The organism is Salinicoccus sp. CNSTN-B1, assembly GCF_054792835.1.
In genome coordinates this window covers 2,074,799-2,130,612 of sequence record NZ_JBTWMN010000004.1, presented here as the reverse complement: position 1 = coordinate 2,130,612, position 55,814 = coordinate 2,074,799, and the positions used below count along the sequence as shown (strand labels likewise).

At 46.6% G+C, this 55,814-nt stretch carries 60 protein-coding genes, 1 tRNA gene, 1 other RNA gene, 13 pseudogenes and 2 riboswitches (2 of these 77 running past the window's edge); of the genes and pseudogenes, 61 read left to right on the top strand and 14 right to left on the bottom strand.

The annotated features are described in order from the left end of the window. The 3 genes and pseudogenes from ACYF68_RS12550 to whiA all read left to right on the top strand — a co-directional run. A protein-coding gene (locus ACYF68_RS12550; RefSeq protein ID WP_461047233.1) for a gluconeogenesis factor YvcK family protein crosses the window boundary here: on the top strand, nt 1–287 show its end. 385 nt of this gene lie to the left of the window's left edge; 287 of the gene's 672 nt are visible here — the last part of the coding sequence; its start codon lies beyond the left edge, outside the window; the stop codon is at nt 285–287. Next, a complete protein-coding gene (locus ACYF68_RS12545; RefSeq protein ID WP_461047231.1) occupies nt 284–520 on the top strand; it encodes a hypothetical protein in 237 nt (78 codons plus the stop codon). The genes ACYF68_RS12550 and ACYF68_RS12545 overlap by 4 nt, the downstream gene beginning before the upstream one ends. A gap of 16 nt (nt 521–536) precedes the next feature. Beyond that, nucleotides 537–1,482 (top strand): annotated as a pseudogene (gene whiA / locus ACYF68_RS12540) (DNA-binding protein WhiA). 38 nt (nt 1,483–1,520) lie between these two features. Here whiA and ACYF68_RS12535 read toward each other — a convergent pair. Next, complete coding sequence (locus ACYF68_RS12535) at nt 1,521–2,357, bottom strand: TIGR01777 family oxidoreductase (RefSeq protein WP_461047229.1); 837 nt, start codon at nt 2,355–2,357, stop codon at nt 1,521–1,523. Between the two features lie 217 nt (nt 2,358–2,574). Next, a complete protein-coding gene (gene clpP / locus ACYF68_RS12530) occupies nt 2,575–3,168 on the bottom strand; it encodes an ATP-dependent Clp endopeptidase proteolytic subunit ClpP (RefSeq protein WP_380569985.1) in 594 nt (197 codons plus the stop codon). 176 nt (nt 3,169–3,344) lie between these two features. Here clpP and ACYF68_RS12525 point away from each other — a divergent pair. From ACYF68_RS12525 to ACYF68_RS12425, 21 genes and pseudogenes are all read left to right on the top strand, one after another. Beyond that, nucleotides 3,345–3,416 (top strand) — tRNA-Arg (locus ACYF68_RS12525). Between the two features lie 17 nt (nt 3,417–3,433). After that, entirely contained in the window at nt 3,434–3,931 is a 498-nt protein-coding gene (locus ACYF68_RS12520) for a threonine/serine exporter family protein (protein ID WP_461047227.1), read from the top strand. After that, a complete protein-coding gene (locus tag ACYF68_RS12515; protein ID WP_461047635.1) occupies nt 3,931–4,218 on the top strand; it encodes a threonine/serine exporter family protein in 288 nt (95 codons plus the stop codon). Before ACYF68_RS12520 ends, ACYF68_RS12515 begins: the two co-directional genes overlap by 1 nt. 10 nt (nt 4,219–4,228) lie before the next feature. Continuing rightward, on the top strand, nt 4,229–4,681 hold the full coding sequence (locus ACYF68_RS12510; RefSeq protein ID WP_461047225.1) for a threonine/serine exporter family protein: 453 nt from the start codon (nt 4,229–4,231) through the stop codon (nt 4,679–4,681). A 2-nt stretch (nt 4,682–4,683) separates the two neighbouring features. After that, complete coding sequence (locus tag ACYF68_RS12505) at nt 4,684–4,947, top strand: glutaredoxin family protein (RefSeq protein ID WP_380569982.1); 264 nt, start codon at nt 4,684–4,686, stop codon at nt 4,945–4,947. A gap of 109 nt (nt 4,948–5,056) precedes the next feature. Beyond that, nucleotides 5,057–5,473 carry a hypothetical protein gene (locus ACYF68_RS12500; RefSeq protein WP_461047223.1) on the top strand — a complete coding sequence of 139 codons (417 nt, stop codon included), beginning with the start codon at nt 5,057–5,059 and terminating at the stop codon, nt 5,471–5,473. Beyond that, complete coding sequence (locus ACYF68_RS12495; protein ID WP_461047221.1) at nt 5,449–6,078, top strand: sugar-binding transcriptional regulator; 630 nt, start codon at nt 5,449–5,451, stop codon at nt 6,076–6,078. The genes ACYF68_RS12500 and ACYF68_RS12495 overlap by 25 nt, the downstream gene beginning before the upstream one ends. A gap of 37 nt (nt 6,079–6,115) precedes the next feature. Continuing rightward, complete coding sequence (gene gap / locus ACYF68_RS12490; RefSeq protein WP_461047634.1) at nt 6,116–7,123, top strand: type I glyceraldehyde-3-phosphate dehydrogenase; 1,008 nt, start codon at nt 6,116–6,118, stop codon at nt 7,121–7,123. 99 nt (nt 7,124–7,222) lie between these two features. Next, nucleotides 7,223–8,409 (top strand): annotated as a pseudogene (locus tag ACYF68_RS12485) (phosphoglycerate kinase). A gap of 36 nt (nt 8,410–8,445) precedes the next feature. After that, entirely contained in the window at nt 8,446–9,204 is a 759-nt protein-coding gene (tpiA, locus tag ACYF68_RS12480; RefSeq protein WP_461047220.1) for a triose-phosphate isomerase, read from the top strand. Further along, nucleotides 9,197–10,720: a 2,3-bisphosphoglycerate-independent phosphoglycerate mutase gene (gene gpmI, locus ACYF68_RS12475; RefSeq protein WP_461047218.1), complete on the top strand. Its 1,524-nt coding sequence runs from the start codon at nt 9,197–9,199 to the stop codon at nt 10,718–10,720. Before tpiA ends, gpmI begins: the two co-directional genes overlap by 8 nt. A gap of 60 nt (nt 10,721–10,780) precedes the next feature. After that, nucleotides 10,781–12,082, top strand: coding sequence for a phosphopyruvate hydratase (gene eno / locus ACYF68_RS12470; RefSeq protein WP_461047217.1), 1,302 nt, complete (start codon nt 10,781–10,783; stop codon nt 12,080–12,082). 111 nt (nt 12,083–12,193) lie between these two features. Continuing rightward, nucleotides 12,194–12,424: a preprotein translocase subunit SecG gene (secG, locus tag ACYF68_RS12465; protein WP_344704457.1), complete on the top strand. Its 231-nt coding sequence runs from the start codon at nt 12,194–12,196 to the stop codon at nt 12,422–12,424. 102 nt (nt 12,425–12,526) lie between these two features. Next, entirely contained in the window at nt 12,527–13,273 is a 747-nt protein-coding gene (locus ACYF68_RS12460; protein WP_461047214.1) for an alpha/beta hydrolase, read from the top strand. A gap of 14 nt (nt 13,274–13,287) precedes the next feature. Continuing rightward, a pseudogene (gene rnr, locus ACYF68_RS12455) lies at nt 13,288–15,599 on the top strand (ribonuclease R). Further along, complete coding sequence (gene smpB, locus ACYF68_RS12450; RefSeq protein ID WP_461047632.1) at nt 15,596–16,066, top strand: SsrA-binding protein SmpB; 471 nt, start codon at nt 15,596–15,598, stop codon at nt 16,064–16,066. Before rnr ends, smpB begins: the two are co-directional and overlap by 4 nt. Nucleotides 16,067–16,137: 71 nt before the next feature. Beyond that, nucleotides 16,138–16,503, top strand: a transfer-messenger RNA (tmRNA) gene (gene ssrA, locus ACYF68_RS12445). A 224-nt stretch (nt 16,504–16,727) separates the two neighbouring features. Then, nucleotides 16,728–17,150 (top strand): universal stress protein, encoded by a 423-nt coding sequence (locus ACYF68_RS12440; protein WP_461047212.1) that lies wholly within the window; start codon nt 16,728–16,730, stop codon nt 17,148–17,150. Nucleotides 17,151–17,258: 108 nt separating this feature from the next. Next, complete coding sequence (locus ACYF68_RS12435; protein WP_461047210.1) at nt 17,259–17,435, top strand: hypothetical protein; 177 nt, start codon at nt 17,259–17,261, stop codon at nt 17,433–17,435. Beyond that, on the top strand, nt 17,432–17,638 hold the full coding sequence (locus tag ACYF68_RS12430) for a DUF1722 domain-containing protein (RefSeq protein ID WP_461047209.1): 207 nt from the start codon (nt 17,432–17,434) through the stop codon (nt 17,636–17,638). Before ACYF68_RS12435 ends, ACYF68_RS12430 begins: the two co-directional genes overlap by 4 nt. Before the next feature lie 77 nt (nt 17,639–17,715). After that, nucleotides 17,716–19,071: pseudogene (locus ACYF68_RS12425) on the top strand (Mur ligase family protein); the annotation flags it as partial. Between the two features lie 126 nt (nt 19,072–19,197). Here the strand turns inward: ACYF68_RS12425 and ACYF68_RS12420 are convergent. Then, nucleotides 19,198–19,544: pseudogene (locus ACYF68_RS12420) on the bottom strand (DUF488 domain-containing protein). Nucleotides 19,545–19,653: 109 nt separating this feature from the next. Between ACYF68_RS12420 and aroD the strand changes: the two are divergent. Then, a pseudogene (aroD, locus tag ACYF68_RS12415) lies at nt 19,654–20,429 on the top strand (type I 3-dehydroquinate dehydratase). A gap of 31 nt (nt 20,430–20,460) precedes the next feature. Here aroD and ACYF68_RS12410 read toward each other — a convergent pair. Next, the gene (locus ACYF68_RS12410; RefSeq protein WP_344704440.1) at nt 20,461–20,778 is read right to left on the bottom strand and encodes a thioredoxin family protein; all 318 of its coding nucleotides are present in this window, start codon (nt 20,776–20,778) and stop codon (nt 20,461–20,463) included. A 131-nt stretch (nt 20,779–20,909) separates the two neighbouring features. On the opposite strand from ACYF68_RS12410, the gene ACYF68_RS12405 reads away from it, so the two are divergent. From ACYF68_RS12405 to sufB, 13 genes and pseudogenes are all read left to right on the top strand, one after another. After that, on the top strand, nt 20,910–21,272 hold the full coding sequence (locus ACYF68_RS12405) for a Spx/MgsR family RNA polymerase-binding regulatory protein (RefSeq protein ID WP_461047207.1): 363 nt from the start codon (nt 20,910–20,912) through the stop codon (nt 21,270–21,272). 63 nt (nt 21,273–21,335) lie between these two features. After that, nucleotides 21,336–21,716, top strand: coding sequence for a glycine cleavage system protein GcvH (gcvH, locus tag ACYF68_RS12400; protein WP_461047206.1), 381 nt, complete (start codon nt 21,336–21,338; stop codon nt 21,714–21,716). A gap of 65 nt (nt 21,717–21,781) precedes the next feature. After that, on the top strand, nt 21,782–22,189 hold the full coding sequence (locus ACYF68_RS12395; protein ID WP_461047204.1) for a toprim domain-containing protein: 408 nt from the start codon (nt 21,782–21,784) through the stop codon (nt 22,187–22,189). Further along, the gene (locus ACYF68_RS12390; RefSeq protein WP_461047202.1) at nt 22,140–22,421 is read left to right on the top strand and encodes a thioredoxin family protein; all 282 of its coding nucleotides are present in this window, start codon (nt 22,140–22,142) and stop codon (nt 22,419–22,421) included. Before ACYF68_RS12395 ends, ACYF68_RS12390 begins: the two co-directional genes overlap by 50 nt. A 75-nt stretch (nt 22,422–22,496) precedes the next feature. Beyond that, nucleotides 22,497–22,596: riboswitch (SAM riboswitch) on the top strand. 74 nt (nt 22,597–22,670) lie between these two features. Continuing rightward, nucleotides 22,671–23,686, top strand: a pseudogene (locus ACYF68_RS12385) (methionine ABC transporter ATP-binding protein). Then, nucleotides 23,686–24,374 (top strand): annotated as a pseudogene (locus ACYF68_RS12380) (methionine ABC transporter permease). Before ACYF68_RS12385 ends, ACYF68_RS12380 begins: the two co-directional pseudogenes overlap by 1 nt. Before the next feature lie 38 nt (nt 24,375–24,412). Beyond that, nucleotides 24,413–25,291, top strand: a complete 879-nt coding sequence (locus ACYF68_RS12375; RefSeq protein ID WP_461047200.1) for a MetQ/NlpA family ABC transporter substrate-binding protein — start codon at nt 24,413–24,415, stop codon at nt 25,289–25,291. A gap of 174 nt (nt 25,292–25,465) precedes the next feature. Beyond that, nucleotides 25,466–25,801, top strand: a complete 336-nt coding sequence (locus ACYF68_RS12370; RefSeq protein ID WP_380569961.1) for a DUF4870 domain-containing protein — start codon at nt 25,466–25,468, stop codon at nt 25,799–25,801. Nucleotides 25,802–26,017: 216 nt separating this feature from the next. Continuing rightward, nucleotides 26,018–26,803, top strand: coding sequence for a Fe-S cluster assembly ATPase SufC (gene sufC / locus ACYF68_RS12365; protein ID WP_461047198.1), 786 nt, complete (start codon nt 26,018–26,020; stop codon nt 26,801–26,803). A gap of 15 nt (nt 26,804–26,818) precedes the next feature. After that, entirely contained in the window at nt 26,819–28,135 is a 1,317-nt protein-coding gene (sufD, locus tag ACYF68_RS12360) for a Fe-S cluster assembly protein SufD (protein ID WP_461047196.1), read from the top strand. 21 nt (nt 28,136–28,156) lie between these two features. Next, entirely contained in the window at nt 28,157–29,377 is a 1,221-nt protein-coding gene (locus ACYF68_RS12355) for a cysteine desulfurase (RefSeq protein WP_461047194.1), read from the top strand. Next, on the top strand, nt 29,367–29,810 hold the full coding sequence (gene sufU, locus ACYF68_RS12350; RefSeq protein ID WP_344704419.1) for a Fe-S cluster assembly sulfur transfer protein SufU: 444 nt from the start codon (nt 29,367–29,369) through the stop codon (nt 29,808–29,810). Before ACYF68_RS12355 ends, sufU begins: the two co-directional genes overlap by 11 nt. A 15-nt stretch (nt 29,811–29,825) precedes the next feature. Beyond that, entirely contained in the window at nt 29,826–31,223 is a 1,398-nt protein-coding gene (sufB, locus tag ACYF68_RS12345; protein WP_461047191.1) for a Fe-S cluster assembly protein SufB, read from the top strand. Between the two features lie 148 nt (nt 31,224–31,371). On the opposite strand, the gene cyoE is transcribed toward sufB, so the two are convergent. The 3 genes and pseudogenes from cyoE to ACYF68_RS12330 form a co-directional block, all read right to left on the bottom strand. Beyond that, the gene (gene cyoE / locus ACYF68_RS12340) at nt 31,372–32,256 is read right to left on the bottom strand and encodes a heme o synthase (protein WP_461047190.1); all 885 of its coding nucleotides are present in this window, start codon (nt 32,254–32,256) and stop codon (nt 31,372–31,374) included. Nucleotides 32,257–32,389: 133 nt separating this feature from the next. After that, nucleotides 32,390–33,703, bottom strand: a pseudogene (locus ACYF68_RS12335) (IS3 family transposase). Nucleotides 33,704–33,832: 129 nt separating this feature from the next. After that, nucleotides 33,833–34,375: a M15 family metallopeptidase gene (locus ACYF68_RS12330; RefSeq protein WP_461047188.1), complete on the bottom strand. Its 543-nt coding sequence runs from the start codon at nt 34,373–34,375 to the stop codon at nt 33,833–33,835. A 231-nt stretch (nt 34,376–34,606) separates the two neighbouring features. On the opposite strand from ACYF68_RS12330, the pseudogene ACYF68_RS12325 reads away from it, so the two are divergent. The 4 genes and pseudogenes from ACYF68_RS12325 to ACYF68_RS12310 all read left to right on the top strand — a co-directional run bounded on the left by ACYF68_RS12325 (nt 34,607) and on the right by ACYF68_RS12310 (nt 37,414). Beyond that, a pseudogene (locus tag ACYF68_RS12325) lies at nt 34,607–36,149 on the top strand (NAD(P)H-hydrate dehydratase). Beyond that, on the top strand, nt 36,146–36,478 hold the full coding sequence (locus ACYF68_RS12320) for a hypothetical protein (RefSeq protein ID WP_461047187.1): 333 nt from the start codon (nt 36,146–36,148) through the stop codon (nt 36,476–36,478). Before ACYF68_RS12325 ends, ACYF68_RS12320 begins: the two are co-directional and overlap by 4 nt. 13 nt (nt 36,479–36,491) lie before the next feature. After that, complete coding sequence (locus tag ACYF68_RS12315) at nt 36,492–36,782, top strand: hypothetical protein (RefSeq protein WP_461047185.1); 291 nt, start codon at nt 36,492–36,494, stop codon at nt 36,780–36,782. Beyond that, nucleotides 36,782–37,414, top strand: coding sequence for a prenyltransferase (locus ACYF68_RS12310; RefSeq protein ID WP_461047183.1), 633 nt, complete (start codon nt 36,782–36,784; stop codon nt 37,412–37,414). Before ACYF68_RS12315 ends, ACYF68_RS12310 begins: the two co-directional genes overlap by 1 nt. Before the next feature lie 191 nt (nt 37,415–37,605). On the opposite strand, the gene ACYF68_RS12305 is transcribed toward ACYF68_RS12310, so the two are convergent. Further along, complete coding sequence (locus ACYF68_RS12305; protein ID WP_461047181.1) at nt 37,606–38,427, bottom strand: EamA family transporter; 822 nt, start codon at nt 38,425–38,427, stop codon at nt 37,606–37,608. A gap of 116 nt (nt 38,428–38,543) precedes the next feature. On the opposite strand from ACYF68_RS12305, the gene ACYF68_RS12300 reads away from it, so the two are divergent. Continuing rightward, entirely contained in the window at nt 38,544–39,101 is a 558-nt protein-coding gene (locus ACYF68_RS12300) for a thioredoxin family protein (RefSeq protein WP_461047180.1), read from the top strand. Between the two features lie 39 nt (nt 39,102–39,140). On the opposite strand, the gene ACYF68_RS12295 is transcribed toward ACYF68_RS12300, so the two are convergent. From ACYF68_RS12295 to ACYF68_RS12285, 3 genes are read right to left on the bottom strand one after another with little or no spacing between them, the layout of a single operon-like run. Next, the gene (locus ACYF68_RS12295) at nt 39,141–39,905 is read right to left on the bottom strand and encodes an ABC transporter permease (protein WP_461047177.1); all 765 of its coding nucleotides are present in this window, start codon (nt 39,903–39,905) and stop codon (nt 39,141–39,143) included. Beyond that, nucleotides 39,902–40,357, bottom strand: coding sequence for an ABC transporter ATP-binding protein (locus tag ACYF68_RS12290; RefSeq protein WP_461047176.1), 456 nt, complete (start codon nt 40,355–40,357; stop codon nt 39,902–39,904). Before ACYF68_RS12290 ends, ACYF68_RS12295 begins: the two co-directional genes overlap by 4 nt. Then, a complete protein-coding gene (locus ACYF68_RS12285; RefSeq protein WP_461047174.1) occupies nt 40,332–40,607 on the bottom strand; it encodes an ATP-binding cassette domain-containing protein in 276 nt (91 codons plus the stop codon). The genes ACYF68_RS12290 and ACYF68_RS12285 overlap by 26 nt, the downstream gene beginning before the upstream one ends. A gap of 306 nt (nt 40,608–40,913) precedes the next feature. Here ACYF68_RS12285 and ACYF68_RS12280 point away from each other — a divergent pair. The 7 genes and pseudogenes from ACYF68_RS12280 to ACYF68_RS12250 all read left to right on the top strand — a co-directional run bounded on the left by ACYF68_RS12280 (nt 40,914) and on the right by ACYF68_RS12250 (nt 46,523). After that, a pseudogene (locus tag ACYF68_RS12280) lies at nt 40,914–41,761 on the top strand (DUF72 domain-containing protein). A 63-nt stretch (nt 41,762–41,824) separates the two neighbouring features. After that, nucleotides 41,825–42,651, top strand: a pseudogene (locus tag ACYF68_RS12275) (sulfite exporter TauE/SafE family protein). 10 nt (nt 42,652–42,661) lie between these two features. After that, nucleotides 42,662–43,831, top strand: coding sequence for a bifunctional metallophosphatase/5'-nucleotidase (locus ACYF68_RS12270; protein ID WP_461047173.1), 1,170 nt, complete (start codon nt 42,662–42,664; stop codon nt 43,829–43,831). Nucleotides 43,832–44,023: 192 nt separating this feature from the next. Beyond that, a riboswitch (Lysine riboswitch) is annotated at nt 44,024–44,187 on the top strand. A gap of 100 nt (nt 44,188–44,287) precedes the next feature. Next, a complete protein-coding gene (locus tag ACYF68_RS12265; RefSeq protein ID WP_461047171.1) occupies nt 44,288–45,373 on the top strand; it encodes a Na+/H+ antiporter NhaC family protein in 1,086 nt (361 codons plus the stop codon). Further along, nucleotides 45,334–45,531, top strand: a complete 198-nt coding sequence (locus ACYF68_RS12260) for a Na+/H+ antiporter NhaC family protein (protein ID WP_461047169.1) — start codon at nt 45,334–45,336, stop codon at nt 45,529–45,531. The genes ACYF68_RS12265 and ACYF68_RS12260 overlap by 40 nt, the downstream gene beginning before the upstream one ends. Next, entirely contained in the window at nt 45,480–45,878 is a 399-nt protein-coding gene (locus tag ACYF68_RS12255; RefSeq protein ID WP_461047167.1) for a Na+/H+ antiporter NhaC family protein, read from the top strand. The genes ACYF68_RS12260 and ACYF68_RS12255 overlap by 52 nt, the downstream gene beginning before the upstream one ends. Nucleotides 45,879–46,130: 252 nt before the next feature. Further along, entirely contained in the window at nt 46,131–46,523 is a 393-nt protein-coding gene (locus ACYF68_RS12250) for a YutD family protein (RefSeq protein ID WP_461047166.1), read from the top strand. A gap of 65 nt (nt 46,524–46,588) precedes the next feature. On the opposite strand, the gene ACYF68_RS12245 is transcribed toward ACYF68_RS12250, so the two are convergent. Beyond that, on the bottom strand, nt 46,589–46,855 hold the full coding sequence (locus tag ACYF68_RS12245) for a DUF3055 domain-containing protein (RefSeq protein ID WP_380569941.1): 267 nt from the start codon (nt 46,853–46,855) through the stop codon (nt 46,589–46,591). A gap of 90 nt (nt 46,856–46,945) precedes the next feature. On the opposite strand from ACYF68_RS12245, the gene ACYF68_RS12240 reads away from it, so the two are divergent. The 4 genes from ACYF68_RS12240 (at nt 46,946) to ACYF68_RS12225 (ending at nt 49,745) form a co-directional block, all read left to right on the top strand. Beyond that, complete coding sequence (locus ACYF68_RS12240) at nt 46,946–47,377, top strand: DUF86 domain-containing protein (protein WP_461047164.1); 432 nt, start codon at nt 46,946–46,948, stop codon at nt 47,375–47,377. Continuing rightward, entirely contained in the window at nt 47,367–48,140 is a 774-nt protein-coding gene (locus tag ACYF68_RS12235) for a TIGR01457 family HAD-type hydrolase (RefSeq protein ID WP_461047162.1), read from the top strand. The genes ACYF68_RS12240 and ACYF68_RS12235 overlap by 11 nt, the downstream gene beginning before the upstream one ends. Then, nucleotides 48,141–49,097: a 2-hydroxyacid dehydrogenase gene (locus ACYF68_RS12230; RefSeq protein WP_461047161.1), complete on the top strand. Its 957-nt coding sequence runs from the start codon at nt 48,141–48,143 to the stop codon at nt 49,095–49,097. 108 nt (nt 49,098–49,205) lie between these two features. Beyond that, entirely contained in the window at nt 49,206–49,745 is a 540-nt protein-coding gene (locus ACYF68_RS12225; RefSeq protein WP_461047159.1) for a biotin transporter BioY, read from the top strand. A gap of 36 nt (nt 49,746–49,781) precedes the next feature. Here ACYF68_RS12225 and ACYF68_RS12220 read toward each other — a convergent pair whose 3' ends face one another. Then, nucleotides 49,782–50,087 (bottom strand): YuzD family protein, encoded by a 306-nt coding sequence (locus ACYF68_RS12220; RefSeq protein WP_461047157.1) that lies wholly within the window; start codon nt 50,085–50,087, stop codon nt 49,782–49,784. A 97-nt stretch (nt 50,088–50,184) separates the two neighbouring features. Here ACYF68_RS12220 and ACYF68_RS12215 point away from each other — a divergent pair, with 97 nt between their 5' ends. Continuing rightward, complete coding sequence (locus tag ACYF68_RS12215) at nt 50,185–50,427, top strand: NifU family protein (protein WP_344703381.1); 243 nt, start codon at nt 50,185–50,187, stop codon at nt 50,425–50,427. 57 nt (nt 50,428–50,484) lie between these two features. On the opposite strand, the gene ACYF68_RS12210 is transcribed toward ACYF68_RS12215, so the two are convergent. Beyond that, on the bottom strand, nt 50,485–51,543 hold the full coding sequence (locus tag ACYF68_RS12210; RefSeq protein WP_461047155.1) for an NAD(P)/FAD-dependent oxidoreductase: 1,059 nt from the start codon (nt 51,541–51,543) through the stop codon (nt 50,485–50,487). Nucleotides 51,544–51,646: 103 nt separating this feature from the next. On the opposite strand from ACYF68_RS12210, the gene ACYF68_RS12205 reads away from it, so the two are divergent. The 6 genes and pseudogenes from ACYF68_RS12205 to ACYF68_RS12180 all read left to right on the top strand — a co-directional run. Beyond that, entirely contained in the window at nt 51,647–51,910 is a 264-nt protein-coding gene (locus tag ACYF68_RS12205; protein ID WP_344703377.1) for a DUF1450 domain-containing protein, read from the top strand. A gap of 58 nt (nt 51,911–51,968) precedes the next feature. Next, nucleotides 51,969–52,328, top strand: coding sequence for a HesB/IscA family protein (locus tag ACYF68_RS12200; protein ID WP_461047152.1), 360 nt, complete (start codon nt 51,969–51,971; stop codon nt 52,326–52,328). Nucleotides 52,329–52,452: 124 nt separating this feature from the next. Then, complete coding sequence (locus ACYF68_RS12195; protein ID WP_461047150.1) at nt 52,453–53,664, top strand: NAD(P)/FAD-dependent oxidoreductase; 1,212 nt, start codon at nt 52,453–52,455, stop codon at nt 53,662–53,664. Nucleotides 53,665–53,727: 63 nt separating this feature from the next. Further along, on the top strand, nt 53,728–54,045 hold the full coding sequence (locus tag ACYF68_RS12190; RefSeq protein ID WP_461047148.1) for a YuiB family protein: 318 nt from the start codon (nt 53,728–53,730) through the stop codon (nt 54,043–54,045). A gap of 10 nt (nt 54,046–54,055) precedes the next feature. Continuing rightward, a pseudogene (locus ACYF68_RS12185) lies at nt 54,056–55,542 on the top strand (leucyl aminopeptidase). Then, nucleotides 55,535–55,814, top strand: the 5' portion of a protein-coding gene (locus ACYF68_RS12180) for a hotdog fold thioesterase (RefSeq protein ID WP_461047146.1). Its footprint extends 95 nt past the window's final position; only the first 280 of its 375 coding nucleotides appear in the window; its start codon is at nt 55,535–55,537; the stop codon falls past the right edge of the window. Before ACYF68_RS12185 ends, ACYF68_RS12180 begins: the two are co-directional and overlap by 8 nt.

The following is a 55,814-nucleotide window of genomic DNA, read 5'->3' as shown; positions in this document are numbered from 1 at the left end:
AAGAAATGTATTTGATTCCGGACGATACCGTAGCAACCCCCGAGGCCATAGAAGCCATAGAGTCTTCTGACGTCATCGTCTTTGGACCGGGGAGCCTGTATACGAGCATCATCCCCAACCTGATACCTGAGGGCATGAAGGAAGCGATAATTAAAGCGCGCGGCATTAAGGTCTATATTTCAAACATCATGACTCAGGCTGGCGAAACGATAGATTACAGCGCTGCAGATCATCTTGAAGCGATCCATCACCACGTCGGCCAAATATTGCAGACTTCATTATTTTGAATGAGGAAGATATCAAAGGCCGCATATCTAATTATTACCATGAAAATGATATGGAGATCGTCGAGAGTGACAGAGAGAGGCTCAGACAGATGGAAGTTGAAGTAATGACAGACCACCGCCTTGTCCAGATCGATGAAGAAGGTGCAGTACGGCACAACAATAAAATACTGGCGCAGATGATCTATGATATTGCGCTTAGGGAAATCAGTACGTTGCAGTATAGGAAAAAATAGAATGGGGCGTGATCGCATGTCATTTGCTTCTGAGATGAAGAATGAATTGACCAGAAATTGAAGTGGATACGTGCTGTATGAAAAGTGAGCTTTCAGCGCTCATCAAAATGAACGGGGCACTCAGCCATTCCAATGGACAATGGATCATTAATATACAGACTGAGAATGCGGCGATTGCGCGCCGGATTTTCTCATTGATCCGGACTACGTACGGAGTTGAGATAGAACTTCTGGTCCGTAAGAAAATGAAACTGAAAAAAAATAACGTTTACATTTCAAGGATAAAGAAGGAAAGTAAGAAAGTACTGGAAGACTTGGAAATCATGAAGGATGGTCTGCTTGAACATGCCATCAGTGCAGATATCAAAGAGAGGGAGTGCTGCATCAGAAGCTATCTGAGGGGTGCGTTCCTTGCCGGCGGATCGGTGAATAATCCGGAAACCTCAGCTTATCATCTGGAGATATTCTCCTTGTACGAGGAGCATGCCAGAAATCTGACTGAGTTAATGAATGGTTATGAGCTGAATGCGAAATTCATTGAAAGAAAACGCGGCTACATCACCTATCTCAAAGAAGCCGAAAAGATTGCAGAATTCCTTAGCCTGATCGGTGGGTACCAGGCACTTTTGAAATTTGAAGATATACGGATTGTCAGGGATATGCGCAATTCTGTAAATCGTCTGGTGAACTGTGAAACAGCAAACTTGAATAAAACGATCAGCGCTGCGATGCGTCAAGTTGAGAACATCAATTTCATCGCTTCAGAAATAGGGCTTGAAGAGCTGCCCGAACGCCTTAGGGAAATCGCGAAATTGAGGGTTGAGCACCAGGAAGTTTCCTTGAAGGAGCTAGGGGAGATGATGTCGACAGGTCCGATATCGAAGTCCGGGGTGAATCATCGTCTAAGGAAACTGGATAAGATAGCGGAGCAGGTGAGAAGCGGTGAAGAAATCACTTTTTAACGAAGAAAGCGTGCACTTTGGTGCACGCTTTCTTCATTTTATTGGCCATATAGATCTTCAAGTGCAATTTCCAGTGTAGGAAAGAGGAATTTAAAATCATTTTCCATCAGTACTTCCGGGAGCACGTATTGCCCTTTCAATATGAGCATGGACTGTTCACCCAAAAGCTTTTCGATCAGAAATGAAGGTGTATGGAAAAAGTCGGGTTTTCCGAGTGCGGTGCTCAAATATTTGGAGAAATGTTTTTGTCTGAGTGGCATTGGGGCAGTAAGATTGACCGGGCCTGAAATTTCCGAATGCACGCCCACGAACAACAGGGCATTCAACAGATCCTCTATATGGATCCAACTGTACCATTGGTTTCCGCTTCCGATGGGACCGCCCACTCCCATCTTATATGGCAGGGCCATTTTGGGTAGGGCGCCTTCGTCCTTATCGAGAATCAGGCCAAACCGCGTGAAGACGGTACGGGTTCCAAGAGCTTCAAACTTCCTGGCTTCAGCCTCCCACGCCACAACCACCTCGGATAGGAAATCGTGTTCGGCAAAGGCATCACCTTCGTCATATTGGACCTTCTCGCTGACTGGATAATAGCCTATTGCACTGGCGTTTACGAGGACCTGAGGAGTGATTTCAGCCTGCTCAGCCCACATCCGCAACATGCGGGTCACTTTCATCCTGGATTCATAAATGGCCGTCTTGTGGGAATCCGTCCATTTCTCCTGGAGTGAGGCTCCCGCCAGGTTATAGATGATATCGACTTTTAATGGCAAATCCTGCATCCATCTGTCGTCTGACGGGTCGTCAGGATTGTATTTGATGAAGTGTACGAAAGGATGTTCTGATTTTCTGTCGCTTCGTGTCAATATATACACATGGTCATTCTCCTCTCGGAGAATTTTTGTCAGTCTTGATCCTACAAAACCAGGATCCACCTGTAATTAATACATTCATGTCATCACGCTCCTTAATACCATTATAGCCTGTCTGTAGTGATGATAATCCGGAAATTTAAAATTTTGCCTGAGAGTTATGCAATGGGAAATAGAAAAAGGGATGGAATATTGATATTCCATCCCTTTCCCAATAATTTTAGCCCTGTAATTTTTCAGGCTCCATTACGTCATCAACCAAACCATATTCTTTGGCTTCTTCCGCTGTCATGAAGAAGTCGCGATCGGTATCCGTTTCAATCTTATCGAGCGTTTGGCCCGTGCGTTCTGCAAGGATCTTGTTGAGTTTTTCGCGTGTTCTCAATATATGCTTGGCCGCTATTTCAATTTCTGTAGCCTGACCTTGCGCACCACCAAGTGGCTGGTGAATCATCACTTCAGCGTTCGGCAGGGCGAAGCGCTTGCCTTTTGCCCCTGCTGCAAGCAGGAATGAACCCATTGAAGCGGCCATGCCAAGGCAGATGGTCTGTACATCAGGTTTGATGTGCTGGATTGTATCATAGATTGCCATGCCTGCAGTCACGCTGCCACCAGGAGAGTTGATATAGAGGAAAATATCTTTATCTGGATCTTGGGCCTGCAGGAAAAGCAGTTGGCTGACGACGGAGTTCGCCACGTTGTCATCGATGCCCGTACCGATCATGATGATCCTGTCTTTGAGCAACCTGGAATAGATGTCGTAGGCGCGTTCTCCGCGGTTCGTCTGTTCAATAACTGTAGGGATTAAATTCATTGTGTTACCTCCTGATATTATAGTACTCTTAATTGGCTAATTCATTTATACCACATTAGTCAAATAAGGTCAAAAGAAAACGTTTCTGGTATAAAGATTAAATTAGGCCTTTAATTTATTCAAGTTTATTGCTATACTGAAAAAGGCTTTATGAAGAATGATATTAATTTTATCATACCCCCGTGGTGTAATGGATAACACGTAAGATTCCGGTTCTTGAGATGGGAGTTCGATCCTCTCCGGGGGTGTAAATAGAGGTGGCCGTGTGAGTGGCGAACTTGAGATCATAGAAGCTCCAGAAAAAGTCCTTAGCGAAAATTTTGTGCGCGATGTTTTTTATATCGTCATCAATTGTGGCAAGATGCTGTTGGAAAGTGGAGCGGAAACTTACCGTATAGAGGATACGATGATGCGGATCGCATCCAGTTACGGTATAGAAAATGCTCAAGTGTTCGCAACTCCCACGGTCATTATTTTTTCTTTGAACGATTATGCACTGACCCAGACGCTGCGCATTGAGGAAAGGGCAAATAATCTGGAGAAGGTTGTGGCAGTGAATGAGCTTTCGAGACGCATTTCTGCAGGGATGCCACTCGACCAGGCTTTGCGCCGTATGGAGGCGATACATGACAGCAGATTCTTCCCGTTTTGGCTGACCATATTATCGGGAGGCATCATAGGAATGATGTTCCTGCTGCTGTTCGACGGTGTGGTGGCTGACCTGCCTGCTGCCTTCGTCGGGGGCGCAGGGGAGTCTTTGTGATGGAAGGCATCCTCCGCTACACTAAAGTTAAATTCTTTACAGAATTCTTCGCCTCCCTATATATCGCGCTGACGGCTATATTTTTTGTCGATACAGGTTTTGGCACTATGCTTGATACCATCATCATCGCCAGTGTAATGCCGCTTGTGCCTGGTGTTCTCATTACAAATGCAATACGTGAGATGATCCGGGGGCATTTGATGGCCGGTATCATGAAAGGCACTGAAGCAGCACTGACGGCCATTGCGATCGGTGCTGGTGTGGGTCTTGTATTTTTGATGATCTAGGAGGCTGCTGATGATTTACGTGTATCAATTCATCCTTAGCTTTTTTGCTTCTGCAGGATTCGGCGTACTTTTCAATGCGCCACGGGCCGCCATCATCAGATGTGGGCTGACCGGCGCAGTCGGTTGGATGGTGTTCTATATATTGAGAGAAGGGGGTGCCGACCTTGTTCTTGCCTCTTATATCGGCGCTCTCGTTCTATCGGCAGTGGCACTCTTGAATTCGAGAAGTCAGAAGATGCCTGTCATTCTGTACATTACATGCGGAATCATCCCACTTGTTCCAGGAGGCATGGCATACGATTCAATGCGGCAGATTGTGCTGCAGGAGTATATGACGGCCCTCGAATATGGATTTGAAGCTGCGCTTATTTCCTTGGCGATCGCAACCGGCATCATCAGTACAGAAATGGCGGATCAGGTTCTGCAGACCATAAGGAAGAAATTGAAGAAGAAAGAGGTATGAGTATGCTCGAATTGGTATATTATACGAGGAATAGATGTCCGCTTTGTGACGAAGGGATGGAGCAGATCAAGCTTGCCTTGTCTGAATTGAGATATAGCGATGTCAAGATGACGGCGATAGATATCGATGAAGACGATGCCCTGCAGGAGGCGTATATGATGCGCGTCCCGGTCTTGTGCCATAAAAGTCAGGTTATTCAAGAAGGCATCATTGATTTTGTCTACGTCTATGATTACCTTAAGGAGTATCTGGGTACGATAAAATAGCTGAAGCCGAATAATTGCATTCCTGAATATTTATGATATATTTAGAATGTAATTATTTTTGTCCCGTGTGGGACGCAATACGTCTCATGATGGTGAGGTATCGAAACTCATGTGGCAAAAACTTTTAGACATCCAGAAGCGTATCGCACCGGAAGTAGTGTCGGAATTGCAGAAGCGTTCAACCATCCTGAAACAAATCAGGACATACCAACCGATAGGTCGACGGCCACTTGCAAGGCAACTTAATATGACCGAGAGGGTTTTACGTAAGGAAGTCGATGCATTACATGATTTGGATCTGATCGATATCGATAAAAAAGGAATATCGATTTCCCAAACGGGTATTGAAGTATTGGATGAACTTTCACCGTTCATGACAACACTTGATCGGCGTTCCGGACTGGCCCTTAAGCTTCAGCGGCAATATAATCTGCAAGGTTGCCATATCATCCGGGGGATGCTGATGAAGATCCCGAGCTCCAGCAGGAGCTTTCCCAGCTCATGGCCGAAGAATTTCAGAAAATAATCTTCGACAATGCCATCATTTCCGTGGCAGGTGGTTCGACGATGGCCAATGTGAGCCAATATCTGAAACCAGCGGAGGAGAATCTCCTATTCGTTTCGGCCCGGGGTGGCCTCGGTGAAGAAGTGGGCAACCAGGCGAACTCGATTGCAAGCCGTCTTGCAAAAGCGACGGGTGGCGAGCATCGGGTACTCTATGCGCCTGATAGTGTAGGGGATTCGGTATACGAATCTTTGAAGGATGAGCCATCCATCAAAGAAATTGCCGAGCTCAACCGCCGTTCTGACTATGTCATGCACGGCATCGGCGAAGCATTCATGATGGCGCGCCGCAGAAATGTGGAAGCGGCCACCCTCTCCCAGCTGGAAGCCGATTGCGCAGTTGGTGAAACCTTCGGCTACTATTTCAACGCTGAAGGGGATATCGTGCGTAAGGTCAAAACCATCGGTATCCAGTTGGAAGATCTCGCATCAAAGAAAGCAATATTTGCAGTGGCAGGTGGAAGCAGCAAGAAGGAAGCAGTCCGTGCGTATATGAAGATGGCTCCGAAGAATACTATTCTGTTCATCGATGAAGCCATCGGGGAATTTTTGTTGAAGAATGATTGATTAATTTAATTCAATATATAAATCAAGGAGGCCATAAATTATGGTTAAAGTAGCAATCAACGGTTTTGGACGTATAGGTAGACTCGCAGCCAGGGAAATCCTCAATTATGAAGATATCGAACTGGTGGCAGTCAATGATCTTACAGATGATGAGTTCTTGGCACATCTCATAAAATATGATACAAGCCAGGGACGTTTCGAAGGTGATGTTGAAGCGATCGATGGTGGATTGAAGATTAACGGCAATGAAGTGAAATCCTTCAACGTCAAAGACCCTGCAGAACTCCCATGGGGAGATTTGGATATTGATATCGTACTTGAGTGTACTGGTCTCTTCACTAATGAGCAGGACGCAAGAAAGCACATCGAAGCAGGTGCTAAAAAAGTATTGATTTCAGCTCCGGGCAAAGGCGATATGAAAACAATCGTCTACGGTGTCAACGAAGATGTGCTCGACGGTTCGGAGGAAGTAGTGTCAGCTGCATCCTGCACGACAAACTGTCTTGCACCAGTCGTGAAAGTATTGAATGATGAGTTTGGTCTTGAGCGTGGCCTCATGACAACGATCCACGCCTATACAGCTGATCAGAACACACTGGACGGCCCGCACGCTAAAGGCGACTTCCGTCGCGGACGTGCAGCAGCAGAAAACGTAGTGCCGAATTCTACAGGTGCGGCAAAAGCTATAGGTCTTGTATTGCCTGAACTTGATGGTAAACTTGACGGCGGTGCCCAGCGTGTACCGGTTAAGACAGGTTCCCTTACAGAAGTTACAGCGGTACTCGGCAAAAATGTTTCAGTTGAAGAAGTGAACCAGGCGATGAAGGATGCAGCAAATCCATCATTCGGCTATATTGAAGATGAGATCGTTTCTTCCGATATCATCGGCATCAAAGAAGGCTCCCTATTCGATACAACACAGACACGTGTTGTAGATGTGGATGGAAAACAGCTTGTACGTGCCGTTTCATGGTATGACAATGAAATGTCCTATACTGCCCAACTGGTCAGAACACTTCATCACATGGCGACCAATAAGAAGTAAATCATAGATGAACGGGCGGACTTTCCGCCCGTTTTTATTTTATTCATACAGCGGTATGGGTATAATAGGAATGAGCAGAAAAGTATAGGAGGCACAGCCATGAAGAAAACTGTAGAAGATGTACAATTGAAAGGCCGCAAGGTATTGCTGCGCGCTGATTTGAACGTTCCGATGTCAGAGGGCGAAATCACCAATGACAATCGTATCGTACAGGCGTTGCCTACAATTAGGCATATCATTGAAGCTGGAGGGAAAGTGATACTTTTCTCCCACCTGGGAAAAGTGAAGACAGAAGCGGACAAGGCAGATAAGACGCTTAAACCGGTCGCTAATAAGTTGTCGGAACTGCTTGAGCAGGATGTCAATTTCATCCCCCACACAAGAGGTGAAATGCTTGAAGGTGCCATCGATGATTTGAAAGAGGGCGAAGTCCTGATGTTTGAAAACACACGTTTCGAAGATGTCGACGGCAAAAAGAGAGCGGCAACGATGAATCCTTGGGTAAATACTGGGCTTCTCTTGGCGATATCTTCGTAAACGATGCATTCGGTACAGCCCATAGAAGCCATGCTTCAAACGTGGGCATCGGATCCAATATCGAAACAGTTTCAGGATTCCTCATGCAGAAGGAAATTGAATTCATCGGAGGTGCCATCGATTCGCCGGAGCGCCCATTCGTGGCCATTTTAGGCGGCGCCAAAGTGTCGGATAAAATCGGCGTAATCAAAAATGTGCTCGAAAAAGCTGACAAAGTAATCATAGGCGGCGGCATGGCGTATACCTTCCTAAAAGCGCAAGGCAAAGAAATAGGCAACTCGCTCCTTGAAGAAGATAAAGTGCAGCTGGCAAAGGAACTTCTTGAGAAATCAGAAGATAAAATTGTTCTGCCAAAGGATGTAGTCGTCGCAGAAGAGTTTGCCGCAGATGCCAAACATAAAACCGTAGGCGTCGATGAAATACCATCCGACATGGAAGGCCTTGATATCGGTGAGGATACAATCGCTGCCTTTAAAGAAGTGCTGCAAGGCGCGAAGACAGTCGTATGGAATGGACCGATGGGTGTGTTTGAAATGGAGAACTTTGCACACGGCACGATTGGTGTATGCAAGGCGATTGCTGAACTTGAAGATGCGAAGACAATCATCGGTGGCGGAGATTCCGCAGCTGCAGCAATGGATCTTGGCTATGCTGATGATTTCTCCCACATCTCAACAGGTGGCGGCGCCTCACTCGAGTATCTGGAGGGTAAGGAATTGCCAGGCTTGTCTGTAATTGACGAGAAGTAATGTTTAGAGTCTTATACAAAAACAAGGAGGAATATTATGAGAACCCCATTTATTGCAGGAAACTGGAAAATGAATAAAACCATTTCAGAAGGTGAGGCATTTATAGATGCACTCGGCGAACTGCCAAACAAAACTGAAGTGGAGAGTGCAATCTGCGCGCCATTCATCCACCTGCCGTCGCTCGTGGAAAAGGCAAAAGGTATGGAGCTCGGCATAGGTGCTGAAAATAGCCATTATGAAGATGAGGGTGCCTTCACTGGAGAAGTTTCCCCATTGATGCTCCAAGACCTTGGAGTCGATTATGTGATCATCGGACACTCGGAGCGCCGTGAACACTTCAATGAAACTGATGAAGCAATCAACAAAAAAGCGCATGCGCTCCATTCAAAAGACATCGTGCCGATCATCTGCTGTGGTGAGACGGATGACGAACGCGAGGCTGGTAAGGCAGAAGATAAAGTGAAACAACAAGTTTCCAAAGCGTTTGAGGGCCTAAGCAAGGAACAGGCTAAAACCTCTGTTATCGCCTATGAACCTATCTGGGCGATAGGCACAGGGAAATCCGCGACAAGCGATGATGCAAATGAGATGTGCGGTGTCATCCGCCAGACGATGGCATCACTTTATGATGAAGAAACTGCAGAAGCAATCCGCATCCAGTACGGTGGCTCAGTCAAACCGGAAAATATAAAAGAGTACATGGCACAGGCGCATATTGACGGCGCTCTTGTAGGCGGCGCGTCACTCAAACCTGAATCTTTCGTGCAACTATTGGAAGGTGCTAAAAATGACTAAACCAGTTGCTCTCATCATACTTGATGGCTTTGCCAACAGGGACGAAGTGAAAGGCAATGCTGTTAAAGCAGCTCATAAACCGAACTATGACCGCTTTTTCAAGAAATATCCGAATAATGCACTCAGCGCCTGCGGTCTCGACGTAGGTTTGCCTGAAGGGCAGATGGGCAACTCTGAAGTCGGTCATCTGAACATTGGCGCGGGGCGCGTAGTCTATCAAAGTCTTACAAGAATCAATAAATCCATTGAAGATGGGGATTTTTACGAAAATGAGGTACTGCTTGATACGATGGATCACGTAAACACCAAGGGCAGTACCCTTCATGTCATGGGTCTGCTCAGTGATGGCGGTGTACACTCGCATTATGAACACCTCTTCGCAATATTGGAGATCGCAAAGAAAAAAGGCCTCGAAAAAGTATATGTACATGCATTTCTGGATGGACGCGACGTCGTACAGGATTCGGCAATCGAATATGTACGGGAATCGGAGAAGCGTTTCAAAGAGCTCGGTATCGGGGAATTTGCGACTGTCAGCGGCAGGTATTATGCCATGGACCGGGATAAGCGATGGGATCGCGAAGAAATGGCGTACAATGCCATCACATACGGAAAAGCCCCCCGCTTTGCTTCAGCTGAAGAAGGGATCCAGGCAAGCTATGATAAGGGCGAATACGATGAATTCGTCAAACCATTCATCATATCCGATACAGAAGAGGGCTATGATAAAGGAGTGGTCGACGGAGATGCGATCGTTTTCTTTAACTTCCGTCCGGATCGTGCAGCCCAGTTGTCTGAAATATATACAGATGAGGAATTCATGGGCTTTGATATTGAAAAGCGAATCAAAGATTTGAAATTCGTCACTTTCACCAAATACAGTGATCAAGTGGATGCAGATGTAGTCTTTGAAAAAGAAGATATCATCAATACAATAGGCGAAGTGGTTTCCAAAGCAGGCAAGAAGCAGCTGAGGATTGCAGAGACAGAAAAATATCCGCATGTAACGTACTTCATGAGCGGTGGACAGCATGATGAGTTTGAGGGAGAACGTAGAGTCCTTGTAGATTCTCCTAAAGTGGCAACTTATGACCTACAGCCTGAAATGAGCGCTTATGAAGTGAAGGAACGTTGTCTTGAAGAACTCGGAAAAGAAGACCTTGACCTTATCCTCATGAACTTTGCAAACCCCGATATGGTAGGTCATAGCGGTAAAATGGAGCCGACGGTCAAGGCAATAGAAGCAGTGGATGAATGTCTTGGACCCATTGTAGATGAAATCATCGCGCAGGGCGGTACAGCCATCATAACCGCCGATCACGGCAACTCGGACGAAGTCATCACTTTGGACGGGGAACCGATGACTGCCCATACTACAAACCCGGTTCCTGTCATCGTAACAAAAGAAGATGTTACGGTTGGAAGTGGACGACTGGCTGATTTGGCGCCGACCCTACTTGAATTGATGGGATTGGAACAGCCGGAAGAAATGACGGGCAAAAGCCTTTTGGAGTAGATTGTGCTGATAAGATTGAAAATGATAAAAATAGAAATCAATTAAAAAGGAGATATCGTTATGCCATTAATTATAGATGTGTACGCACGTGAAATGCTTGATTCAAGAGGAAATCCGACAGTTGAGGTCGAAGTATTGACGGACAGCGGTGCCTTCGGCCGTGCGCTTGTACCTTCCGGTGCTTCAACAGGAGAGCATGAAGCAGTTGAGTTGAGGGATGCAGATGAGGCGCGCTTCCTTGGTAAAGGTGTCGAAAAAGCAGTTGAAAATGTTAATGAAATTATCGGGCCTGAGCTTGTAGAGGGTGATTTCAGTGTCCTTGAACAAGTGTCGATCGACAGAATGATGATTGCCCTTGATGGCACCACCAATAAAGGTAAATTGGGTGCAAACGCTATTCTAGGCGTTTCTATGGCCGTAGCAAAAGCAGCTGCTGACTTTATGGGGCAGCCACTCTACAAATATCTAGGCGGATTCAGCGCAGTCCAACTTCCAGTGCCGATGATGAATATCATCAACGGAGGCGAGCACGCGGATAATAACGTGGATATCCAAGAATTCATGATTATGCCTGTGGGTGCTGAAACATTCAAGGAAGGCCTGCGCATGGGCACGGAAATATTCCATAACTTGAAAAAAGTGCTCAGTGAAAAAGGCTATAATACTGGTGTAGGAGACGAAGGCGGTTTTGCACCGAACCTCGGTTCCAATGAAGAGGCTTTGTCGACAATCATTGAAGCGGTCGAGAGAGCAGGCTATAAGCCAGGTGAAGAAATCCGCTTGGCGATGGATGCAGCTTCGAGTGAATTCTACGACGCCTCAACAGGCAAGTATGAACTAAAAGGAGAAGGCAAATCCTATACTTCTGAAGATATGGTCAATTGGTATGCTGAGATGATTGAAAAATACCCAATAATATCCATCGAAGACGGGTTGGATGAGAATGATTGGGAAGGTACCAGACTCCTCACTGAAAAACTTGGTTCCAAGGTGCAATTGGTCGGGGATGATCTTTTCGTCACCAATACCGAGAAGCTGGCACGTGCAATTGAAGAGGGTGTCGGAAACTCCATCCTCATCAAAGTCAACCAGATCGGTACTTTGACTGAAACGTTCGAAGCAATCGAAATGGCGAAGCGCGCAGGCTACACTGCAGTCATCTCCCACCGTTCCGGAGAAACTGAAGATACGACGATTGCAGATATTGCGGTAGCTGTTAATGCAGGACAAATCAAAACTGGTGCGCCATCACGTACAGATCGTGTCGCCAAATACAATCAGCTGCTCAGAATTGAAGATGAACTGTTTGAAACGGCAAAATATGAAGGGCTTGCATCCTTCTACAACCTGGATCTGAAATAATCCAAAAACCTCCCTTGAGCTAAGGGAGGTTTTTTAGTTGGGGCAGCATTTGCAATCCCCTCCTTAATCTGATAAAATGCTTGTGTTACTAATATTCGGAGGGATTACCACATGCAAACACTGCTCGTCATATTGTTGATTGTCGTTTGTATATCTTTAATTGCAGTGGTATTGCTACAGTCAGGGAAAAGCGCCGGCCTCTCAGGTGCAATCGGTGGCGGTGCTGAGCAATTATTCGGTAAACAAAAAGCGCGGGGCATGGATCTTGTACTGCATAGGACAACAGTCATACTTTCGTTACTGTTCTTCCTGATCATGCTGCTGCTCACATATCTAAATTAGAAATAATGGCCTCCTATTGTTGATAGGGGGTTTCTTTTTATTTTTCTATGTTCTTAAATTGTCGTACAATGAAATTAATGTGCAGAAAGTAGGGTATAAATAATGAAGATACAATTACCAGAACCATTCTTTTTTGAGGAGGGCGAGAAAGCAGTCTTGTTGCTGCATGGGTTCACAGGCAACTCATCAGATGTCAGGCAACTTGGACGCTATCTCCAAAAACACGGCATAACTTCCTATGCGCCGCATTATGAAGGTCATGCGGAGCCTCCTGAAAATTTGTTGGAATCAAGCCCACACATCTGGTGGAGGCAAGTGACTGAAGCCTACGACTTCCTTGTCTCCAAAGGCTACGATAAAATTTTCGTGGCAGGACTGTCCCTTGGCGGAGTCTATGCGCTGAAGTTGGCCACTGTCCGCGATGTAGTAGGCATCGCCACCATATGCAGTCCGATGTACCTCAAGGACCGTGAAACAATGTACGAGGGCGTTTTGGAATATGCCCGGGGCTTCAAGAAGATGGAAGGGAAGACACAAGAAGAAATAGAGGGTGAGATGGAAGCGTTCCGTCCGACCGGCATGCTGGATGAGGTGCGTGATGTGATCCAATCGGTCCGTGACCACCTCCCGGATGTATATGCACCGTTGTTTGTGGCTCAGTCGGAACAGGATGAAATGATCAATCAGGACTCAGCAAACATCATATTTAATGAAACTTCGACTGAAGATGATGAGAAGAAACTGGAGTGGTATCCAGAATCAGGGCATGTATTGACGATCGATAAAGAAAAGCAGCAATTGTTTGAGAATATGCATGCCTTCATGGATCAGTTGGACTGGAATGAGTAATAGGGGGATAAGTAATGGGTAACTATCGAGAACGCATTTTAAATGTTATTGAGGCTGACGATTATCGTCCGATGACGATGGAGGAGTTCAAACATGAACTTTCGGCTCATGACTCAGACGACTTCAAGGAAATGGTGAAAGCCGTTGTGGCCCTTGAAGAAGAGGGCGAAATCCACAGGACGAAAAAGGACAAATATATCAAGATGAGTGAAACAGACATGCTCAAGGGCAAGCTCTCCATGCACAAACGCGGGTTTGGTTTCCTGCGTCCTGAAGAAGGCGATATGGAGGATATTTTCATTCCACCAACTTCAATCAATGGGGCCCTTGATGGAGATACAGTGCTGGTGGAAGTGCAGAAACATTCAAAAGGGGATAACCAGGAAGGTCAGGTCACCACTATCCTGACCCGGGGTACAACGCGAGTCGTCGGGGAGTATCATGCAAGCAAGAACTTCGGTTTCGTCGAACCGGATTCCCAAAAGATGATAGACGACGTCTTCATCCCGAAAAATCATAACCTGGGTGCCATAGACGGCCATAAGGTTCTTGTTGAACTGACTAAATACCGGGAGGGCGATGACAAGCCAGAAGGGCATGTCATTCAGATATTGGGGCATAAGAACGACCCTGGCGTCGATATCCTCTCCATAATCTATCAGCATGGTATCGAGATCGAGTTTCCTGAAGAAGTGATGAAGGAGGCAGAAGCGACACCGGATACCATCAGTCAGGATGAGCTGGACGGCCGGCGTGACTTGCGTGATGAATTTACGATCACCATAGACGGGGCAGACGCAAAGGACCTGGATGACGCAATTGCCGTCAAAAAACTGGATAACGGCAATCATGAACTGACAGTCAGCATTGCTGACGTCAGCTACTATGTCGATGAGGCATCTGCAATGGGTAAAGAGGCCTATGAACGCGGCACAAGTGTCTATCTGGTAGATCGGGTCATCCCGATGATCCCACACCGCCTGTCCAATGGCATCTGTTCCCTGAACCCTGGTGCAGACCGTCTAACAATGAGCTGCAGGATGGAGATCGATGGCAGTGGTAAAGTGGTCGATCATGATATTTTCCAGAGCGTCATCCATTCCGACAGGCGCATGACGTACGATGCAGTCAACCGGATGCTTGATGATGAAGACCAGACGCTCATCTCAGAATTCCCGGATGTCTATCCTATGCTCAAGAAAGCACGCGAGCTCGCCATGATATTGCGCAAGCGACGTAAAAAACGCGGCGCCATTGATTTTGATTTCAATGAAGCAAAGGTGCTCGTCGCAGAAGATGGCACGCCATCCGACGTCGTCCTCCGCACGCGTTCAGTGGGCGAGCGCATGATTGAAGAATTCATGCTTGTCGCCAATGAAACTGTAGCTGAACATTTCCATTGGATGGAAGTGCCTTTCCTCTATAGGGTACACGAAGACCCGAAAGAGGAGAAGTTGCGTCAGTTCTTCGAATTCATCACGAATTTCGGTATTGTAGTCAAAGGTAAAGGGAATGAAATCCATCCGCGTGCCATGCAGGAGATAGTTGAGGAAGTGGAAGGGCGTCCTGAAGAAATGGTGATCAGTACATTGATGCTCCGCTCGATGCAACAGGCTCGCTATGCGGAAGATAACTTGGGTCACTTCGGTCTGGCAGCTGATTTCTATACCCACTTCACATCACCGATCAGACGTTACCCGGACCTTGTTGTGCACCGGCTGATCCGCAAATATCTGATTGAAGGCAAGACGGATCAGAAGACTCAAAAGCGGATGGAGTCAGAACTTCCTGATATCGCTGAGCATACTTCGAACAGGGAGCGACGGGCACAGGAAGCAGAGCGGGATACGGATGACCTTAAAAAGGCGGAGTATATGGTGCAGCATGTCGGGAGACTTTCGAGGGCGTCATTTCAGGCGTCATGAATTTCGGCATGTTCGTTGAACTCCCAAATACAATCGAAGGGCTTGTCCACGTCTCCCATATGACGGATGATCACTATCAATTCCAAGAACGCCATATGGCGCTTATCGGTGACCGTACCGGTACAGTATACCGCATCGGGGACCCTGTTGAAGTAGAAGTGCTGGATGTCAATCTTCATGAGCGTCTCATTGATTTCAAGATAGTTGGAATGCCAGCTCGCCAACCGCGCGAGAGAAGAGGCAGACCGGTTGAAATCAAAGCGAAATCTGAGTCCGGCAGCCGTCGACAAAATGGAAAAAAAGGTAAGGATAAAGATGGCAAGAAGCACTTTGATAAGGGTAAGACCAATAAAAAACCATTCTATAAAGGCGCAAAAAACAGTAAGAGGAAGAAGAAATAGCCATGAAGAAAACACATGATAAACCATTAGCCCAAAATAGGAAGGCCAGCCATGACTATCATATAGAAGATACGATAGAGGCGGGTATAGAACTCAGGGGTACAGAGATTAAATCCATCCGACGTGGTTCAGCGAACTTGAAGGATGCCTATGCCCGTGTATACAAGGGGGAGATGTATGTCTATAACATGCACATTGCCCCCTATGAAGAAGGGAACCGGCATAATCATGACCCGCTCCGCTCGCGTAAGCTTCTGCTCAAACGAAAGGAAATAGATAAGCTTGCCGGACAACTCCAGGAGACAGGCTACTCTTTGATTCCACTGAAACTATATATCAAGCATGGTTTCTGTAAGGTGCTGCTCGGAGTGGGACGTGGCAAGAAGAAATATGATAAAAGGGAAGACCTTAAACGCAAGCAGATGAAGCGCGATGTAGATCGTGCCCTGAAGGATCGCATGAAGTGATATTCTTGAAAAAACGTATCGAATCTGGTAATATATAGTATACGTCTGATGAAGGCGCACTGTTAAAATCCGGGGACGTTCCGGATTCGACAGGGGCTGTTTGAGCAACTTAAGCGTGTCGGAGGTTTCGGCTCCGTCATCAACGATACACAGTTTATAATAACTGGCAAACAAGACAATTTCGCAGTAGCTGCCTAAGAGCACACTGCATCATCCCATGACGTTTCCTGTGCGTCTTGATTGGATGATTCAACCTTAACAGGATACGCACCGGGTTCTTCCGCCTGGAGAACCCGGTGAAGAGATCAATCAGGCTAGCATGGATCTGTGGTCCGTCCATTACCAACAGCCATGCGAAATTAAGAAATGGACTACACACGTAGAAAGAGTTGTGCCAAGGTCCCTGGACGCGGGTTCGACTCCCGCCGTCTCCATATTTGGGAATATACTGAAGCAATGCTTCTGCCTATAACGAGGTAGAAGCATTTTTTAATCAATCAGATGCATTTCTCCTTAAACTATGGATATCATAGTCAGAAATGGCTGTTACATATTTAAAAAGATTCACATAAAGACAAGTGATGTTTGGATTAATCTGATGAAAACTGTTAAATTATAATAAAGAAGTCATGTTTGACTCAGATTAGAAAGGTGGATGGACATGTATAAAAATATCCTGCTTCCGTATGATTTTGGAAACTCGTTCACTAACGTCCCTGACCAACTGTCGAAACTTACGGGCAACAGTGAGGACGCCAAAATTACAATATTCAATGTGATCCCTGAAAGTGAAATGGCAGATAGCGTGAAGTATCATGGCAAACATTTTGACGACATAACCGAAGATAAGATCAAGGCATTGAAGCCTTTCCTGGAAGAGTTGGATAAACGTGGTTTGAACTATACTACGACATTCAAGGCAGGAAGGATCATTCATGAACTGCTCGAAGAAATAAATGAAAACGATTATGAAGTTGTGGTCATGAGCAACAAGCGCTCTAAACGCGATATAAAACACGTCCTTGGCCACGTTACCCATAAGATAGCCAAACGCGTGAACACTCCAGTGCTGATCATCAAATAATCCATGCTGTAAAACGAAGGCTTAAAAAGCCGGAAAAACCATCTAAAAGCCTGTCGACTATATGTTGCAGGCTTTTATTTTTTCAATATACATAGAGGGGGATGCGTTATGGAGGAAAGGAGAGAAGTCGAGCTATTGTGGGCCCGTGAAAAATATCGGGTCATGTATCATAGCCAACAGCATTATGATCGTTTAAGGGAAGCATTAAAGAGTGATGCCGGAATTACGGAAGTGAGGGGATTGATAGAAGACGCAGTAGCCGTCCCCCGACCAAAGGATCAATGATGAATGCATTCGACCATATATGGGGATACTTCAAAAAGAGGTGTACAGTTGCAGAGCGCGACCGCTACGCAAATATGAAACAGGAATTTAAGGCAGGTAATCTTACCGAAGAAGAAATGCTGGACTATCTGAAGTCGTTGGCGATTCTTCATCAACAGAAATATCTGCTTGATTCCACATTGCTGTTTCCAGCCTCCAATTGAGCAAATTCCGTTTATTGCCAATACGAAATGGGGTATTGTTGTAAAATGAGTAAATAGGAAAGACAAAGGGGTCTTAGATGAAGATAAATGAAATAGTCGATGCTTTAGGGGAGCAATTGTTAAAAAGTATAAATATGGAGGATAGGGTGGAGAAGTCGGTTTCAGGGATCACATCAATGTACCAGGACATTGAACCGGGTCATGTGTTCATGCTCAAAAACTCTGCAACTTCAGAGCATTATTTTGATGCTGCTTCAGCCAATACTCCTGCTTTCATCATCACGGATTTTGAGGTCGGCCGTTTTGATGACAGAAACGTGCCTGTAGTATATGTCGAGGATTTCATGAAAGCCGCGAATAAGATGGCAGAATTTTTTTATGGTAAGTCTATAAAAAAACTTAAATATATAGCAGTCACTGGCACGAACGGGAAGACGACAGTCAGTCATTTCATCGGCAGGCTACTGTCTAACCTCGGTTGCAGAACGGCAACTGTGGGTACTCTTGGAATATTTGACGATGCCTACCAGAAAGTGCCGTTCCGACATACTACTCCAACCACACCAATGCATCTGGAGTTCGCTGAAATCATCAAACATTTCGCCGATCGTGACTATGACTACATCGTCTATGAAGCGACGTCGATCGCCCTGGATCAGCGGCGTACTGATTTTATCTGGAATGATATGGCCATATTCAATAATTTCAGTCCGGAACACCTCGAATACCATGGAACTGTAGAGGGATATTTGGCAGCGAAGTTGAAATTGGCTGAACGGAGTACATGTATCATGGCGAATGCCGATGTACCGGAGTATGCTTCATTGACGCGCCAAGGGAGGCATTTCTCCAAGCTTGGAGGCGCCTATTATCATTATCGGACAGAGCCTGACCACATCAATCTAAACATCGGCGGATTGAGCTATACGGTTTCACCAGGATTCATTGGAGAACATAATTACATCAATCTGGCTACTGCTATCTTCGGACTTGTGGAGGCAGGTTTTTCAGCTGATGCTGTCACAGAAGCTTCAAGAGGCATCCAGGCACCGGTGCATCGGTTCGAAATGTTTTCAGAAGGGCATTATGACTTCATCCTGGATTTTGCCCATACCCCCGTCGCCATCAATGAGTCCATATCGAATGCGATGAAGTATGCGGAGGCAAAGGCCAAAAATCTGATGGTCATGGTGACGGGCATCGGATTAAGGGGACAGGATAAAATCAGGAAGACTATGGAAATGGTGCCGCAAAATGTCCCTTGCCTTATCCTGGCAGCAGAGCAAGTCGGCTACGAAGATGAGGAAGCGATCGTCCAGATGATGGAGAGGCACTTGCCGGAAAGCTACAATGATATGGAAATAATCACTGCGTTCTCAAGGCAGGAAGGTATTGTGCAGGCGATTGAACACGCAGGAGAGGATACCCTGATTCTGTTGACAGGGATCAACGAACCCCAGAATTACCGGGGCGCCATGGTGGAGCATGATGATCGGGAGTTCATTTCAAAATATATTAGCGGGAAGCAGAATAAAAAGATAGGACCCTTATTGAAGGGCCTATCGCATATTTTCTACGTATTCCTTGATGGCTTCAGCCTGATTGTACTGCGTGTCCTTTGCGCTGTACAGCAGGGTGACATTATGACCGTCACTTTCTTTCCGGAGTGTTTCGAGAAGCTCTTTGTGTTCTTTGAGTTCCTTGAAGTAATCTTTCTTGAACGTCTCCCATTTTTCCGGGTCGTGGTTGAACCACTTCCGAAGGTCATTTGAAGGAGCGAGTGATTTGTGCCATTCATCATGGTCGAGATCTTCTTTTTGATGCCCCTTGGCCACACTCCATCGACCAGAATGCGTTTTCCGTCCTGGGAGGAAGAATCGTCATACACCCTTTTTGTTTTCAACATGATATCACCTCATTATGATCGTGCCCTTTATTGTATGAGGGCAAACAAATAAAAAATAAAATGGATATATAATTGAAATTTTTATCCATTTTATTTAATGTATAAGTAAATGAAGATAACGTGGGGGATTACTATGAATATTAAAGGTGTAGATATCGGAGCGGGCATGCCGAAGGTGGTTGTATCCTTCTCGGGTAATTCAAAGGAAATGATTGATGAGGAAATGGAAGCGGCAAGGAGGAACACCAGTGCATTCGATATCCTTGAAATCAGGAGTGATGCATTTGATGCGTTGAGCCGTGAAGATCATATAGAAATGGTCGAATATATCACAAGCCATATGGCCGGGTATCCGATCATCTATACGTACCGGACATTAAAAGAAGGTGGGAAAGGCCAAAAGACGGCAGCTGAATATGAATCATTGCTTGCTGATGTGATGGAACGGTGCAGCATCGATATGGTGGATATTGAATTTTTCATGTACGAAGACATCATCGATAACCTCGTCGCACGCGCGAAATCCAAGGGGATAGGCATCATCCTCAGTCAGCACGATTTTCAGGACACTCCCCACTTTGACGAAATGATGGCAACATATCGGGATATGCTCGAAAGCGGAGGAGACATTTTAAAGTTGGCCTACCAACCAGTCGGGGACGTGATGTCCTCAGCATATTGAGTGCAGTCCATGATGCCCGTCAACAATTTGATTGCAGGGTGGTCGGCATCGCAATGGGGGAACTCGGGAAGATTACCAGGGTGGCCGGCGGAGTTTTCGGTTCATGCCTAACCTACGGTTACATACTTCACAAAGCTGCACCTGGCCAGATTCATGCAGAGGATCTGAAGGAAAACCTTAGGTTGTTTGAGGAAGATAAATAAAAAAAGTGCCTCGGAAGGGCACTTTACTTGATTATATATTTGATTTCAGGAATTCCTGGACGGATTCAGGTGACTTGGCATCTGCAGAATGCAGGTGGGCGAGCTTCTTGCCGTTCTGGAAAACAAGCAGGCTCGGAATCCCCATGACATCATTTTCATCCGCAGCTTCAGGCACATCATCCCGATTCAGTTCATACCAATCAATGTGATTGTATTCTTCCAAGATGGGATCGATGAACATGTTCATGCGCGTGCAGTCCGGACACCAGTCCGCGAAAAACTTGATGATGATCTTATCATCACCTTGAATTTTTTGGCTGTAATCATCGTATGCAGTAATCGGCTTCATAATCATACTCCTTTATATATCGATATGTTTCAGTCTACCATCTTTTTTTATAATATGAAATTATGCCAGGCCCCAACACCCATAGAAAACTTGAAAACAATATCTTATAATTAAACTACTGGAGGAAATTGATGACTATATTGTATGAGTATCCAAAATGTACGACTTGCCGTAAGGCCAAAAACTTCTTGAAAGAGAATGATATCCCTTTTGAGGATATCGATCTCGTGAAAAATCCTCCATCCGGAGAGAAAATATCGGAAATGGCCAAGAAATCGGGAAAAAGTTTGGATGAATTCTTTAATTCACGTGGAAAAAAGTTCAAGGAACTGGATCTCAAGACGCGCCTTGATACTTTATCCGACGACGAGAAGCTTAGCCTGCTGGAGGCGGACGGGCTACTCATAAAACGGCCGTTGCTCTATCACGAAGAAACCGTCCTGCTCGGTTTTAAAGAGGCAGAGTATAGGAGAACTTTTGATATGGGTGATTAACCTTGCTTAAATGGCAAAGTATGTGAGAATATATATGTGTATAAGAAAAAGGAGGTTTTTATTGTGGCATCACCAAAAGAATTCAAGTATTCAGAAGACCACGAATGGGTCAAGGTGGAAGATGGTAAAGTAACACTCGGCATCACTGAGTTTGCACAATCAGAACTCGGGGACATCGTATTCGTCGAGCTCCCTGCTGAAGGTGACGATATTACAGTTGGGGAATCATTCGGTAGCGTAGAATCAGTTAAGACAGTATCTGAATTATATGCACCGGTAAGTGGTACAGTAGTCAAAATCAATGAAGAGCTGGAAGATAGCCCTGAACTCGTCAATGAATCTCCTTATGAAAAGGCCTGGATGCTTGTTGTCGAACTTTCCGACGATTCACAAGTCGATAAGCTGATGGATGCGGATGCTTATGATGAAATGGTAGACGCATAGAACACTTGAACTCTGGACATTGTCCAGAGTTTTTTAAAACCTATCATGAACCAGAGGTGATGGCTGTGCAGGTTTCTGATAAAATACTCATTGTAGAGGGAAAAACAGATAAGCACCGCATCGAGGAAGTACTGGTGGAGCCTGTACATATAATATGTACGCATGGTACCATGGGAATCTCCAAGTTGGATGAGATCCTGGAAGAGTCGAATGGCTCTGATGTCTATATCCTGACCGATTCAGACAAGGAAGGCAGAAAGATCAGGCAGTGGTTCAAAAGGCACATTAGTGAGGGCACGCACGTTTATATAGATTCGAACTATGGTGAAGTGAGTCGGTGTCCACTTGATTATCTGGCGATGTTGCTCGCACACCATGGATTTTACGTTGATGAAAGACTGCTCATGAAAGGTAAGTTCGAAAATGAAGAAATCCTCCGAAAAAATCGATATAATCAGTCGTATTCAAGCTGAAGACACTTTCATCCTGTACTGCTATGCGCCAATCTGTGCTAATTGCCGAATTGCTGAAAAGATGCTGGACATAGTGGCAGAGATGAAAAACTTCTCCTATACAGCAGTGGACTTGAATTATGAAAAAGAATTGATTGAGACATATCAGATCCGCTCTGCGCCAGCACTGCTCCTTTTTAAAAATGGGGAGTTGAAGGAAGAAATCTATGCATTTCACTCCGTCCCCATTTGACAGAAAAATTAGAAGAATTTTTTGTTGACGCCTAGACCGACTGGTGCTATCATGGTTAACAATCGAATAACAAGACTCTTATCAAGAGTGGTGGAGGGAAGTGCCCTATGAAGCCACGGCAACCGTCATTATGACAAGGTGCTAATTCACTAGATCTTAGGATCGAAGATGAGAGGCTGCGGATCATACCAGAAGCCTACTCATTTTTTGAGTAGGCTTTCTTATTTTTATAGGCAGGAGTGGAGCATGATGATAGACATAAAAAAAGCGACCAAAACATTTAAGACTAAAGCTGCAGATATAAAAGCAGTGGACGGGGTGGATCTGCATGTCCGTCAGGGAGAGATATTTGGGGTGATAGGCTACTCTGGGCTGGAAAGTCCACACTGATCCGGCTGCTTAACGGCCTCGAGCGGCCAACTTCAGGTGACGTGGTAATCAGCGGAGATGCCCTCACTTCGATGACGCGTCCTGCACTTCGGAAAAAACGTCAGAAAGTTTCTATGATTTTTCAGCATTTCAATCTTCTCTGTCGAGGACGGTCGCTGAAAATATCAGTTTTCCGCTTGAAATTGCCGGTGTGCCAAAAAAGGAGCGTGAGAAGAGAGTCGCTGAACTGATTGCTTTGGTCGGATTGGTGGGGCGTGAAGATAATCATCCAAGCCAATTGTTGGGCCGAAGCAACGGGTGGGGATTGCCCGCGCATTATCCAACCGGCCCGAAGTGCTGCTGTGCGATGAGGCGACAAGCGCGCTCGATCCGGAAACGACCGATGAAGTGCTGGATCTGCTGGTCAGGATTCGGGATGAAATGGACTTGACTATTGTTCTGATTACCCACGAAATGCATGTGATCCGTAAAATCTGTGACAGAGGTGCTGTCATGGAGAACGGCAAGGTAGTTGAAACGGGACCGATCATAAAATTGTTCCAGAATCCTGAACATAGCGTGACGAAACGATTTGTCAAAGACGATATCAATGATGAAGAATCAGCACTGTCTTTTGAAGAGGTAAAGAGATGTTCCCAGCTTCAAAGATTCTGAAGCTTGGATTTGTCGGGTCCCAGTCCAAGGCGCCCATCGTTTCCCAAGTCATCAAAAAATACAACTTGGACTTGAATATATTGTCTGGCAACATCAAGCGGACCAACAACGAATCCTACGGTCACCTCTACGTTGCCATAGAAGTGGACGAAGAGAAGTTGGGGCTTCTTGGTAAGGAGCTTGCCGAGCACGATGTAACAGTGGAGGTGGAGCAGCAATGATGAATTTTGTGGCAGCATTCCAGGAAATGCTCTCTTTTGAGAATGTCAGGTGGGGAATGTGTGGACAGCTACACAGGAAACCCTCTATATGACGGTAGTTTCCACCGCGTTCACCTTCGTCTTCGGCCTGATTCTAGGCATCATCCTCTTCTTGTCATCCAAGAAAGAGCATGTAGCAAGTGCGCCGATCTATGGCGTAACGGCTTTCCTCGTCAATTTGTTTAGGGCTATACCGTTCATCATATTAATCATATTGCTGATACCATTCACTAAAGTGTTGATGGGCACCATCATGGGCTCCCAAGGTGCCTTGCCGGCATTGATCATTGGGGCGTCCCCCTTCTATGCAAGACTTGTGGAAATAGCGCTGAAAGAGATTGACAAAGGTGTAATTGAAGCAGCGGAGTCCATGGGGCAGGCACTTGGACAATCATCAGGAAAGTGCTCCTGCCGGAGTCTCTGCCGGCATTGATATCAGGAATCACAGTCACGGCGATCATGCTGGTCGGTTCCACTGCCATTGCAGGAGTCATCGGAGCCGGTGGGCTGGGCAACCTTGCCTACATGGTCGGTTTTACCAGAAAGCCAGAGCGATGTCACTCTGGTCGCAACGATAATAATATTGATAATCGTTTTTATCATCCAGTTCATTGGAGACTTCACCGCCAAAACTGTGGATAAAAGATAGCCATCATTATAAATACAATTGGAAAGTAGGAATTGATCATGAAAAAATATCTATTGTTTTTTACCCTGCTGGCATTTGCAATTCTCCTGACAGCGTGCGGTGGTTCCAAAGATGCCGTTTCAGATGACAGCGAGGAAAGTGCAGAGAATGCTGAAACAAGTGAAAACGAAGAAACTGAAGAGGCTGGCGGAAAACTCTCGATAGCCGCTTCTCCCGCCCCACACGCCGAAATTCTTGAAAAGGCAGCCAGCCTGCTTGAATCAGAAGGAATCGAACTTGATATTTCAATCGTCAATGACTACACTACCCCAAACCGTCTTTTAGCGGATGAGGAAGTCGATGCAAACTACTTTCAGCACACACCGTACCTCAAAACGGAAAAGGAATCCCACGATTATGATCTAGAAAGTGCAGGGAACATCCATATAGAACCTATGGCCGTCTATTCGAAAGACTATGATGCACTAGAAGACTTGCCAGATGGCGCAACCGTTCTCGTTTCCAACAACCCGGCTGAAGAGGGACGCTTCCTGTCATTCTTTGTAGACGCAGGGCTGATCGAAATCGAAGAAGGCATCGATATTGAAGATGCAACGTTTGATGACATCACCAAAAATGAAAAGAATTTCGAATTCAACAACCAGACAGCACCAGAACTCTTGGTTGAAATGTACAATAATAATGAAGCACCCGCAGTAATCATTAATTCGAATTTCGCGCTTGACGGAGGCTTGAATCCAGTGGATGATTCAATCGCCATTGAAGAGGGTGATTCTCCATATGCAAATCTGGTGGCAGTACGTTCAGGAGACGCAGAACGCGATGATATAAAGAAATTGATTGAAGTGCTGCAAGGAGAGGAAATCAAACAATTCATCGAAGACAACTATGAAGGAGCAGTCATTCCGGCAGAGTAGCCACAGTGGCGACAGCGTACGCTGTCGCTTTTTTAATTGAGAAAATACCCCGCTCATTTTCAATGGAAAGCTTTTTATGAAACAGAAACATGTATAAAGCATATGATGTTACATATATTAAGAATAAGGGTAAAAGTATACTGAATAAAATACGGTCTACAAGGAGGGGTAAAAATGAACGGTGAAGAAAAGGGAGTATTCGACAAATCCATCGTCATGGTTTCATTTCTAGTCGCGGCTTTTACAGCAGTAATCGGGCCAATCATTTTATGGGTTCTAAAGAAGGATGAGGATGAAGCGACGGGAGAGGCATTGAGGGTGGTTGCCAACTTCGGTCTTTCATACACGATCTATATGTTTGTAGCCTGGTTGACATCATTCATACTGATTGGTCTGATCCTAGGCCCTATTTTGACCATCGCATTCTATGTATTCATCGTAATCGGAGCCATTAAAGCAAATGAAGGGGAAATCTACAAGCCGCCATTCACCTTGGACATCATAAAATAGAAGTCGTTCTGCTTATCCCCACGATCTGTATCGGTCGTGGGGTCTATTTTTGCCCATATGCATGTTTGGGAGGGTGCAAAGGTTTAAAGTCGGGTGAGTTTACGTTATAATATAGGAGTATTGGAAAACCCTTGCTAGTCTTTGACTATTAATTGGAATTATTATAAACTAGTAAGGGAAATAAATTATAAAATAATCTGTTGGAGGGTAATATAAATGGCATCTGTTCTAGAAATCAAGGACTTGCATGTTGAAATCGAAGGTAAGGAAATTCTCAAAGGTGTGGACCTCGTATTGAAGCAAGGTGAAATCCACGCTGTAATGGGGCCAAACGGTACAGGTAAATCCACGCTTGCCCAGGCGATCATGGGCCACCCAAGATATGAAGTGACTCAAGGCGAGGTGCTCCTCGATGGTGAAAACGTACTTGAGATGGAAGTGGACGAACGTGCCCAGGCAGGCCTTTTCCTCGGCATGCAGTATCCATCCGAGATTTCCGGTGTGACCAACTCTGATTTCCTGCGTTCTGCAATCAATGCCCAGCGTGAAGAGGGCGATGAAATTAATTTGATGCAATTCATCAAAAAACTGGACAAAAACATGAACCATCTAGAGATGGACCTGGATATGTCTACACGCTACCTTAACGAAGGTTTCTCCGGCGGTGAGAAAAAACGCAACGAAATTCTTCAGCTCATGATGCTGCAACCGAAATTCGGCATCCTGGATGAAATAGACTCCGGTCTTGATATCGATGCATTGAAGGTTGTATCTAAAGGCATCAACGAAATGCGCGGAGAAAACTTTGGTGCTTTGATCATCACGCACTATCAGCGTCTATTGAACTACATCGAACCTGATAATGTTCATGTAATGATGCAAGGCCGTGTCGTCAAGTCAGGCGGCGCAGAGCTGTCGAAACGTCTTGAAGAAGAGGGTTACGACTGGATCAAGGAAGAACTCGGCATCGAAGATGAAACAATTGCTGCAGATGCAGAATAAGACAGGAGGATGACCATGGCTACTGATTTGAATGAATATGTTATCAATGCTGATGAAGTTCTTTCACGTGCAAAGGAACGCGGTGAGTCTGAACTGCTGATCAGCAAGAAGAAAGAAGCACTCGATAAGATTGAAACGCTTGAAATGCCAAAACCGGACAAGACCAAAATCAACAGGTGGGACTTCTTCACGAACTCGAAGCCGGTAGTGGACAGTGATGTCTATGGTTCGCTTGAAGAGCTGCCTGAATCAGTCAAAAACCTTCTGGACAAGGAACACACTAAAAACATCTATGTCCAGCACAATAATACCCCTGCCTACCTCCAGGTTTCTGACGAACTGCTCGACCAGGGCGTCATTGTAGAAAATATAATCGAAGCGAGCGAGAACCATAGAGAACTCGTAGAAAAATACTTTATGACCGAAGGTGTCAAAATAGATGAACACAAACTCGCAGCTTACCACGCAGCAATGCTGAATGGCGGTCTGTTTGTGTACATTCCAAAGAATGTCCAAGTGAAAGATCCTGTGCAGATGGTAGTCCTCCACGATGATGAATCAGCATCCCTCTTCAACCACGTACTGATTGTAGCTGATGAAGGATCGGAACTGACTTATGTTGAAAACTACTTGTCTACAGTCGAACATTCGAATGAACAGTTCAACATCATTTCTGAAGTCATCGCTAAAGATAATGCCAAAGTCACGTACGGTGCAGTCGATTTCCTACCTGAAGGATTTACAGGCTACAACAACCGTCGTGGTGTAGCTGGAAGAGATGCGTATATAGATTGGGCATTGGGCCAGATGAATGACTCCAATGTCATTATAGATAACACGACCTACTTGATGGGAGACAACTCAAAATCAGATTTGAAGACTGTTGTCGTTGGCCGCGGAGAACAGATACTCAACTTCACTTCGCAGATCATCCATTACGGTAAGGATTCAGAAGGCCATATATTGAAGCATGGCGTAATGAAAGATAGTGCAACAAGCATATTCAACGGCATAGGGTACATCAAGCATGGCGCATCACGCAGTGATGCACAGCAGGAATCAAGGGTGCTTATGCTGAGTGAACGTGCAAGGGGTGACGCGAACCCGATCCTTCTGATAGATGAAGACGATGTCACTGCAGGCCACGCGGCATCTGTCGGCCGTGTAGACCCACTTCAGATGTTCTACCTCATGAGCCGCGGCATTTCCAGGAGAGAAGCTGAAAGGCTCGTCATCCACGGTTTCTTGGATCCAGTCGTACGCGCTCTGCCGATAGAATCCGTCAAGAACCAGCTCAGGGATGTTATTGAACTGAAAGTACTTTCAAAATAAGCTTTAAAGGGGTTTTCCCGAATGAACGTGAATGATATCAGAAAGGATTTCCCAATCCTTGATCAGCAGGTCAACGGCAAGGACCTCATCTACCTGGATACATCAGCGACAAGTCAGACACCGTCGGTTGTCATCGATGCGATGACCGAATATTACCAGTCATATAACTCGAATGTTCATCGGGGTGTCCATACACTTGGGACGCATGCAACTGAAGGTTATGAACAGGCCAGGATGAAAGTGAAATCCTTCATCAATGCCAAGCGGTTCGAAGAGATTGTTTTCACTAGAGGCACCACTGCAGCGGTCAATCTTGTGGCACGAAGCTTCGGTGATATGATCATTGAACCGGGTGATGAAATTGTAGTGACTGAAATGGAACACCACGCTAATATTGTCCCATGGCAGGAGCTCGCAAAGCGGACTGGGGCTGAACTGAACTTCATCCCGATGGAAGCGGACGGCACATTGACTAAAGACAGTATCGAAGCCACTATTGGCGAGAAGACGAAGATTGTCGCAGTCACTCATGTGTCCAATGTGTTGGGGACGATCAACGACATCAAAAGCATCGCTGAAACGGCCCATAATAACGGTGCCTATATTGTAGTCGATGGTGCGCAGGCAGTGCCCCATATGACGGTTGATGTACAGGATCTGGATGTTGACTTCTATGCGTTCAGCGGGCATAAGATGCTTGGTCCAACCGGTATCGGCGTCCTTTACGGCAAAAGTGAACTCCTTGACGAAATGCCGCCTATAGAATATGGTGGCGATATGATTGATTTCGTCGATCTCAGAACATCCACTTGGACAGATTTACCTGTAAAATTCGAAGCCGGTACGCCAATGATTGCTGAAGCAATTGGTTTGGCGGCCGCTATCGACTATATAAGGGAAATCGGTCCGGAAACGATTCTGGCTCACGAAAAAGAACTTGCAGACTACGCCCTTTCGCGGATGAAATCATTGGAGGGCATAGAAATCTATGGTCCGGATTCCCGTGCCGGGTTGATTACATTCAACTTGACCGATGTGCATCCACATGACCTTGCGACTGCCCTTGATTCAGAAGGGATTGCAGTCAGGGCGGGGCATCATTGTGCGCAGCCACTTATGAAATGGCTGGGCGTATCGTCTACAGCACGCGCGAGTTTCTATATATACAACACGAAAGAAGAGATTGACAGCTTGATCGAAAGCCTTAAGCGTACGAAGGAGTTTTTCTCTTATGAATTTTAATAATCTGAATCAACTATACCGGTCAGTCATAATGGACCACTATAAGAACCCACGCAATAAAGGGGTCATTGAGAACGGTACAATGACTATAGATATGAACAACCCAACATGCGGAGACCGCATTCGCCTAACGTTGAACGTCGTCGATGAAATCGTCGAGGATGTCAAGTTTGATGGCGAGGGCTGTTCCATTTCAATGGCCAGTGCGTCCATGATGACTGAATCGATCACCGGTAAAAATATTAATGAAGCACTTGCCATGGGGGATGAATTCAGCAAGATGATGTTGGGTGAAGACTATGATATCACTGAAGATATGGGTGATATCGAAGCGCTGTCCGGAGTCACCCAATTCCCGGCACGCATCAAATGTGCCACACTATCTTGGAAGGCCCTTGAAAAAGGTGTCAAATCCTCTGACAGCAAACTATGAGAAGGAGTGAGTTGAATGGCTAAACAAGAACTAGAAATGGAAGATTACAAATACGGTTTCCATGATGAAGATGTCTCCATTTTCCGTTCGGACCGCGGTTTGACAGAAGAAATAGTAAGAGAGATTTCAAACATGAAAGAAGAACCGCAATGGATGCTGGACTTCCGTCTCAAATCATTGGAACATTTCTATAGAATGCCAATGCCGACATGGGGCGGAGACCTTTCAGAATTGAATTTTGATGAAATTACGTACTACGTGAAACCTTCTGAACAGTCAGAGCGTTCATGGGATGAAGTTCCAGAAGAAATTAAGCGTACTTTCGATAAATTGGGTATCCCGGAAGCAGAACAGAAATATCTTGCGGGTGTTTCCGCACAGTACGAATCAGAAGTGGTCTACCACAACATGGAGCAGGACCTGGAAGACAGAGGCGTCATCTTTAAAGATACAGATTCCGCACTCCGTGAAAACGAAGATCTCTTCAGGGAATATTGGGCGACAGTTGTCCCTCCAACGGATAACAAATTCTCGGCGCTCAACTCTGCAGTATGGTCAGGTGGTTCCTTCATCTACTGCCCACCAGGTGTTAAACTCGATACGCCACTACAGGCTTATTTCAGGATCAACTCTGAAAATATGGGACAGTTTGAACGTACTCTGATCATTTGTGACGAAGGATCAAGCGTCCACTACGTAGAAGGTTGCACAGCGCCTGTCTATACGACGAACTCTCTACACTCAGCTGTTGTTGAGATTATCGTCAAAAAAGATGCCTACTGCCGTTATACTACAATCCAGAACTGGGCTAACAACGTATATAACCTTGTTACAAAACGTACATTCGTCGATGCCAATGGCACAATGGAATGGGTAGATGGCAACATTGGTTCTAAGATCACAATGAAGTATCCATCAATCTTCCTAAAAGGCGAAGGTTCACGTGGAATGACGCTCTCAATCGCGCTTGCAGGTAAAGGTCAACTGCAGGATGCCGGAGCTAAGATGATTCACCTGGCACCGAACACATCATCTACAATCGTTTCCAAATCGATTGCCAAACAAGGTGGTAAAGTGTCTTACCGTGGCCAAGTCCACTTTGGAAGGAAAGCCGCTGGGGCACGTTCCAACATCGAGTGTGACACACTCATCATGGATAACGAGTCCACATCGGACACAATTCCTTACAACGAAATCCTGAACGATAACATCTCCCTCGAGCATGAGGCTAAAGTTTCAAAAGTTTCCGAAGAGCAGCTTTTCTACTTGATGAGCCGCGGAATCGGAGAAGAGGAAGCGACAGAGATGATTGTCATGGGCTTCATTGAACCATTCACGAAAGAACTGCCTATGGAATATGCAGTTGAGATGAACCGTCTGATTTCATTCGAAATGGAAGGTTCCATCGGTTAATATCAATGATAATTCAAAAAGCCTTATCACCAATGTGATAAGGCTTTTTTTGTGCAAATTTTTTAGACGAAAGTGTGCACCAACGGAGAAGTGAGGAGGATCATCATGAGTAGTATCAGGACAAGATAGAAGATGGAGTAGCGGAGGTTCATCTTAGCCCATATCGTTTTATCTTCTGATGCATTCCCCGAGAAGCGATGAAAATCCAATAGAAGGTCAGTATTGCTGTTGATATGGAGAAAATCCAACCCATGGAATCGATAAGCATAATGGGGAAGGGCAGGAGTAGGATGACATATACCGTAATTTGTCTGATGGTGGCATCTACTCCTCGCACCACAGGCAGCATCGGTACGCCAGCGCGTGAGTAATCAGCTAATCTTCTTATGGCGATGGCATACGTATGTGGAATCTGCCAGATGAGCAATAGATAGAACAATGCCAGCGGTACAATATGGTAGGCAGGCGCGATTACAGCCCAGCCTATCATTGGGGTAAAGGCACCTGAAATGCTGCCGACGATTGTATTCATCGTATATCTGCGTTTCGACCAGAATGTATACAGCACAACATAGAAGAACCAGCCGGCAAACGAATAGATGAAAGCTTCCGCTGTTGTAGCAGACATGATGGCCAAACCGAGTAGAGTAGAAATGATACCCGACCATAGAACTGCTTTTAATGTAAAAGCACCTGTCACAGTTGGCCTGTTCTGTGTACGGGTCATTAAGCGGTCCAAATCTGATTCATACCAATTGTTGAGCATCAACGCGCCTGATATGACGAGCGTGCTGCCGATCATCATCAGAAAAAACACGCCCAGATGATCTATAAAACGTTCTCCATTGAAGTGAAGTGCAAGCCAATAGGCAGTGAAAACAGGAAGCACATTGGCCAAAAGCACCTTACCTTTGAGCAGATATTTCAAATCAGAAAAAAAGGAGAGGAGCTGGTATGTATAGCTCCGATCTCTTATTAATGTTTTATCTTCCAAACAAGTTCCCTCGCAAATAATATATTGATGACCTTCCATACCATTATAACAGCAACTATCCTTGGAAGGATGGACATACGCTCTCCATATTACCAAATCTGGTACAAAAAAGAAAGCATGGTTACATGCTTTCTGAACTGTAACCCATAATTTAGACAGTTTAAAAAAAGCGTTATGCTGCGAGTAGATGACCTCGGTATTGTACCGGGTCATCTTTTTTAATCCCCACTGATATCTTTCATTATTATACTTATTGATATAATTTCCAACCGCATGCTTCAATGCTTCAAAGGACGGGCAGGCTTTATGGTCCACCATGTCTTTAAAGTGACCAAAGAAGGATTCCATGGGGGCATTATCCCAACAGTTTCCCCGGCGGGACATGGATTGGCGGAGGCCCAGCTGTTTGACTCTGTTCTGGAACTCGGGGTGGGTATAATGCACGCCCTGGTCGGAATGTATCATTGCTTCCGGATGAAACAACTCTACGGTTTCATTCAGCTGTTTAAGGGTGCTATAGACGATATCCATCTTTAGGGATCGTGAGACGACATAGGTGATGATTTCTTTCGTTGTACTGTCTTTGACGCAGGAGAGATATGCTTTTTGGCCGTTTCCATAGTAAATATAAGTGATGTCGGTCAGGTACACTTTGCCCGGTTCATTTTGATCGAATACCCGGCTCAACAAGTTCTTGCATGTGCTGTGAGCCTTCGTCGCTTTCAACATATGCCTGTACGGTTTGGCCTGTCTGATTGTTGCGGTTAAATGATATTTTTTCATCAATCGCCGGATCTTTTTGTGGTTCATGATGATGCCGTAATCATTCTCCAAAAACAGTTTGATTTGTAGTGCACCGACCTTTCCTTTTTCCGCATCAAAGATCTTTTCAATCAATGCCGCATCCTTATCGTCATTTTCCATTCGCATTTGCCTGTCTGGCTCTCCTTTTAACCACGCGTAATAGCCACTTCGGCTGACGCCCGAGAGCCTGCATAGGTGGGACACCATATTTTTAAGTGGATGCTTGCGATGGAGTTGTTCAATCAGTTCATATACTTCAGACGGTTTTAGTCTCGTCTCTGATGCTTCGCCTGCCTTTCGCGTGTTTCGAGCTTTTTTAGGAATTCATTTTCTGCCTCTAAATATTTAATCCGTGCTTCAGCCCGCTTTAATTTTTGCGCCGTGTCGGATGGCCGTCCTGTGGCCCCTCTGCCCGGGAATCATTTTCCAGCCCGACCTCACCATGCTTTTCATATGTTTTTCGCCACCGGCTGAGGGACCGGCCCGGCTGTTCTTTTCCGATAATCGCCAGGTCAAATCCATGGTCAATGAATATCCGCGCCGGTGTGCCCCCTGAAAGATAGGTTTGGACAGCCACCTTCTTGAATTCCGGATGATAAGTGATCGAGCGCTCTGAGACTCTGAGAATATTTGGATTCTTTTCTAACTGCTTCATTTCAAATGCTGAAAAATGCCGTGCCATAAGCTACCTCCGTTCCAATACTCTGTTTCATTATAAACAAGATCATTGAGTGGGCACAGAAAAACCCGAATAATGGACGTTTTTTATTAACTGTCCATTATTCGGGTTATAGTTCATTCTTCAGTATGGTTAGAATAAATAATGGTTGCCATTAATCAGATTATGGATGGAATATCCAAAGTCCATTTGAAGATGCGGATAATCCTTGAAAGATTCCCAGTCCCCACCCCAGGTGAATCCGAGGTTTTTAGCAATCTGTGCCACCTCGAACCAATCCGAGTAGCCGTTGCCATTGCCGTCATATTCTAAATCCCAGATGACATCATGACCGACTTCCAGTGCGAAATCGATTGCCAAGCCATAATTGTGGTAGGATTCCCCGGCCTGGGCATTAGTCACTATGTAGCCTGCTGTAGTACGTCCCTGCGCGTAGAGTCTGTCCTGCTCTTCAAATGAACGGAAACCGTCTGTAAAGCGTATGTTGATGCCGCGTGCAGCAGCGTGCTGCCTCAAAAGTTCTGCGTGCTCTGCAACTACTGGATGCAAGTCTTGAGGTTGTCTTGTTTTTTGAAACTGTTCAGCAGATGCCGTTGACGGAGCGCTAAGTAAAAATGCAGTGATAGTAAAGAGTGAAGCAATCGCAAATGACAAAGATCTGATGCCTTTTCTCATAAAAAGTGTAATTCTCCTTTGTTTAGCTGTTTGTCCTTTCTTACGTTAACATAGTGATTGGAGATTTCAATGTATTCTGAGAAATCATATGGAATTGTAATGAAAATGTAATGATAGTTGAAATATTGCTATTGGAAAAACGTGAAAACCTTAAATAGGTTTAGGTTATATGTAAATTTTTATTTCCACTTTAGGAGTGTATAATGGCATATAAGATAGAGGAGGGGTTTGATGAAGATAGTATGCAGAAGAGAAATGCAGGAAATCGAGCGCCACGTCATTGAAAATATAGGATTACCAGGTAAGGTGCTGATGGAGCTTGCCGGCAATCATGTCGCTGAAGAAATAAAGTCAGCCTATCCCGATCAGAACACTTCCATCATGATACTGCTTGGTGCAGGGAACAATGCCGGCGATGGATTTGTCATTGCCAGGCGCCTGTTTGATGCAGGATATGAGCCGATGGTATGGCTTCTTGTGAAACCCGAAAGGTTTAAGGGGGATGCCCAACTGCAATATAAGGTTTATTCAGCGAGAGAATTGCCTCTACATCACTCGGGAGATGGGGAGGAGCGTATGGAGGAGGACCTAAAGAAAGCTGAAGTCGTCATCGATGCGATACTCGGTATAGGTGGGGAAGGCCCGCTACGCGAGCCGTTCAAACATGTCATTGAAGCAGTGAATGATAAAGTGGACGGAGAAGTTATTGCAGTGGATATTCCATCCGGCCTGTCATGCGACACGGGCGAGGTGACAGATGTTGCCATACAGGCAGATATTACGTATACGTTCGGTTTTCCAAAACGCGGCTTCTTTCTGCAGGAGGGACCGTCCAGTATAGGCAGATGGCATGTGAAGGATATTTCCATCCCTTGTGCCATTGCAGAAACCGTCAAAGCCGGTCTACCTGAAGTCGTAACGCCGGCACGCGCACAAAAGGCACTGCCGGTACGTCGTCAGTTCGGACATAAAGGGACGTTTGGCCATGTGCTTGTTGCAGGCGGATCGAAGCCCTATATCGGTGCCCCTTTGCACAGTGCCGAGAGTGCTTCCATAACAGGCGCCGGGCTTGTAACGTTGCTTGTGCCTGAGGATATATATACGACCGTAGCCAGTCAGAACAAGAATGCATTGCTCCGCACACTGTCTAGTGAAAATGGCCATTTCAGCAGTGCCGGTACGGGAGGCGTCCCGTTCGAAGATCTGGACGTCCTCGCGGTGGGTCCTGGCCTTGGCCGCTTTACTGGTGGCCAAGAATTTCTACAGCGTCTAATGGAGGGGCTGACAGGACAGCCTATCGTCATCGATGCCGATGGTCTCTACCATATCAAGAATCAGCTCGGCAGAGTATCCGAATACGCAGGTGAGGTCGTCCTGACACCGCACCCCGGGAGATGGCCATGCTGCTTGACAAGGAAGTTTCAGAAGTAGAAGCGGATAGGTTGGGCATCGCCCATGAATTTGTCCAAAAATATGGTGTCAATCTGGTTCTCAAGGGCCATCGTACCGTCATTGCGACACCTGACGCCCTGTTGGTCAATCAAAACGGTAATGACAGCCTCGCCAAGGGGGGAATGGCGATGTGCTGACCGGTATGATCGCTTCTTTCCTTGGCCAGGGAGCCAGCCCTTTGGATGCCATGACAGCAGCCGTCCACCTTCATGCAACAGCCGGTGAGTCAGCAGCCATCCGTCTATCCCATTATAGTGTGACCCCAGAAGATGTGATGGCCGAAAGCAGATACATCATGAAAGAATGGGAGATGGGAAAATGAAGGAAAAGGCATTAAAGAGCGGTAACGGCAACCTGTTTAAAAATAACGTGCCGACCAGCGGCAAACTGCACCTGACATCTGAAGCCATCTATCATATTCCTCAGGCAATGAACCTGGACCGTAAAGAGACCAAGATAATGCTGGATGAAATCGAGCAAGTGAAAGTCATCAATTTTAGGGTGTTGAAGCTGATACCAATCACCAATGGACTACAGGTCACACTGAAAGACGGCAGAGATCTGAAATTCATAGTAAATGGGAGGAAGAGATGGAAGAAACATATAGAGGAAGCACTCATGCATCGCAGGTTCGGTGATTCGATAAAATAAAGGGGGAATTCAGATGACGCAAGGAGGGTTCAGTCTCAAAGGACTTAAAATGGTGGTCAGGGCAATAGCAGTGGTGACCTCAAGCATAGCAGCAATCATCTCCACCGCACTGCCACTTCTGCTGGGCTATGATATCAAGGTACCCGGCCTATTTGGTCTATCCCTGTTGCTTGCCACAGGTGCACTCCTCGTACACGGTGTGCTGACGCATGTATTGAATGATCTGATGGACTTCGAATCAGGTACCGATCAGGCCAGTCCTGCCTTGTTGTCCGGGGCAGCCGCGTCATCCAGGAGGGTGTAATGGCTCTTGGGACACTGAGGCGGATGGCAGTTTCAGCAATCATCATACTTTTATCTGCTGGGCTCCTTTTTATGGTTCTGGGCCAATTCAAGCTTGTCACCTTGACGCTCATCGGCATCTGGGGTGCTGTAACCTATTCAACCAGACCGTTCATCTTTGCCTATCGGCCGTTCCTTGGAGAATGGGTCAGCCTGTTCCCATCCATGCTGCTGCTTGGTCTTGCAGCGCCATGGATCATGCTGGATTCCGTTCCATTATGGGCTTGGCAGAATGCCATGATAAACGCCCTTTGGTGCATGGCATGGGTGATGGTCCACCATATCCCTGATTTGAATGCTGACAGGAATGCTGTTCCGAAGAAGCGGACGTCGGTCGTCTGGTCGATCGAACGCTATGGCCTTTATCGGGCGGGACTTCCTGCCCTGATTTACCTCGTATTGGTTTTCATCATCGTCATGACAATGCTGTCAACCCGGCCGATTGGGGCAGTCGGTGCATTATTGATGCTCGGGTATGCCATCTATCTGATTTTAAGCATGGATGTAAAAGATATCGAACAAGTCACGCAACGTGAAAAGGTATTACTTCTGCTCGCCATGAGCACTGCGGTATGGTTGGGTATATTCTATTGATATATGGAAGGCAACGAATCATCGGCAGCTGCTCCGCCTCATGGGTATGGACATAAAAAATCGGACCTTGATGGTCCGATTATTTCTTCAAGCTGGAATAGATTTTCATGCTGCCTCTTTTCTCCCTGTGGAAATGTAGATGGCGACACCCAGTATGATGATGATGCCGGCTATTTGGTACCAGCCCATACTTATGTTGAGCCAGGGACCGAGCTCACCACAGCTGAAGCAGGCTCCACTATGCCAAGTACTCCCGCTTCTTTTGAAGAAAGGTGTTTCAGACTGCTGATATAGAGCAAAAAGGCAAGGGTAGTGCCTAAAAGGACGGAAAGCAGGAGGATGATCACCAGGGTAGGTGTCCAGTCAAAGCTGAAGTCGAAATCCCATACAGGATGGATGACATTCATCGCTATGCCGCCGATGAGCATTGATCCTCCGACCAGTTGCAGGGGGTGCAGCCTATAGAGCAGCACTTGGGCATGCAGTGTGTAGTAGGCGAGTGCGATGCTGGAGACGATTCCCCAAAACAGTGCTGGTCCCGGTACGATGAGTGCCGTCAAATCACCATTGGTGGCAATCAGTACTACACCTGTAATCATGCCAATGATGATGAAGGCATCTGCTGTCGTCCATTTGGCATACTTTCTGATGATCAGCCACATTATGATGTAGATGGGGCCGGTATATTGAAGGACGGTGGCTATAGCGGCGTTACCGTAACCGATTGCCGCCATGAATGAATACTGCACCATAGTCATCCCGAATAGACTGAAAATGATCAGCATCAACAATGTTCTCCGATCAAGCCTTACGGGTTGATGCTTCCTGGAAAATAACCAATAGGCACTAAGCAGGATGATGCCGCTTACAGTCAATCTGAATGATACATACCATTCCACCGTAACCGGAGTATTCCTGAATATGTAGTCTGCGGCCGTGCCGCCGAGCCCCCATAAAGCGGCACCGATCAGGACAAATATTAAACCTCTTATATGTTTTACTTCTGAATCCATTTACACTTGCCTCCTTTTGCATTATGCAAAGCATAGTCCAACATTTTTCCAAATTCAATAGGAAAAGCATTTTAAATGATATACTGCAGATATATCATGAAAATGGAGGGGTAAACATGGCACTTGATCAATGGTTCAGCCAGGCAATTGCAGCTGAAACCTATATTGAAGAGATGCAGAAGCATAAAGAGAATCTGCAGAAGGTATATGATGCCTTCGAAATACCTGATGACGCGTCATTTTTCCTGGAATTGGAGAAACAGAATCTACGGGTGATCGCCATCACCGAAGACTGGTGTGGAGATGCTATGATGAACATACCGATATTGCTTCATTTAGCCGAGAAGAGTCATATGCCGGTCAAAATGATACTGAGGGACTCGAACCTTGAATTGATGGATCAATATTTGACGAATGGAAAGTCGCGTTCGATTCCGATATTCATCTTCATCGACGAAAATGGCCAGGAAGTGACGCATTGGGGGCCACGGGCAGAAGCGGTGGAACAGGAAGTGTCAGAGATGAAAAGCCAACTTCCGGATAAAGATGACCCAGAACATGAGAAAGCCTTCCATGGCCTCATCGCCAAGCTTACAGAACGCTTTACTTCGGATGCTGATTTTTGGAATGCCACATATGACAGCATCAGGGCAGAGCTGGAAAAGAATGTATGACTACAGAAGGGCACACCCGCCGGGTGCGCCCTTTTACGTTTATTTTGAGTCGTATGTGAGGCCTATAAACTGCATCTTCTGGTTGAACAGCTTCGGATAGGACATATAGCCCACCATAACGGAAGATAGGGAAGCTGTAGTCAATATCAGGAACAGGACCAGCAACTGGTACATGACCGCTTCTATCGGATCGGCACCGCCGATTATGAGTCCACTCATCATGCCCGGCAATTGGACGAGCCCCATGGTCTTTTGGGCTTCGATGGTGGGGATCATGCTTGTCTGGATGGCGGATTTCAGACTTTTGTCTATAGCTGTCTGAGGTTTACCGCCCATTGAAAGGATGAGTTCGATCGTCTCATCGCTGCGTTCGACCTCATCTTTAAATTTATTCAGAAATAGGAGGGACAGTACCATACAGTTGCCGATGACCATTCCGCTGATCGGAATGACCTCTTCAGGAGTAAAGGGGATGATGCCGAAGCCGAGCATGATTCCCATCGTGACCAGTTCGACCAGGACGAGTGTGATGACGATCATCAGGGTGATGCCCGGTATCCCTTCTCCTTTTTTGATGACGTTCTGGGTTGCGGCCGCAATCATGAGCATGATCATCAGAATGATGAATATGACACTGCCGCTTTCAAAAACGAAGGTCAATATATAGCCGATGATCAGCAGTTGGATGATCGAACGGATGGTGGCGATTATGATATCCTTCTCTAATCCAAGTTTAAGGAAAAGCGTAAGAACTAGAGGAATTGCGATAAAGACCAGGGACAGCGAAAGCTGGGCGAATGTCATATTTCCTCACCCTCCACAAATTTTTGTACCAGCGGATTGCTGGATTCATCGATGAATGAAGCATCGCCAAATTCGATGAGCTCACCTTTACGGAGGAACCACATATCGTCACTGACACGCCGTGCCTGGTCCAGATCATGGGTGATCCATATGACGGTCACATCATGTTTCCGCTGAAGTTTGACGATCATGCGCTCGACCTCTTTCACCATACGGTAGTCGAGGCTTGAAGTGATTTCATCGAGAAGCAGTACTTCCGGCTGGTTGACCAATGTACGGGCAATCGAAATGCGGCTTTTCTCCCCACCTGATAAGGAGCGGATGTCCTGATCCAGTGGAATATCGCCGAGGTCGACACCATCAAGGAGTTCAGTAGCGTACGCTTTGTCCAGGGATTCATTGAATATCGCTTTAGGGAGGTTGATGTTATCGTACACTGTGCCCCCTATCATCGGTGTGCTTCTGGAAAGCCATCCCTATCTTCTTCCTGAGTTTTATCATATCCATGTTACGAATGTTTTCCCCTCTGAAGAATATCTCTCCTGAGTCAGGGGACAACAATCCGTTTATATGTTTCAGGCACGTCGTCTTGCCGGCGCCGCTCGGGCCGACGAAAGTGGTGATGCGTCCTTCTTTGAAGTGGCCGGTGATGTCATGCAGAATGTCCTTATAGCTGACATTGCTGAATTCTATTATGCTCATTGGATTGTACTCCTTGTATTATAGAATGATGAACTGTGATCGTTATCATGAAGAAACGACTGGACCGCACGTCCGGTAGATATGGTGACATTGCATTACTATCGTCGGGTGCCAAAACAGTTTCCCAGTTCACTTTATGATACTGGACTTTGTCAACTTAGTGAAGCACCGTTGTTATTTATAATTATTATAAATAAATAATAACATGATTTGCTGTGATTATAAATGTCAGTATTGAATTTTTTCACCTTGCGCCTAATATAATTATGCGTGGGGGATATGGTATAATGAGGTAAGGTGATTTTTATGATCTATATCGGTTTGACAGGGTGGGGCGACCATCATAGCCTATATGCCGACCTGACAAATAAAAAAGATAAATTAACGGCTTATGCCTCCCATTTTCCGATTGTTGAACTTGACGCTACATATTATGCCATTCAACGTCATGCGACAATTGAGAAGTGGTGCAATGAAACCCCGGAACGCTTCAAATTCATCGTCAAAGCACACCAGTACATGACGGGACACAGTGACTACCGCGACCATTACGATTCCATAAAGGATGTATTTGCAGCCTTTCGTGACATGCTGAGGCCGATGGAGCAGGCTGGTAAGCTCAGCTTTGTCCTGCTGCAGTTCCCGCCATGGTTTGACTGCACCAGCAGAAACATTAAATACGTCAAGTATGCCAAAGAACAATTGGCCCCTTATAAAACTGCTGTCGAATTCAGGCACCAATCCTGGTTTACGGAACAATTCAAGGAGGATACGTTGGCATTCTTGCATGCCAATAACACCATCCATACAATCTGTGATGAACCGCAGGCAGGTATCGGCAGCATACCCTTCGTCAACCGGGTGACGGATGAGACAGCGTTCATCCGCCTACATGGCCGTAATGTACACGGGTGGACCCAGAAGGACCGTTCGAGTAAGGAATGGCGCAATGTACGCTACCTCTATAATTATAACGGTGCAGAACTGGAGTGGCTGAAAAGGCAGGTAGAGATACTGCGCCACAAGACGAGGGATATCCATATCATTTTCAACAATAACTCCGGCGGGCATGCTGCCGGAAACGCCCAACAGTTCATGGCACTGATGGTAATACGCTATGAAGGACTCTCCCCAAGCAGCTGAAACTGTTCTAGTTGATTTGGAGCAAGCATGTCATGATAATGACCAAGGTTGCCCTTTGGGCCCTTGAAGGAGTGATGCTTATGGAATATATCATCCTTATAATGATTGGTCTGATGGCCTCTGCCCTTGGTGCACTTGTAGGCATCGGTGGTGGCGTCATCATAGTGCCGCTGCTCATTTTCTTCGGTATCAATATGGGTATCCTTGACCGGATAACACCACAGAGTGCCGTTGGTACTTCGAGCATCATATTGATCGTCATCGGCTTGTCGGCGATGATCTCCTATGGACGCAGTAATCAGGTGGATAAGAAAAACGGTGGCTTGTTCCTGATCGGCATCATGCCGGGGGCCTTCATCGGCTCCTATGCGAGCCGTTTCTTCACAGTGGACAGCTTCAACTTATATTTTGGCATTTTCCTCATCTTCTTGAGCACCTTGCTTATCGTCAGGGACCGCATCAAGCCAATTTCAATTTTTCAGGATGAACGTTACATGGAGCCACATGTGGATAATATGGGGATGTGCACCATTATGGTTTCCCAGCTTATATCGCAATCATTTCAACTTTCATAGTAGGATTCTTCACTGGCCTTTTCGGTATCGGTGGAGGTGCCCTCATGACGCCGTTGATGCTTCTTGTTTTCCGTATGCCGGCAACAATCGCAATCGGGACCAGCATGATGATGGTGTTCTTCTCTGGAAGTGCGGCTGCATTCGGCCATATACTGCAGGGCAACGTCGATGTCTGGTATGCTGCCTTCATCGTACCTGCTGCCTTCATCGGCGCCAAAGTCGGGGTGATGGCGAATCGGCACTTCAACTCCGACTCGCTGGTCGTCGTCCTACGTACAGTACTGCTGCTGCTTGGTGTCTACATGATTCTAAAGACCATCCTATAGAGGTGATTCAATGGAATTGAAACTTTTCCATACTAATGATATACACAGCAACTTATATAATTATAAAAAGATCAGTGACTTTCTGATCAACAAAAAACAACAATATAAAGACCACATGGTCTACGTCGATCTTGGGGACCATACCGATCGGGCCCATCCATATACCGAAGCGACACTCGGCAAAGGCAACGTCGAGTTGCTGAATGAAGCGGGATGCGAGGTGGCGACGATCGGCAACAACGAAGGCATCACCTTGCAGAAAGAGGAGCTTAAGTCGCTCTATGATGATGCTACCTTCGATGTCATCTGTGCCAATTTGCGGGAAGTAGACAGTGACCACCCTTACTTCAAACCTTACGTCATCAAGGAAATCAAAGGTATAAAATTCGGTTTCATCGCGGCAACCGTTGAATTTACGCCCTTCTATAAGGCACTCGGGTGGGAAGTGTCCGAAGCGTTCGACTGGATCCTCCACGCTATCCGGGAAATCAATACTGAAGTCGACTGCATCATCATGATGAGCCATCTGGGCCGTTACGATGATGAATCCCTTGCAATGATGTTCCCTGAAATCGATGTGATATTGAGTTCCCACACCCACCACCACCTGGAAGAAGGGGAATGGGTCGGCGATACGCTGCTTGCAGCTGCCGGACGGTTCGGCGATTACGTCGGAGAAGTTACGCTCGATTTTGAAGGAGGCAAATTGGTGGATAAGCGGGCTCGTCTGTATAGCACTGATCTTCTGACGGGGACGGAAGATAAGTATTATGACAGGGGACGCCAATTGTTGTCGACAGTCGTCAAGCATGATGTGGCGCCTATAGAGAGGCGGCTCTATTCGACAGGAAGATTCATCTCCAGACTCGCCGAAATGCTGCGGATATTCACAGATAGTGATGTCGGCCTTCTGCATACAGGGTTGATCGCGAAGCCCTTTGCCGGCGGTGATCTGACCGAATACGATCTGCATAAAGTGCTGCCCCATGCCATTAATGCAGTACAGATCGAGTTGACTGGACGTGAGCTGAAGGAAGTGTTCAATCAGGCCGCCCAAAATGAATTCAAGGATGAAATAGTGCGGGGGCTTGGCTTCAGGGGGATATATTCGGCTGCTTCGTCATGGACAACATTGGATATGTACAATCTGAGCGGGAGTACTACATCAACGGTGAAGTAATACAGGACCGCAAGTCCTACAAGCTTGGAACATTGGATATGTATACGTTTGGCCGGATATTCCCCAATTCCGCTATTCCAAGAAAGTCTATAAGATGCCTGAATTCCTGAGGGACATCGTAAAGATGTATGCCGATAAACTGTAGTTGTAATATGATGTGTATGTGCTATAATGTCATGTACTAACTTAATAACCGAAAGTAGAGGTTGCAACGACCAATAGTACCGGAAAGGAGCAGACATGCTTTGATGTTCCGGGAAAGGGGAAGTTGCCGAAGAAACCGCCTGGTAGGGGGTATTCTGGGATCCGGCTCAATAGGCCGGGTACTATCATTACGATGATGCGCTACGTAATTGTGATGGACGTCACAGTGGCTGATTCTGTAATGCTGCTGTGGCGTCTTTTTCTTTATCATCGTAAAAATCACATTCACATTTTTAATTGGAGGTTAAAAATATGCAGAGCATATTGAATTGGGAGTACATATCGCTGATTCCCCCGTTACTTACATTGCTGCTGGTCTTGTTGACACGTAAGGTGGGCATCAGTCTGGGGGTAGGCATAATAACATCAGCACTTGTCGTGGCAGGTGCTGATGTGACCGGCACTTTAGGCGTCATATGGGAAGCTTTCTTGCTTATTTTCATAGACGGAGGCAGCATTAATACGTGGAACGCCTTCATCCTTATCTTCTTAAGCCTCCTCGGCATCATGACTGCCTTCATGAACATGTCCGGTGGTGCGAAAGCCTTCACGGCCTGGGCATTGACGAAGGTGAAATCCAGAAGAGGGGCGACATTTGCTACAGCGCTCCTTGGGATCATCGTCTTCATTGATGATTATTTTAGTGCATTGATCGTGGGGCAGGTGGCCAAACCGCTGACTGATAAATATCAGGTTTCACGTGCGAAATTGGCCTATTTCATCGACACGACAGCCTCTCCCGTTTCCGTTGTGTCACCGATCTCCAGTTGGGGAGCAGGCATAATGGGACTTGTGGCGCCCCTGATAGCTGCTGCCGGGATGGTCAGTGTCACGCCATTTGAAGCATTCATCTATATGATTCCGATGAATTTCTACGTCATCACGGCAATTGCGATGATGTTCATCGTCATCTTCATAAAGTTCGACATCGGTGCGATGAGAAAGCATGAAACCCGTGCAATACAGGATGGGGAGCTGTTCGGGAGTACACGTGAAGTGCCGGGTGAGACGGATGAAGACTTGCCGGTCTATGAGCAAGGGTCAGCCAAGGCGCTCATCGTACCGATATTGGGTCTTGCTGCGACAGTCATCATATTCATGTTCATAACAGGAGTAATCGCAGGCGGGTCATTTGATGTCTTCAGCATATTCGAGAATACGATGGTGACGCACTCTCTCGTCCTCGGGGGATCGTCGGCCTTGTGCTCAGCCTGTTCTATTATTTCAGGTACACAAGAAAAGATGAACATTTCGGCAAAACTGAAATTTGGCTGGGCATCAAAACAGGTTTCATGGCGATGTTCCCGGCTATTCTGGTCCTCACACTCGCTTGGATGATAGGGGATCTGATCGGTCAGATCGGTACAGGGGAATTGCTTGGCGGCATGGTTGAAAGTTCCAACCTGCCTACCAGTGTACTTCTGGCGGTTGTCTTCATTGTGGCATGTCTGATGGCATTGGCCACCGGTACAAGCTGGGGTTCTTTTGGATACTGATCCCGATCACCGGTGAGATCATGATCTCCCTGAATGAAACTGAACTGTTGCTGCCGAGCATCGCGGCTGTACTGGCGGGTGCCGTGTTCGGGGACCACTGTTCACCGATATCCGATTCGACCATACTGTCATCGACCGGTGCCGGGTGCAACCATATCGTCCATGTGCTCACCCAGCTGCCATATGCAATCGGTTCTGCATTGATTGCGACAGTGGGTTACCTGGTGCTCGGATTCACATCGAGTCTACTGCTGTCACTTGGAGTCATTGCAGTACTGTTGATACTGGTCGTTGCCGTATCGAAGTTGACCAATTCACCAATAGAAGAAAGAGGCTCTGAAGTCTAACGCATAAAATCCCCGCCTTCAGGCTGAAGGCGGGGATTCCATCAATCTGGTAAAATGTCCTAAAGCATCACATGAAGTCCCGCTTAATATGATAATATGAGTTTAATGCCTGAATTATAAGGGGGATGCACGGCTCTCTGAAAAGCGTGCAAGTATTGTCAGGCAGGACAAGTGGTGCGCTCCGTTTATCATATGGATGACCAGGGGGGCCGAGGCAAGCCGAAAGTGATGAAGTATTGAAGGGTGATTCAAATGATTACAATCGATCATATGCATTTTGAACTTATAGAAGATTACCGCGAAGCATTCGATGAGGCTCAATTCGAAGGGAAATACAGCGAGGTCCTGAACAAATACGACTATATAGTAGGGGATATCGGCTATGAGAAGTTGAGGTTGACCGGCTTTTATCGGGACAGTAAAAAGAAAGTTGAGCCTGATAAGAAATTCAGTGCCATTGAAGACTACATCAGTGAATACTGCAACTTCGGCTGCGCCTACTTCGTGCTCCGCAAAGTACCGAAGTCCGAACTGAAGGAACAGGTGGCGGAAGGGCAACAGGGAAATGATGTTGAGCCCGCAGACCCTGAAGAAAATGACACGGATAAAAAGACATTGGCAGGCCACCTGACGCCTGAGGAATGAGACGGACAACAAGAAAGCCTGCTTCCCTTAGGGGATAAGCAGGCTTTTTTAGGCAATGCAGGGATCTAGACGATGACTTCCGACAGGAAAGACTCGACTTCAGCCGCCTGATCGTCATCATAGTCGAGGATATGGGCGATATATCCCGGTTCCTCGAGGTCATCGCTGCCGATTATTCCAAACCGGCTGCTTTGGGTATTCAGTACAAGACTTTTGCCGAAATAGCGGCCTGTCTGGATAATGGCCAGGTCATAACGGCCATGCTCACCGACGAAACTGACATATCGCGTCTGGGTATCTTCTACATCATCATAAAGAAAGAAGTCGATCAAAGGGGTATCCTCCAGTTAAAGTTATTGGGATTATGCTATCATATTAATAAGGGTGTTACAAAATTATCGTGATTGGAAGTGGCTTGGAACATGTATTTTGTAGATAAGGATATACTGAACGAACGTCTCCTGTACGTAGAGGAATTGACTGGAACATTCGAGAAAGTAGAGGGGTTGGCGTTGGAACGCACGTGCCATATGCTGATCGAAGCGTCGGTCGATGTCGGTAATATGATCATTGACGCTTTTATATTGAGGGACCCAGGCAGTTACCAGGATGTCATGGATATAATGGAAAACGAAGGCGTGATCCCCAAAGAAGATAACGAACGTTTCCGTGCTACGTTCGAATGGCGAAGCGAGCTGACACGCAACTATACGCGGCTCAACCATGACCAGATGAAACGGGATTTCGCCAGCAATCTATCCGCATACAGTGATTTTAAGCAGAATGTCCTGAACTTCTTTGAAAACGAAGGACAGGCTGTTACAGCATTCAAGGGGGATGACAATGACGTATGAAGGCTATCTCATTGACCTGGATGGCACCATGTATAACGGTGGAACGGTCATAGAAGGTGCAATCGATTTTGTAGACAGGCTCAACAAAGCCTCGATCCCTTATGTGTTTTTGACCAATAATGCGACGAAGACACAGGAAGAGGCTGCCCAGAAGCTGATTGACATGGGGTTTGATATTCACCCCCGGACGCTATACACGTCAACCATGGCGACTGTCGATTATCTGAGTGCGGCCCACTCGGGTGCTGCGGTTTATGTTGTTGGCTCAGATAGCCTTAAATATTCACTGGAATCAGCTGGATTCAAAATCATCCAATCCGCAGATGAGCATGCCGATTACGTCGTCATGGGCCTGGATATAGACATCAACTACGAAAAGTTATCGGAAGCCGCCCTGCTGATCGCCGCAGGCGCAACATTCATATCCACAAATCCCGACCGCAAATTTCCAACGGAAAGAGGTCTTGTGCCCGGGAATGGCGCTTTGGCCGCTGCACTCACCAGTGCGACGGACGTAGAACCGGTCACTGTGGGCAAACCATCAGGAATTATACTGGAAGCGGCGATAAAAGCACTGGGGCTTCCAAAGGAGCGTGTGCTGCTCGTTGGAGACAATTATGATACAGACATCAAGACAGGACTAGAAGGCGGTGTGGACACGCTTCACGTGAACACGGGGGTGACTTCGAGCGAACAGGTCAGGCAACAGTCTCTACAACCGACCTTCATGATTGAAAATCTCAGGGAATGGAGTGTTGAATAGATGAAGAAGATTGTCATTACAAGAAGGATCAATCCGGCTATGGTCGACAAGCTGAAAAAGGACTTTGAAGTGGTCGTGTGGGACGAGGACAACACACCGATGCCGCGACAGAAGTTTTTGGAGGAGACGAAGGATGCCCATGGTGTCATGACCATGCTGAGCGATAAAGTCGATGAAGAAATGCTTGGCGGCGCACAGAATTTGAAGGTCGTCGCAAACTTGGCGGTCGGCTATGACAACATCGATCTCGAAGCTGCAAAGTCCCACGGTGTAATCATCACCAATACCCCTGATGTATTGACCGAGACGACGGCAGAGCTTGCCTTCACGTTGATGTTGACCTCGGCACGGCGCGTGCTGGAGGCGAACCGCGAGCTGATGGCGGGGGAGTGGTCGGGATGGAGCCCTTATCATATGGCAGGCACAGATGTCTTCGGCAAAACGGTTGGCATATTCGGGATGGGCTCGATCGGTGCTGCTTTTGCACGCCGTCTGAGTGGCTTCCGTACCAAGATCATCTACCATAACCGCAGCCGTTCGGAAGCAGCCGACGAATTGGGGGCTGAGCTGGTTTCTTTTGAAGAACTTATGGCAGAATCCGATTTCATCCTATGTGCAGCACCGCTCACCGAAGAAACAAAACATCGTTTCGATAAAGAGGCCTTCGATAAGATGAAGCGTAGCGCCTTCTTCATCAATATCGGCCGGGGCGCGCATGTAGTGGAGGAAGACTTGGCGCAGGCTGTCCGAAATGGTGATATCAAAGGCGCAGCATTGGACGTATTCGAAAATGAGCCGATCAGTGACGCCCATCCATTTACAGACATTCCGAACATGACACTCCTGCCCCACATCGGCAGCGCTTCAGTAGACACGAGGAACAACATGATGAACCTATGCGTCAACAATATCATGGAAGTGCTGAACGGCGGTAAACCGATCACTCCAGTAAGATAAAAAGCCTGTGGGCTTTTTATTTTGGGCATATCGTCAACCAATTTAAATTAAAGGGTGACAATTGTTCGGCGGAAGTGGTATCATATTCAGAAAGAAGAGGAGGGAATCATGTCTACAAAACATCTTGTCTATGTCGCAGTCTTCGCGTCACTCATCGCAATCGGTGCCCAAATCCGCATCCCACTGGGGCCGGTGCCCCTGACTTTCCAAGTTCCAATGGTCCTGCTCGGGGGGCTGCTGCTCGGCCCGAAATTAGGGGCTTTAAGCGCCTTCGTCTACATGCTCATGGGTCTCTTTGGCCTTCCGGTCTTCGCCGGTGGTGGAGGCATCGGCAGCATATTTTCGCCCACATTCGGCTTCATAGTGGGATACATACCCGCCGCTTGGTGTGCAGGGTTTGGCCGTGTCCATCAAGTAACCACCCTCAGAAGCGTCAGCTTTACATTTGCAGCCATCCTGATGATCTTTTTGAGTGGGTTATTGTATTTCATGTTCGCGATGAATATCTTTTTAGACACTCCGGTGAATGCAGCCGAAGCCTTCAAGTTGGCGGTCTTACCTTTCATCCTGAAAGATTTGGCAGTTGGGGCGGCGACGATTCTATTTGCGAAGGCATTAGTAAGTCGCGGATTGAATATTGCAATATAACAAAACAGGGTGCCGTTTCGGCACCCTGTTCTGGCATCATTTCTGTTCGATTGCCCGTTGGATCGGCTTCAATTGGACATGGCCATCCTGGATGATGTCATCATTGATTGTGACGAGTGGATAGAACAGCTCATCATCGTTTATCCGTTCTATGATGTCAGTATCATAATCCGAAAGATTTTCATCATGGTCCATATCTATATAATTGAAGTGGAGGTCATGATCTGGGTATTTGCGGTTCAGCACCGCCTGGAGCCATTCGTAGGTATCCCTCGACCCCGGCGCGTTCACACAGCTGGCACAGATGACATCGCAGCCATAGACGTTGATAGCATATTTCATTGAATAACATCCGCCTTTCTGATGATGGATTTTTCTTTCTAAATCCATTATAATACATATATAAGTTAATTGCGTAAGAAGAATAGGAGTGAATGGAATGACTACAGGACAAGATACAATGTACGAACGAGTAGATGAAGTACTGGATAAATTGCGTCCGTTTCTGCTGAGAGATGGTGGGGACTGCGAACTTGTGGATGTTGAGGATGGCATCGTCAAATTGCGCCTTCTGGGTGCATGCGGCACATGCCCAAGTTCCACAATCACACTCAAGGCAGGCATCGAGCGTGCTCTCCTTGAAGAAGTTCCAGGATTTGTAGAAGTAGAACAAGTCTTTTAAAATAACAACAGCCCCTGCACTCGCGGGGGCTGTTGTTTCATTTAGCTGTTCATGAGTCTAGACCCCGAGCTTATACATCCACAGCACACCGCTTTTCAGCATGCGGGCAATACGTCCGGTGACGGTCCTTTCCCTGAGGTAGGCAAAGCCTTCTTTTGAACCGAGCGAGCCGAGGATTCCCTGCATTTTGATATCGGGCATTTCCTTTGGCAACGGCTTGCCCTTGACGACTGCCTCGATGATTTCGGCAATCTGCTCTGCCTGGCCTTCGGCCACTTGAGCCGAAGGTGCGTGCTTGAGTGCTGCCGAGTCTCCCACGACATACGCTTCTTCAAAACCTGGTATCTGGTGATACTGGTTCAATACCACACGTCCACCGGCACCGAACTCTACAGGAAGGTTGCGCACGACTTCAACAGGCTGAACCCCTGCAGTCCATATCGACATGTCGAGGGCATGGGAGTCGTCATTGTTGTAGACTGTATCGGCTGCCACTTCAACGATGTTGGAATTCGGGATGACTTCGACATCATTATCGTCAAACCATCTTTTGACGTACGCACTGAGACGTTCAGGATACATCGGCAAGATTCGGTCTCCCCGATCGAAAAGCCGGATTTTGAGGTCTTCACGTGCTTCACGGAGTTCGCTTGCTATCTCGATGCCGCTTAGGCCGGCACCGATGATGCCGACTTTCGAGCCGGGCTCGAGATCACCGATCTTCTCGTAGGTGGCACGGGATTGCCTGAGGCTTTGGATGCTGTATGTATGTTCAGCAGCCCCCGGCACCCCGTGGTATTTATCTTCACAGCCAAGGCCGATGACGAGCATGTCATAATGGATCGTCTCCCTTTCAAGGGTCACAGCCTTCTTTTCGAGATCGATGCCGGTTATTGTATCAAAGAGCACATTGACGTTCTTGTCGTCAGGAAAGTCCATTCGGACTTTGGTCTCGCTCTTAGTGCCCGCTGCGAGCGCATAGTATTCGGTCTTCATCCCGTGGAAGGGATTCACATCCACCAATGTGATGGTATATCCGGAAGGGAGCTTAGGCGCTATACGCTGGATGAAGCGCATATTTCCGTAACCGCCCCCAAGACAAACGATATTCTTCATAGTCAGTACCGCCTTGTTTTTAAATTCTAGTATATCCATTATAATAGTTAAGTATATAAACTACAATGAATGGAACTAATATATAGTGGAAAGAAGGATAATAATGTTCACTCTCGTCGAATTCTGCTCATCCAATATGCTGAAGGGCACTGAAGACATCTACCAAAAACTCGATGAAGATCCAGGCATAGACGTGCTCGACTACGGTTGCCTCAACAATTGCGGTTTGTGCAGTAAGGCGTTCTTCGTCTTGGTTGATGGCGAGATAGTCAGTGCAATGACGGCAGATAAGTTGCTTGAGAAGATATATAAACGCATAGAGAAGAACAATGAAAAGTTGGAAAAGGAATTTGATGATTTGAGTTGATCGCCCCAGTGCTTTATAATCAATAGTATAATATAATAAAAATTAAAGAGGTGACGGTATGTCTCATATAACATTGACTGAAAGTGCAGCCTACGAAGTGAAGGATATGCTCGAGCAGAACGATATGGAAGACGGATACCTCAGATTCAAAGTGCAAGGTGGCGGCTGTACAGGCTTGACCTATGGCATGGGCGCCGAAACCGAGCAGACCGATAAAGATGAAGTATACGAATTCTATGGCGTGAAAGTGCTTGTGGACAAATATGATATCCCAGTAATCGACGGGACGGTAATAGACTTCAAACAGTCGTTGATGGGTGGCGGCTTCACGATTGAAAATCCAAATGCCACGCTGTCTTGCGGATGCGGTTCCTCCTTCCGTACCAGCGAAGTTGCAGGCGAACCGGGAGATTGTTAGAATCTGCACTGAATCACTTGAAATATGTGAAAGAAATCGCTAATATTATATAAGAATAATATTAGCGATTTTAGTTGTGGCAATGTTTATCGGAATAAATAACGAGAGAAAAGGTGACGTTACAATGAGTTTTGAAAGAAAGAAGATTCTTGTGTTGGGTGCAGGCTATGCAGGATTGCAGATGGTTTCAAACTTGCAGAAGAAGCTATCCTTCCAAGATGCCGACATTACGCTGATCAACAAGAATGAATATCACTATGAATCTACTTGGCTACACGAGACGGCTGCTGGCACCATGGAGTGGCAGGACGGCGTCTACCCTATAAATAAGGTGATCGATGCCCAGAAAGTGGTTTTCGTACCTGCTGAAGTGACTGCCATCAATAAAGATGAACAGACCGTTGAAACGACACACGGTAATTTCGATTATGATATCCTCGTGGTCGCACTTGGTTTCGAAAGTGAAACATTCGGCATCGAGGGCATGGCAGACCATGCACATTCCATCGTCAATCCTCAGACTGCGGTCAAGGCCTACCGCGAGATAGAAGAAAACATCGCCAACTATAAGCGTTCCAATGACCCGAAGGATCTCTCCATACTGGTTGGAGGTGCTGGATTCACAGGCATCGAATACTTGGGCGAGCTTGTTGAAAGTGTGCCGGAACTGTGTGAGAAATACGGCGTCGACTACAACAAAGTCAACATCACCTGCGTTGAAGCGGCACCAAAAATGCTGCCGATGTTCCCGGAGAACCTCGTCCAGTATGCAATGAAATTCCTGGAAGACCGCGGCGTCAAATTTATGGTCAACACACCTATCGTCGCTGCCAACGAAGATGGCTTTGTAGTTGAAGTGAATGACGAAAAACAGCAGCTTGAAGCGAACAGTGTCATCTGGACTGCAGGTGTCCGCGGCAGCACGCTCATGGATGAAACTTTCGAAGGCGTAAAACGCGGTCGTCTTGTAGTGAATCCTGACTTGACGGCAAAAGGATACGACAACATCTATGTCATAGGTGACGTTGCAGCTGTCATGAACGGTGAAGGTGAAAATGCCCGTCCTTACCCAACCACTGCGCAGATCGCGATGCAGCTTGGGGAACACACTGCAAAAAATATCGAATTGACATTGAAGGGCGACAAGAAGGAACCATTCGTGTTTTCCGATAAAGGTACTGTATGTTCACTCGGTTCGAACGATGGCATAGGCCTTGTTTTGGGACGCGAGATAAAAGGTAAGAAAGCAGCCTTCATGAAACGCGTAGTCGATACAAGGGCAGTCTTCAAAATCGGCGGTCCGCTCCTTGCGTATTCGAAAGGTAAAATGTTCTGATAAATCGATAGTACAGGCATGGGTATTTTATGCCCATGCCTTTTTCAGTTGGAGGTCAAATAAATGTCAATAATACAGCTAGCCATATCCATGCTGTTATTTTTTGTGCTGTTCTACGGCATAAGCTTCATCCTCAATATGATCCTGAAAATGACATGGTTGATGGTGGGGGTCTACCCGATCATTGTATTGCTCATCGTCGATGGCATATCGACGACCGAGTATCTGACGAATACTACGAGGGCGTTCAGTACGCTTGGGGAACATCTCGTGAATTTGCAGCTTGCAGATATACTGATGCTTGGCAGCGGCCTTGTCGGGACCATACTTGCAGGAATGACGATACGTTATCTGCGCAACGCGGGATATCAGATGTTCTAGGGGGAATAAAATGAAATTTCAATATCGTGATAAGTATATCGCTACGGATGAGCCGATCATCATCGGCCTGCCGAAGGACCCGGCAACTCTGTTGAATTTTGAAGAAGTGGACACCTTACTTAATGGCCAGCTTGAAGAGATGGTCGAGAAGGGCATCCTATCTGCAGAATTCAAGAAAATCACCGCGACAGGCGTCCATATTCAGCAGGACTACAGAAAGGTAGTCGCAATCGGCCTAGGCGATCAGGAGGCCTCTGAAGGTACAGGGATGCTTGAAGTGTTCGGGACGCTGTTTCAATATCTGAAGCAGTGTGACATCGCCGAAGGACAGATTCTAATGGACACGTTCGAGGTTAAGGGACAGAATTCGGCAGAGGCGCTTGCAATAATGTCAGAAGCGAGCATATATGAGTTCTATTCCTATAAGACAAATGCAGGCCCGGGTTTTGCGGAAACAGCCCACTTCTCATTGACCGGCACACGCGACATCAAAAATGATGTCGCGTACTATAGCACTGTTGGGGAAAGTATAGCATTGGCACGCAATTTCAGTGAGACGCCGCCAAACATCATGACGCCTGAGCACATGGCGGGTAAAATTGCGGATATCTTCAGTACCCATGAACATGTCACCGGAGAGATTAAAGATGAACAGGTGCTGGAAGAGGAAGGCTATGGTCTGATTATGGCCGTAGGTAAAGCTTCTGAGGCGAAGCCAAGGCTGGTCACGATCGAATATGCGCACCCTGAGGCGAAAAACCATAAGCCGGTTGCGTTGGTCGGTAAAGGCATCACGTTCGATACTGGAGGCTACTCGATCAAATCCAAAACGGGGATGCCTGAAATGAAATACGATATGAGCGGCGCTGCGAATGTCATCGGCATGATCCATGCGATTTCGAAAATGAAGCTGCCGGTCCATGTCATTGCCGTCGTGGCACTGGCTGAAAATATGGTTGATGGCAATGCCATGCGCCCTGATGACGTCTATACTTCCTACAGCGGCCAGACGGTTGAAGTGAAGAATACGGATGCCGAAGGCCGGCTCGTGCTGGGTGACGCAGTATTCCATGCTTCACAGTATTCTCCATCCATCATTATGGATTTCGCCACATTGACAGGTGCCGTGGTGGCAGCACTCGGTACTGAACGGACGGGGATATTTACAAATAAATCGAATGAATTCCTAAAACCTCTGATGGAGGTCACGGAACAGACCGGTGAAGCAGTATGGCAACTGCCGATTTCCGGCGTGGAAGAGCGCAACGTCCGCGCATCAGCTGTAGCCGATCTGACCAATCATGTTGAGAAGCCGGGCGGGCTTCATTCGCAGCATGCTTCATCAAACAGTTCGCCAACGGCACACCTTGGATCCATTTCGACATAGCAGGGACAGGCACTGCAGATTCACCGACCGCGTTCGGTCCGAAAGGGGCCACTGGGGTCATGATACGTACCATCGTTAAACTTTTTGAAACGGGGGAAATACATGAATAGCGGATTGATAGAGCTTTTGTCGATAGAAACGGTGCATGAGGAACCTGGTTTGATGGTCATGGAGATGCCGGTTACCGAAAAGGTCTTCCAACCTTTCGGCTACTTGCATGGTGGCGCCAGTGTCGTCCTTGCCGAAACCGCAGCGAGTATGGGGGCTACCTCCCTTGTCGGAGACGATGAAATAACGTTTGGTATGGAGATCAACGCCAATCATATGAAGACCAAACAATCCGGCACGCTCACGGCAAAAGCAAAATGCCGGCATCAAGGCC

Excerpts from the sequence above, each read along its gene's own strand:
- ACYF68_RS12205 (WP_344703377.1), top strand. The coding sequence starts at position 51,647 with ATGTTCACTCTCGTCGAATTCTGCTCATCCAATATGCTGAAGGGCACT.
- tpiA (WP_461047220.1), top strand. The coding sequence starts at position 8,446 with ATGAGAACCCCATTTATTGCAGGAAACTGGAAAATGAATAAAACCATT.
- ACYF68_RS12410 (WP_344704440.1), bottom strand. The coding sequence starts at position 20,778 with ATGAAGCCGATTACTGCATACGATGATTACAGCCAAAAAATTCAAGGT.
- ACYF68_RS12500 (WP_461047223.1), top strand. The coding sequence starts at position 5,057 with ATGTGGCAAAAACTTTTAGACATCCAGAAGCGTATCGCACCGGAAGTA.
- ACYF68_RS12295 (WP_461047177.1), bottom strand. The coding sequence starts at position 39,905 with ATGACATTCGCCCAGCTTTCGCTGTCCCTGGTCTTTATCGCAATTCCT.
- ACYF68_RS12200 (WP_461047152.1), top strand. The coding sequence starts at position 51,969 with ATGTCTCATATAACATTGACTGAAAGTGCAGCCTACGAAGTGAAGGAT.
- ACYF68_RS12255 (WP_461047167.1), top strand. The coding sequence starts at position 45,480 with ATGTCTGATGGCATTGGCCACCGGTACAAGCTGGGGTTCTTTTGGATA.
- ACYF68_RS12375 (WP_461047200.1), top strand. The coding sequence starts at position 24,413 with ATGAAAAAATATCTATTGTTTTTTACCCTGCTGGCATTTGCAATTCTC.
- ACYF68_RS12225 (WP_461047159.1), top strand. The coding sequence starts at position 49,206 with ATGTCTACAAAACATCTTGTCTATGTCGCAGTCTTCGCGTCACTCATC.
- ACYF68_RS12270 (WP_461047173.1), top strand. The coding sequence starts at position 42,662 with ATGGAATTGAAACTTTTCCATACTAATGATATACACAGCAACTTATAT.
- ACYF68_RS12190 (WP_461047148.1), top strand. The coding sequence starts at position 53,728 with ATGTCAATAATACAGCTAGCCATATCCATGCTGTTATTTTTTGTGCTG.
- ACYF68_RS12235 (WP_461047162.1), top strand. The coding sequence starts at position 47,367 with ATGACGTATGAAGGCTATCTCATTGACCTGGATGGCACCATGTATAAC.
- ACYF68_RS12260 (WP_461047169.1), top strand. The coding sequence starts at position 45,334 with ATGTTCCCGGCTATTCTGGTCCTCACACTCGCTTGGATGATAGGGGAT.
- sufC (WP_461047198.1), top strand. The coding sequence starts at position 26,018 with ATGGCATCTGTTCTAGAAATCAAGGACTTGCATGTTGAAATCGAAGGT.
- ACYF68_RS12310 (WP_461047183.1), top strand. The coding sequence starts at position 36,782 with ATGGCTCTTGGGACACTGAGGCGGATGGCAGTTTCAGCAATCATCATA.
- ACYF68_RS12195 (WP_461047150.1), top strand. The coding sequence starts at position 52,453 with ATGAGTTTTGAAAGAAAGAAGATTCTTGTGTTGGGTGCAGGCTATGCA.
- ACYF68_RS12240 (WP_461047164.1), top strand. The coding sequence starts at position 46,946 with ATGTATTTTGTAGATAAGGATATACTGAACGAACGTCTCCTGTACGTA.
- ACYF68_RS12330 (WP_461047188.1), bottom strand. The coding sequence starts at position 34,375 with ATGAGAAAAGGCATCAGATCTTTGTCATTTGCGATTGCTTCACTCTTT.
- ACYF68_RS12300 (WP_461047180.1), top strand. The coding sequence starts at position 38,544 with ATGGCACTTGATCAATGGTTCAGCCAGGCAATTGCAGCTGAAACCTAT.
- ACYF68_RS12505 (WP_380569982.1), top strand. The coding sequence starts at position 4,684 with ATGCTCGAATTGGTATATTATACGAGGAATAGATGTCCGCTTTGTGAC.
- secG (WP_344704457.1), top strand. The coding sequence starts at position 12,194 with ATGCAAACACTGCTCGTCATATTGTTGATTGTCGTTTGTATATCTTTA.
- cyoE (WP_461047190.1), bottom strand. The coding sequence starts at position 32,256 with ATGGAAGGTCATCAATATATTATTTGCGAGGGAACTTGTTTGGAAGAT.
- ACYF68_RS12440 (WP_461047212.1), top strand. The coding sequence starts at position 16,728 with ATGTATAAAAATATCCTGCTTCCGTATGATTTTGGAAACTCGTTCACT.
- ACYF68_RS12290 (WP_461047176.1), bottom strand. The coding sequence starts at position 40,357 with ATGATAGGGGGCACAGTGTACGATAACATCAACCTCCCTAAAGCGATA.
- ACYF68_RS12510 (WP_461047225.1), top strand. The coding sequence starts at position 4,229 with ATGATTTACGTGTATCAATTCATCCTTAGCTTTTTTGCTTCTGCAGGA.
- ACYF68_RS12355 (WP_461047194.1), top strand. The coding sequence starts at position 28,157 with ATGAACGTGAATGATATCAGAAAGGATTTCCCAATCCTTGATCAGCAG.
- ACYF68_RS12220 (WP_461047157.1), bottom strand. The coding sequence starts at position 50,087 with ATGAAATATGCTATCAACGTCTATGGCTGCGATGTCATCTGTGCCAGC.
- ACYF68_RS12495 (WP_461047221.1), top strand. The coding sequence starts at position 5,449 with ATGGCCGAAGAATTTCAGAAAATAATCTTCGACAATGCCATCATTTCC.
- sufB (WP_461047191.1), top strand. The coding sequence starts at position 29,826 with ATGGCTAAACAAGAACTAGAAATGGAAGATTACAAATACGGTTTCCAT.
- eno (WP_461047217.1), top strand. The coding sequence starts at position 10,781 with ATGCCATTAATTATAGATGTGTACGCACGTGAAATGCTTGATTCAAGA.
- ACYF68_RS12435 (WP_461047210.1), top strand. The coding sequence starts at position 17,259 with ATGGAGGAAAGGAGAGAAGTCGAGCTATTGTGGGCCCGTGAAAAATAT.
- ACYF68_RS12305 (WP_461047181.1), bottom strand. The coding sequence starts at position 38,427 with ATGGATTCAGAAGTAAAACATATAAGAGGTTTAATATTTGTCCTGATC.
- clpP (WP_380569985.1), bottom strand. The coding sequence starts at position 3,168 with ATGAATTTAATCCCTACAGTTATTGAACAGACGAACCGCGGAGAACGC.
- ACYF68_RS12285 (WP_461047174.1), bottom strand. The coding sequence starts at position 40,607 with ATGAGCATAATAGAATTCAGCAATGTCAGCTATAAGGACATTCTGCAT.
- ACYF68_RS12265 (WP_461047171.1), top strand. The coding sequence starts at position 44,288 with ATGCAGAGCATATTGAATTGGGAGTACATATCGCTGATTCCCCCGTTA.
- ACYF68_RS12430 (WP_461047209.1), top strand. The coding sequence starts at position 17,432 with ATGATGAATGCATTCGACCATATATGGGGATACTTCAAAAAGAGGTGT.
- ACYF68_RS12515 (WP_461047635.1), top strand. The coding sequence starts at position 3,931 with ATGGAAGGCATCCTCCGCTACACTAAAGTTAAATTCTTTACAGAATTC.
- ACYF68_RS12250 (WP_461047166.1), top strand. The coding sequence starts at position 46,131 with ATGATTACAATCGATCATATGCATTTTGAACTTATAGAAGATTACCGC.
- ACYF68_RS12390 (WP_461047202.1), top strand. The coding sequence starts at position 22,140 with ATGAAGAAATCCTCCGAAAAAATCGATATAATCAGTCGTATTCAAGCT.
- sufU (WP_344704419.1), top strand. The coding sequence starts at position 29,367 with ATGAATTTTAATAATCTGAATCAACTATACCGGTCAGTCATAATGGAC.
- ACYF68_RS12210 (WP_461047155.1), bottom strand. The coding sequence starts at position 51,543 with ATGAAGAATATCGTTTGTCTTGGGGGCGGTTACGGAAATATGCGCTTC.
- ACYF68_RS12215 (WP_344703381.1), top strand. The coding sequence starts at position 50,185 with ATGACTACAGGACAAGATACAATGTACGAACGAGTAGATGAAGTACTG.
- ACYF68_RS12370 (WP_380569961.1), top strand. The coding sequence starts at position 25,466 with ATGAACGGTGAAGAAAAGGGAGTATTCGACAAATCCATCGTCATGGTT.
- gpmI (WP_461047218.1), top strand. The coding sequence starts at position 9,197 with ATGACTAAACCAGTTGCTCTCATCATACTTGATGGCTTTGCCAACAGG.
- ACYF68_RS12405 (WP_461047207.1), top strand. The coding sequence starts at position 20,910 with ATGACTATATTGTATGAGTATCCAAAATGTACGACTTGCCGTAAGGCC.
- sufD (WP_461047196.1), top strand. The coding sequence starts at position 26,819 with ATGGCTACTGATTTGAATGAATATGTTATCAATGCTGATGAAGTTCTT.
- ACYF68_RS12460 (WP_461047214.1), top strand. The coding sequence starts at position 12,527 with ATGAAGATACAATTACCAGAACCATTCTTTTTTGAGGAGGGCGAGAAA.
- ACYF68_RS12230 (WP_461047161.1), top strand. The coding sequence starts at position 48,141 with ATGAAGAAGATTGTCATTACAAGAAGGATCAATCCGGCTATGGTCGAC.
- ACYF68_RS12320 (WP_461047187.1), top strand. The coding sequence starts at position 36,146 with ATGAAGGAAAAGGCATTAAAGAGCGGTAACGGCAACCTGTTTAAAAAT.
- ACYF68_RS12315 (WP_461047185.1), top strand. The coding sequence starts at position 36,492 with ATGACGCAAGGAGGGTTCAGTCTCAAAGGACTTAAAATGGTGGTCAGG.